The organism is Candidatus Methylomicrobium oryzae (assembly GCF_016745425.1).
In the GTDB taxonomy this organism is placed as follows: domain Bacteria; phylum Pseudomonadota; class Gammaproteobacteria; order Methylococcales; family Methylomonadaceae; genus Methylomicrobium; species Methylomicrobium oryzae.
Genome location: NZ_JAERVK010000015.1, coordinates 1 through 46,571, shown reverse-complemented (window position 1 = coordinate 46,571; position 46,571 = coordinate 1). Strand labels below are relative to the sequence as shown.

Genomic DNA, 46,571 nt, shown 5'->3' with positions numbered 1-46,571 from the left:
TCGGCCACCAGCGCATTGACCGCTTCGATGCAGGTGTTCAGGTTGTTCTTGATGGTGTTGAAGTCGCCGTTGTAGCTGTCGGTGATTTTGGGAGGAATACGGCCCTGGGCGATGTCATCGACATACTTGGCCGCCACGTTCAACGGCCCGATCACCGCGTCCAGGGTGGCATTGACGCCCTCGACCACCTTGCGGAAGTCGCCCTGGTGCCTGGCGGCATCGGCCCGGACTTCCAGCCGTCCTGCCACCGCCGCTTCCGATAAGAAGTGGGCGTCGGCCACCAGCGCATTGACCGCTTCGATGCAGGTGTTCAGGTTGTTCTTGATGGTGTTGAAGTCGCCGTTGTAGCTGTCGGTGATTTTGGGAGGAATACGGCCCTGGGCGATGTCATCGACATACTTGGCCGCCACGTTCAACGGCCCGATCACCGCGTCCAGGGTGGCATTGACGCCCTCGACCACCTTGCGGAAGTCGCCCTGGTGCCTGGCGGCATCGGCCCGGACTTCCAGCCGTCCTGCCACCGCCGCTTCCGACAAGAAGTTGGCGTCGGCGACGAGAGAGCGAATCGCATCGACCGCTTTTTTAGTCATGGCGACGAGACTGCGCGGATTTTTACCTTTTGCATTAAGCGAAAAATCGAGCCGACCCTCTGCAATGTTGCGCATGATTTCTGCGGCTTCGCTGGGTTCGCAACCGAGCTTCCGTCGTAAATTCCATGCAAAGCTTATGTTGACCAGAGAGACAATGGCGATCGCTGCGAAGATAATTTTTAAAATGGTGGTGCGCGTCGATGCATAGTTTTGCTGCGATGCATCATATTCCTGTTTCGCCGCATCGACTTGCATCTGCAGCAGCGCATCGGTCCCTTTGCCGACCGGCGTATAATAAGGCTCCACCACCGTATCGATCAGTTTCTCGGCCTCTTCCGGCATCTCATTTTTCAGTGCAGCCCATGCCGGTTTTAGACCATTCTCAAAAAAATTTTGACGATCCGCTTCCAATCGCTTGGCTAACTCATTTTCTTTCGGGGCTAATTCGTCGGAGCGATAAGCTTTCCATGTGTCCGCGATGATCCTTTTATTATTTTCAGAGGCGCGGTATTTCTCAGCAATCAAATCGGGGTTTTGGTGCCGCGCTGCATCCAGGAGAAGATTCCGGTTCTCGAGCGTTTTCCTGGCGATCGTCATCAATTGGCCTAGGCTCACAATCCGATGATTGTATACCGTGCCCAGAGCGGCATTTGTATTATTCATGCCGTTGATGCCAAGGTATCCGATAATGGCTAAAGCTAGGAGAGTCGTGCAGATTAACAAACTCAGCTGTACTCCTGTTTTTAGCTCGAACTTAAACATTAATTTGCTCCTCTGTCTATTTGAAGATATCTCGATAGGTGGCGCCCTAATCCATTTTCGCTGACGTACCCTATAGGTTAAAAACTATTCAGCCATAAAGGATTTCTAATTCAGGCTATGCATCTAAACGATGCTCGCCAGTTAACAATTGGCCGAATATTGATTGGCTTAATGATTTTGAAAATATCTAACTGAATTTTCTTCGGTCATCTTAAAAAAATGGCTGAACTGATGGGGAGTAAACAGAATATATTTAACATTCTATATCAGTCGCAAAAGATGATGATTCAATATATGAACGTCTATTCAACCGATAATCAATAATAAGAAACATAAAATAAGTTAGTAATGATTGGTTGAAAATATTTTATAAATTAAATTGTTAGTCTGTTTTTACAAGATTATGACAAAATATTGTTACATCAATGTGACAATGGTTTTTGCTCTAAGAGCGACTCACACAGAAGAAGCTACGATCTAAGGCTGTCTTGAAATTTGATTTAAGAGGTCTGCCACGTTGGCAAATTCGGCAAGCACGAACTCTTGAATTTTCAGAACCAGGCGCTTTAACAGAACTGTCATATTTATTGGCTAGAATCGAGTCATTTTATGGATTTTATTGATGGCCGATCTAAAGACAGAACTGCTGCGCATCTTGGAAGGGAAACTGGTAACGCCGGTCTATCAGCCCATTGTGTCGGTTAACCAACGGCAAATCGTTGGCTATGAAGCTCTGATTCGCGGCCCTTCGGACAGTCCTCTGCACAGTCCTATGAATCTGTTCGATACGGCTGCTCGTCACGATTTACAAGCCAGGCTGGAGTTTGTATGTCGGGAAGCGACCATCTGTCGTTTCGCGCAAATGAGCCTTCCCGGTAAATTGTTCATCAATGTCAGCCCATCAATATTGCTGGAGCCCGACTTCAAGTCCGGCGAAACCTTGAAATTTATTCGGTCTTCCGGCCTGGAACCGCAGGTGATCATCATCGAACTGACCGAGCACCAGCCTACCGATGATTACCAGATCATGCGTGAAGCGGTAGATCATTACCGCAGCATGGGTTTTCAAATCGCGCTGGACGATTTGGGGGCGGGCTATTCGGGGTTGCGCTTGTGGGCGGAGTTAAAACCGGAATACGTGAAAATCGACAAACATTTTGTCCAGGGTTTACACGAAGACAGAGTCAAACTGAATTTTGTGCGTTCGATTCAGAATATGGCGGCTGCGATGCAGTGTAAAGTGATCGCGGAAGGCATAGAAACCGCAGAAGAATTTCAAGCCATTCATAAGATTGGCATCACCCATGCCCAGGGTTTCTATTTTGCACGACCAATGGGGCTGCCGCCGAAGGAACTGGATAAGAAGTTATTTGCAGGCACTAGGCCCGCTGATAATGCATTAAATCTTTATCATGCGAAGAGCGTGGCCGAAATCACCCAAACGATCGATCCGGTAACGGCCGACACCCCGATCTCCTGCATTTTATCGCTGTTCCAGCACGATGCCGACTTGGCGATGCTGCCGGTGGTCGATCATGGGATTATAGTGGGGCTTATCTATCGGGATAAGTTTCTCTGCCGGCTGTTCTCTTCACGCTACGGTATCGAATTACACGGCAAGCAACCGATCCAATTTTTTATCGACGGCATGCCGTTCAGCGTCGAGAAAAATACGGCGGTGGAGCAAGTCAGCGAGCAATTGACCACGGCCATGCGCAGAGATCAGGCGTTTGTTATTACTGATAACGGAGTCTACTACGGTATCGTGACGGTTCTTGATTTGCTGGCCGAGATTACGCGTCAGCAAATCCACAATGCCAAACATGCCAATCCGCTGACTCTGTTACCGGGCAGCGTGCCCACGAACGAACTGATCAATCGTTTGCTGGCCGAAAAGCGCGCGTTTTGCGTCGGTTATTTCGATCTGGACCATTTCAAGCCCTATAACGATGTATATGGCTACAGTGCCGGCGATAATGTTATAAAAGCGGTTGCCGATATCTTGACTCGCCATATTCCTTCTGAAGCCGGTTATGTCGGCCATATCGGCGGCGACGATTTCATTGTGGTATTTACGGTGGGCGATTGGGTCGAACGCTGCCAGGCTATTTTGTCCACTTTTGAACATTCGGTTTCCGGTTATTATAAAGCGGAGCACATCCAGGCCGGCGGTTTACTCAGTGAAGACAGGCACGGATGTGACCATTTCTTTCCGCTATTGAGCCTATCGGCAGGTTTGGTGGATGCGCAAGCGACCTGTTTGTGCCAATCTCACGTAGATATTTCCGATTTGGCCTGTGAAGCCAAGAAACAAGCGAAAAAGCAGCCCGGCAATAATTATTTCATCAATCGAAGAAAACCGAATAATTTGTTTAAATCGTTAATAAGCCCGGAATTTGTAGATGCTATAGAGCTGGTTTTTCGTGATTAATCATCAGTTTATCGTATATCCGATCCTTTCGTGAATCGGTCATTCAATCCTCCGCTACACGCTTAAGTTAAGATTCTATTTCTGGATTCCCTTGCTTTGTTAGATCAGGCTGTCTCGAATTTTTCCCAAACCGGATACAGCAAGACGCAAGCAGCGCATACTCGAGCGCGGCTTGCCTGCCGTGTTCGACCCGTTTGACGAGTAGCCCGGTTAAGCGCCGAGTTAGCGCTTTCGGTATAGCGCATCAGGGATCCACCATTCTTCGAGCACTTGTATTGCGAAGCCCTGGTTCGCGGAGTCTTCGCTGAAGGCCACCTCTTCCAGAAACGCAACGATCACCGCTTCCTGTGCTGCGGTGAGAGAGGCCAGGCGCGGAGGCTCCCTATCCGGTGGCCGCAGATTATGGAGCAGGCCTTCCACTACCATATGAGGATCGTCCATATGGCGGAATGCATAGGCGATCAAGGAGGGCAGATAATGCCGCCAAGATGCCGGGTCAAGATAAGCCAAGCCCCAGAATGTGTAAGCCTCCAGGTAGGCGTCCGTCAAGGCGTCGATAACGGGGTCGGGGGGCGGGGCGATATCATAGCTGTCCTCGGCATAGCCGCCGCGCAGTGTCATCGGGGGGACGGACAGAGCATCGGCCTGAAAGGCCGCGTAGGCCCGGCGACTGATCTCGGCACGGATTTTTTCGCTTGGCATAGCCCGCCTACGTTAATGAGCGATCATTTTCTTGCGCCCCTGCCAGAAATACTTCAAGGATACTTTACCCGCCGGCACGGATTATCGCAGGTCTGAATGTTAATGCCAAACGGGGCTCCCCTTCACCATTACATTGAGATAAGTACCCCGTTTGTAGTCGCGCGAGGGTATTCACGGCGGCCTAAAGAGATTCTCTGATTTTCCGATGATTAATCATAACTGTTAACCAGTGTGTAAAGCTTTTCAGCCCCCGTTTCCCCGAGATCCAGGAAAGTTTTACCTAGCGGTTGACAGGAATCAGGCCGATTTTATCAATAATCGCTATCTTTAAATTTTTGTTTTTAATGAAGGTAAATTTGAGCGGAAAAGGCTTTCCATCCAAAACGGCGGTTTGAAGGAGCAAACGGGGTGAATAAAAAAGACGACCGGTCTAATTTTTTTTGACATTATAGACGACCGGTCGTATATTGTACGCGTGCAAAAGATCTCTCAAAACAAAAACCAAGCGTGAAAATTTACCCAATAAAGGCGTCTCCTTGCTGATGCTTCAGGGCTTTCATAGGGCAGGGCGGTTAAAAGAAATTCTTGATAGCGTGCAAATTCCTAATTCAATTCGAGCCATGACAATGATCCAGAAAACAATCGTAAAGACCTTGTGCAGCCTGTTGCTGCTTACTTCAACGATGGCCCATGCCGAAATATTGGCCATGGTGAACTACGACAGCAAGCCCGGCAGCACGCCGCGCCGGGAAGGCATTGCGATCCTCGATGTAGATCCTGATTCGCCGCAATTCGGCAAAATCTTAACCGATCTGCCGCTACCGCCGGATACGGTTTCCCATCATTTCTTTTATAACAAAGATTTAAGCAAGGCCTATATCACCGCCTTGGGAAACGGCGCCTTACGCGTGATCGACATGAAGCGTACGCCGTACACCATTAAATTACTGGATGTGCCGGAGTGCGAAGTCGGCGAAGACATGGCGTTCACCGCAGACCGAAAAACCTGGTATCTCACCTGTATGGGATCGAGCAATGTGATCGTCGGCGATGCGCAGACGGATAAAGTCAGACAGGTCATTGCCGCCAATGGACCGGAGACCTTTATTCGGTACCCGCACGGCATTGGGCTGCAGGAAGAGATCAATCGGCTCATCGTTACCAGCACCGTGCGTCCGTCCGATCTGAAAGATCCGGGCGAAACCGTCACCGTCATCGAAGCGGCAAGCGGTAAAGTGCTGTCCACGCATAAATTGTCCGACCAACCCAGTCCGTCGGGCTCAGCGCCGGTAGAAGCGGTATTCGTGCCGCATGCGAATCCACCGCTGGCTTATATCAATACCCTGTTCGAAGGCAAATTATGGCGGGCCACATGGCAGGCGAATAGTGATAGGTTTGATTTTCAGCCCATTTATGATTTTTCGGAAATCCAGCAGGGCGTTCCTTTAGAAATTTACTTTAACCGGGCACACGATCGGTTATACGTCACCACCGCAAAGCCAGGCGCATTGAATATTTTCGACATCAGCGGCCAATCCATAGCAAAACCTGTTCTGTTAAAATCGATTCCAACCGCCGCGGGCTCTCATCATGTGGTCTTTTCGCCCGACGAAAAATATGCGTTTGTGCAGAATAATTTTCTAAATCTGCCCGAAATGGATGACGGCTCGATTACCGTGATCGATTTACAAAAAATGGCCAAGAAAACCACGATCGATACGCTGAAAAAGATGGGTTTAAAACCCCACGATATTTACATGCTGCCGGCATGGCATACGGATGATGCGCATTAAGAATACGCCCAAAATAACGTTCCGAAATTTTCCTACGGCAGAGAGGCTCGATAAGGCAGGGCAAAATTAGGAAAGGTCTGTACGCTAAGCTGTGCTTGCAAACGTGGATACCCTACTCGATTTGACCGTATCCGGTTGAAGTAGACCTCAACTTAGCGTCGAACAGGCTGAAAAGTGGGTGTTATACTTGTCTTTATAAATAAGAAAGTTATTAAGTTATGAAATTACGCAGATTATTTGCCTTATCGATTGTAATATCCGCCGTTACTGGTAAAGCCAGCGCCACGACTTACAACTGGCCGACCAATCCCAACGACACTGTCATTACCGAATATCCTGAAGGCGTGCCTTTAACCCGCGCGGAGCAGGAGGAAACCTTGCTGGATGTAGCCAGACGATTTAGTTTGGGGCAAACTGAAATAGTACGCCTGAATCCGGACATTGACCGCTGGCATGTCAAAAAAGGTGAAGTTATCCGTCTTTCGAACCGGCGCATTCTGCCGGATACGCCGCACCAGGGGATTACGCTGAATATCTCCGAATACCGTATGTATTATTATCCGCCGGAAGTCAAGGGCGTACCTCGGCAGGTGATGTCTTATGCGCATGGCGTAGGCAGGCAAGACTGGAAAACACCGTTGGGTGAGACCAAAGTGTCCCGTAAGGTTAAAAATCCGTCTTGGTATCCGCCTGAATCCATCCGACGCGAGCATGCGGCCAACGGGGATCCGCTGCCTGCCGTCGTACCGCCAGGTCCGCATAATCCCTTGGGATTGTATTCCCTGCATCTGGCACTGCCCGGCGAATACCGCATACACGGCACCGATATCGATAAAATCTACGGCATCGGCATGCAGATCACGCACGGTTGTGTGCGTACCTATCCTGAAGATATAGAGCAGCTATATAACAGGGTGCCGGTAGGGACGCCGGTTTTCATCGTCAAACAGCCCATCAAGGTAGGATGGCTGGACAATAAGCTTTACGTCGAGGCACACCCGGATTTAGAGGGTGAGAAAACGACACCAGATCAGCGTTTCGATCTGGCACTGAATCTTATTCAAAAAGCCAATAGTGGCGAAATACCCGAGTTTGATCGCCAGACGCTGAACGAAGCCCTCACTAAACTGGACGGCGACCCGGTGCCGATCTATGAAAGAAAGTCCCTTTCACCAGGGGATGAGGCGGTAACCGTACTGCAAGACCCGATTCAAACACCCGCCAAATAGCTTTCTAAATATGTTAGTAATTATTTAGTCTTTCTCAAAAAGCATGGTAAACGCTATGAAAACAGAATCCCTGAACCTTAATCTTCGTATCGTTGGGTTGGCGCTGCTGTTGGGGCAGAGCGCGTCGTATGCGATGCCCGGCATGGATATGCCGTCCGGCGCAAACACCCAAGCACCTTCGCTGGCCAAAAGCATCGGCGCACCGATCAACTCGAACGCTGCTGAATTCGAAATGACCTACAGCGCCGACGGCAATACCGTGTTGTTCGTTTCCACTCGGCCGGGCAGCATCGAATCTCCGGGAACCCCTTATAGTTTCGACATCTGGATGGCCTATAACGTCAATGGTGTCTGGCAAGCGCCGATTCATCTGGGGTCGGGTATCGACCCCAAAGTGGGCCCGAACATCAATACCGAGGCCTGGGAACTGGAACCCAGCCTTTCGGACGATGGCAACGCGATTTATTTTACCCGCTACCAGCCGGGCAATCTGTCGACCGGGGATCTGTACGTGGTGCAAAAAGTTGACGGCGTCTGGCAAGCGGCCAAAAGCTGGAACGAAGTACCGGAACTGCCCCACCTGAATACGCCGACCGGTGAGGAGCATTGCCCGATCATTGCCTCGGATAGCCTGATTTACTTCAGCTATCAGCAACCCGGCGTGACTCAGGACAGCGACATTTGGAAGGTTGAAAAGAAAAACGGCACCTGGCAGAAACCGCAAAGCCTGGGCTCACGCGTCAACTCACCGTACCGCGACCATTTGCATTGGACCGGGTTGTCGAAGGACGGCAAAAGCCTGATCATCACCAGCACGCGCGCCGACATGGGCTCGCGCGGCGGCCACGATGAATGGATTTCTCATCAGAATCTCAAGGGCGAATGGCAAGAGCCGTTGAACCTCGGCGATACCATCAATACCGCGGGTGAAGACATGTGCTGGTCGTTCACGCCGGACGGCAAGAAGTTTTTCGGCGGCTGGGGGCCTCAAGGTTCTTACAACATGGATGTGCTATGGGTCAACAAAGACGATGTACCGCTGCTGAAAAATTTCGATCCTATCGGTCCCCCGCCAAACTTAATGACTAAAACTAAGGCAAAAGCCAGCGAGATGAAGTAGTTTCGTCATTGTTGCTGGCTTTTAAAGCTTATTCTGACTGTCCCCGGTCAGAATAAGTGACCGGTTTGAGTGTATTTTGTGGCGTTAAAATTAATCGATTCAATCGCGGATCGACGGTCCTCAACCCGTAACGTAAGCAAGCCTGCTCATAGAAGTATTGTCGCGTGAGTTTATCTGCTAATGCCCATTTGAGTATCGGTTAGCCTTATTCGGTGAGGCCTGGTTCCGTCGCTATATTACCTCCGGACGAATAGAATCCACTTAGCGATCTTACTGTTCTGTGCGAAATATTTCTTCCCGGTAGGAAAATTTGCTTCAAAATTTTCAACTAACTGATATTAAAAATAATTTCTTTTGAGTTGCTGATTGATCGATGAGTTGGAGGTATCAATGTTAATCTTGATAATTTAATTCATGTTATTGATTTATAAGGATATAAGAACTGGCATATGATTTGCTTAAAGTCAATGTGATGGTGTTGCTCAATCACCTTGGGTTTTTGCTTAAGCAATTTTTTATGAGGGAGAACAACGTGACTGCATTAAAAAATAAGCTTGAACAGCGGATTCAAGATTACGATGTTTGGGCAACCCGTCGCCGTTATGGGGCCGCCGGGCACAACGACGCCAGTTTATGGGTACTCGCCTGTATGAAAACCATCGACACCTTCCGCACCCATCCCCTGATTCCGAAAGACGTCGTGGTAAGCGGGTGAATTTAGGAAGTCGAACATGCTAAACAGAGAGCACTTAACGATAAGCATGAGGCATCTTCGTTACAGCCATGATCAACAATAAGACTGAGGTAGAAAATGAGTCTGCCTATGACTATCAATGCTCGAAATGTGAGAGGCATTTTGAGGCTAAATTGATTGGCCGGGAAGAAGTCTTTCGTTCGATACTACAAAATCAGCAGAATAAATTCCCCGCACTTGAGGCGGAACGCGACTGCTATCGAAATAACAACGTTTTCAGTTTTTAAAAGGCACTTCTATGAGCAACAATTTCATTTTTACCTCGGAATCGGTTTCGGAAGGGCATCCCGACAAAGTCGCGGACCAGATTTCCGATGCGGTCTTGGATGCGCTGCTGGCGCAGGATCCGAGATCGCGGGTGGCCTGCGAAACGATGGTAAAAACCGGCATGGTGATCATCGCCGGCGAAATTACGACCAATGCCTGGGTCGATCTGGAAGAGCTGGTCCGGAAGACCGTCTGTGCGATCGGCTACGACCACGGCGACATCGGCTTCGACGGCCAAAGCTGCGCAGTGTTGAACGCGATCGGCAAACAGTCCGCCGACATTGCGCTGGGTGTCGACGAAGCCGAAGACCACGAGCAGGGCGCGGGCGACCAGGGCCTGATGTTCGGCTATGCGACCAACGAAACCGAGGTGCTGATGCCGGCCCCGATCCAGTACTCGCATCTGCTGGTCAAGCGCCAGGCCGAAGTCCGTAAGAACAAGACCTTGCCCTGGCTGCGTCCGGATGCGAAAAGCCAGATCACCTTCCGCTACGAAAACCACAAACCGGTCGCGATCGAGGCGGTGGTGCTGTCGACTCAGCATTCGCCGGAGATCGGCAACAAGGCGATCCATGAAGCGGTGATGGACGAAATCATCCTGCCGGTGTTGCCCAAGGAATGGCTGCACAAGGACACCCAATTCTTCATCAACCCGACCGGCCAGTTCGTGATCGGCGGCCCGGTCGGCGACTGCGGCCTGACCGGCCGCAAGATCATCGTGGATTCCTACGGCGGCATGGCGCGCCACGGCGGCGGCGCCTTTTCCGGCAAGGACCCGTCCAAGGTGGACCGCTCGGCCGCCTATATGGCCCGCTACGTGGCCAAGAACATCGTCGCGGCGGGCCTGGCCGAGCGCTGCGAGATTCAGGTCTCCTACGCGATCGGCGTGGCCGAGCCGACCTCGATCACGCTCGAAACCTTCGGCACCGGCAAGCTCGGCGAAGACCGCCTGGTCGAGATCGTCCGTTCGATCTTCGACCTGCGGCCGAAAGGCCTGATCGCGCAGCTGGACCTGTTGCAGCCGATCTACCAGCCCACCGCCGCCTACGGCCATTTCGGACGCACCGAAGCCACCTTTACCTGGGAAAGAACCGACCGGGTTGAGGCCTTGCGCGAGGCGGCCGGCATTTAATCAACACGGAAATAGAGGAGCAGGACATGAGCCAAGAGTATAAAGTCGCCGACATGGCGCTGGCGGATTGGGGACGCAAGGAAATCGCCATCGCCGAGACCGAAATGCCGGGCCTGATGGCGCTGCGCGCCGAATACGGCGCCGACCAGCCCTTGAAGGGCGCCCGGATCGCCGGCTGTCTGCACATGACCATTCAGACCGCGGTATTGATCGAAACCTTGACCGCGCTGGGCGCGGAAGTGCGCTGGTCGTCCTGCAACATCTTCTCGACCCAGGACCATGCCGCTGCCGGAATTGCCGCGGCCGGCATTCCGGTGTTCGCCTGGAAGGGCGAGACCGAAGCCGAATTCGACTGGTGCATCGAACAGACCATCGAAGGCCCGAACGGCTGGCGCCCGAACATGATCCTCGACGACGGCGGCGACCTGACCCTGATGATGCACGAGAAGTATCCCGCGCTGATGGCGAACGTCCGGGGGTTGTCCGAGGAAACCACGACCGGTGTGTTGCGCCTGCACGAACGGGTCGCCCAAGGCACCCTCCGGGTGCCGGCCTTCAACGTGAACGATTCGGTCACCAAGTCCAAATTCGACAACCTGTACGGCTGCCGGGAATCCTTGGTCGACGGCATCAAGCGCGCCACCGACGTGATGGTGGCCGGCAAGATCGCGGTGGTCTGCGGCTACGGCGACGTCGGCAAGGGCTGCGCGCAGTCGCTGCGGGGCCTCGGCGCCACCGTGTGGATCACCGAGATCGACCCGATCTGCGCCTTGCAGGCGGCGATGGAAGGCTACCGGGTCGTGACGATGGACGAGGCGGCGCCGCGCGCGAACATTTTCGTGACCGCCACCGGCAACGTGAATGTGATCACCCATGCGCACATGCAGGCGATGAAGCATCAGGCGATCGTCTGCAACATCGGCCATTTCGATTCGGAAATCGACATCGCTTCGCTCCGCCAATACCCCTGGGAAAACATCAAGCCGCAGGTCGACCATGTGATCTTCCCGGACGGCAAGCGCCTGATCGTGCTGGCCGAAGGCCGCCTGGTCAACCTCGGCTGCGCCACCGGCCATCCGAGCTTCGTGATGTCCAATTCGTTCTGCAACCAGGTATTGGCGCAGATCGAGCTGTGGCAGCATGCCGAGCAGTACGAGAACAAGGTGTACGTGCTGCCCAAACCGCTGGACGAAAAAGTCGCCCGCCTGCATCTGGCCCAGATCGGCGTCCAGTTGACGCAGTTGACCGAGGAACAGGCCCGGTATATCAATGTGCCGGTCGAAGGCCCGTACAAAGGCGAATCTTACCGTTATTGATTGACTCGTTTCGGGCTGCCCGCGGGACAGCCCGGGACATCCTCCGGCTTAGGTAACGCATGACATCACGCTACACGCACCCGAAGGTGCTCAGTTTCGAGTTTTATCCGCCGAAAACCGACGACGGTGCGGCCAGTCTGAAAGTCGTTCACGACAAGCTGGCCCGGCTGAATCCCGGCTTTTTTTCGGTCACCTTCGGCGCCGGCGGTTCGACCCGCGAGAAGACCTTCGAAACGGTCGTCGCCATCCAGTCCAAAGGCATCGCGGCCGCGCCGCACCTGTCCTGCGTCGCCTCGACCAAGGACAACATCCGCACGATACCGCTTCGGTTTCTGAAAAAATTGCTCAATCAGATTCCGTTCTTTATAAACCTACCTACCGAGCCAATAATAGCTCGGGCGGCTTTCCGGAACGGCCTTTATGATCGATTCCCTCGTTTACTGACCTGCCACCATTTCAAAAATAATAAGTTCTGCTTTAGTCGAGCCAATATTTTCTACTGTCATTTCCGCACCAGTTTCCCAAAATATTTCCCCTGACTCATATATTTTGCTTTCTCTCCTGTCTTCTACTTTCAATTTGCCTTGCACAACATAGCGAGGTCCTGGTCCTTCATGCGTATGTAATGGAATTTTAAATCCTTTTGGAAATTGTACGCGTAGCACATGAGTGTCAATTTCTTTTGATGGGAAAGCCACGCGTTTTTTTAACAATATCTGATGCGAGAATTTTGCCGAAGCTACTTCGGCATTTGCCGACTCGGTTAAAGCAAATAATCCCAGCAATAAAATGCAATTAAAAATTTGTAATTTGGAATTCATAAATATAAATCCTGTTAAATATGTGGTGCGCCATTAAGGCGTATGCCATCGAGTCGGAGCTAGCCGTCTTGCCGATTAGCACATGTTTTAATGATGACAGCAGCTACAGCCGGGCCCGTGACGATGCGCATCATTCTTTAGTTGCGGCTGTAATGAGCGAATTGCCTGTTCGCGGCCTAAGGCCATAGCACCATGTGTCGCTGGAGCGGTAAGAATAAGTTTATTGCTTACACCTCCACATTCAGGGCAGTAAGGCCGAGGATCGCTAATCCGATGTTTGGCTTCGAACTGGTGCTGGCATTGCTGACACTGATAATCATACGTTGGCATAATTTCCGCCTATTTGGCTAAGCTGTTACGGAAGGAGAGCGCCTCCATAACGGTACAACGCTCTCGAAAGTGGGGATTACTTTCAGGTCTTTAATTCCATCGGTCAGGCTGTTTCTCGGCCACGCCAAACGCGGAGGAGACCACATCCGTGCGGAGCCGTTTTTCGGGGTCGAGTGTCGGCGCGCGCAAGCGTCGGGTTTCGACCTCCCAAATCCATCCGCTTACCACGACGTCTCTCGGGATCAGGGGATGGGTGCGGAAGGTGTCGATGGTTTTCATACAGGCCACGTCGACATCGTCCATCATGCCGATCCATTTGGCGAAAGCGCCTTTATTCAGCTTCAATTCGGGCAGGGTCGGATCCAAGATTAAGTTTTCCGTATCGACGCCTCTCTCTCGAACAGCCTTTTCCAAATCCTGGGCATTGGCTGAAAGCATGCCGCACTGGGTGTGTTGGACGATCACGATTTCCTTGGTCCCGAAAAAGGTACAGGTCAGCATCGCGGAACGGATGGCGTCGTCCGTCACGATCCCTCCCGCATTGCGAAAACAGTGCGCATCGCCTCCTCCTACCGGCGTATCCACCCGGATTCCAAGCGCTTCATCCACCGGCAACCGCTCGTCCATACAGGCGAGTACCCATAAACTGGCGTCGTTGTGCCCGGCGGCCCCATAACGGCGACGGGTTGCCCAAAAATCGTAATCTTGGACTCGTTTTTCTATTTTGTCTTTTAGAGTGGTCATTGTCAGTCTTCCAGAGTGAATCAAAAATCATGCTTAAGCATTACTCCATGCACGTTTGGTTTTTCACTTACGTGCATTCATTCATCTTTTAGCAATGAATATGCCATGGTTGAAAACATATAAATATATATAATAAACAGTGGCTTATGTTTTTTCTTTGCATCCTGCGAGAAGATATGATTCAATAAGTGAAATACTTTTTCGCTCGGCTCTTTATGGAAAACAATCCTCTCTCTGAATTAACCCCCATCTTTTTTCTCCAGACTTTCATCCTGGAGCTCATGCATGCCAGCGAACAACAGGGACAAAAACACAACGAGGAATTAATTGAAAAGATCGCTAATACGGCGGGCTGCTTTTTTGAGGATACCTACCGAAGCAATACGAATAAAACCGAAGCCCTCGATATTGAAAGCTACATCGAACTGATTCTCGGCCTTAAAAATAACATAGGAGGTAAATTTTCACTGGAAGCCATTAATCAGGACTGCATTACCGTTACCAACAGTTGCTGCCCTTTTGGCGATCAAGTGACGAATTTCCCTGAATTATGCCGGATGACCTCCAGCGTTTTCGGCGGCATCGCCGCCAGAAATTTTGGTTATGCCAAAGTTGAAATCAAGGAAAGCATTGCCCGTCATGATGGCAAATGCGTAGTTTGCGTTTATAAAAACCCTGCGGCGGCCCAAGGGCGCCCAGGCATGGAATATACCGATACCACACCGGTTAAGGAAATCCAGGATATGAATGCATTGCATTCCCGTATCGAAGAAAGCATGCAACAGATTTGGCGCAAACAAGTTAAGCAGCCTGCAATAAAAGAGCCCCCTGCTATCGTCGCCAAATCAGCCACTATGCAGAAAATATTGCAGTCGATAGAAGTGATAGCCCCGACTACGGCGACGGTTTTAATACAAGGCCAAACGGGTGTTGGAAAAGAATTGATTGCCCGAGCAATTCATGCTATGAGTGAACGCTGTAGGAAGCCGTTTATTCCTATAAACTGCGGCGCTATTCCAGAAAATCTTATCGAAACCGCCTTGTTTGGCCATGAAAAAGGCGCTTTTACAGGCGCCGTTGAGGTTCACCGCGGTTATTTTGAAAGGGCGGACGGCGGCGCGCTGTTTCTGGATGAAGTAGACTCCTTATCTCCCGCTGCACAAACACGCCTGTTGAGAATACTGCAAGAGGGGGAGCTTGAGCGTGTGGGAGGCAAGCAAACCTTGTCTGTCGATGTAAGAATTATTTCCGCAACCAATCAAAATCTGGAGGAGTTGGTAAGTAAAGGCGTGTTTCGGCATGACCTGTACTATCGGTTGAACGTGGTTCGAGTAAATATCCCGCCACTGTCCGAGCGGCACGAGGACCTGCCTTTTCTCGTACAACTCATACTGAAACGGCTGAACAAAAAATATAACAAGAATATTGAATCCGTCAGCCGAAAGGTCATGCAAAAAATCCGCAGCTACTCTTGGCCGGGCAATGTCCGCGAATTGGAAAATATTCTCGAACGAAGCTTTTTGTTTGCCAAAGGCAATGAGCTGGTTGATCTGGATTTAGAGATTTCGCCTACCCGACCTAAGACTGACGAGTGGAAAGGCGTAAAAGAAAATACTGTGGCCAAAGTTGAGCAATCATTTCTTGAAGCAGCGTTAAAACAACATCAAGGCGATATTAAGAAAGTAGCGCTAACTATGGACATAACTCCTCGGGCGGTCTACCTCAAACTGAAAAAATACGGGATAAATTTGGCAACTTTCAGAAGCCAGACTAAAGCATAACCGCCTCGGTAAATTATTCATATCCGCGCATTGAAACAGTCCGTTGAACGTCGAATCCGGTTGGGCACGACCCGTCGGAATAGGGGCCATCGCGTAACGAGGCTCCGCAGCATGCGGAAAATCGACATTGGATACGCGATCAAACTCCGCAAACTTTTACCCCGCCTTCGACGGGCGGCAGAGCAACTAGCATTCCAGAGGTGAGGCCTGTAAAAAAATACCGGCATTAAGCCGGAGAAGAATGAGCCGCTCAAAGACTGTCTGTGAATTAATATTTCATCAATTGAAGTGGGATTTCATTTTCCGGATAGCGGCTAAATTATAACGCTATGAAATTAAAGTATAAATTGTACGACTCATATTGGCATGATATTTGTTGTACAAGTCATGTGCATTGAGCACTTCGACTAAAACTATATTCAAATAGCGAGGAGACCATGAGCGAAAACAAACCCCCTTTAGACCCCCATCCGTTGAGCGAGTATGTCGCTTGGGCCGGAAGCCGCAACCGGGAACCGATCTTGGGCGTTTTAAAAGAAAAATTGCCCAAAGCGTCTGGTCGCGTGCTCGAGCTCGCCAGCGGTAGCGGTATGCATATCAATTACTTTGCGCCGCATTTTCAGCATTTGCATTTCCATCCCTCCGACAAGGACAAGGAAGTTTTCGACAATATCAAAAAACTGTCCACCGATCATGCGAACGATAATATCGCCGACCCGGTGCATCTGGACCTGACCGATCCGCATACCTGGTTCAACCCCGGCAAGTCGAAAACCTTCGATGCGATTTTCTGCATCAACATCTTCCAGGTCGCGCCGATTTCAATCGCGGACGGGATGATGGAATGCGCTTCGCAGCTTTTGACCGAAGACGGTATCTTATTGATTTACGGTCCTTTCAAGGTGGAAGGCGGTTTTACTACCGATTCGAACAAAGAGTTTCATGAAACTTTGAGCTCCGCCGGCGTTGCGGAATGGGGTTTGAAGGATGTTGCCGATCTGAGGAAGGCGGCCGAAAAGTACAACATGGAGCTGAAGGAGATCATCGATATGCCGGCGAATAATTTCTCGCTGGTTTTCGGCAGACCCTAAGCGGGAGGCATTGAACAATGAGCGAAACCGGCGCGGCTGTGATTATCGGCGTGGGTCCGGAACAGGGACTGGGAGCGGCGCTTGCCCGGCGATTTGCCGCAGAGGGATTGCATGTCTATCTGGCAGGACGGAGTGAAGAAAAACTTCACAGAGTTGCTTCGGGTATCCGGCAGACCGGCGGTTCAGCCACGGCGGTCGTTGCCGATGCCACGGTCGAAGCCGATATTGAGCATTTGTTCAGCATTGCCGGGGATACAAGGCAGGGCGTGGAAATTGCGGCGTACAATGTTGACAGCAATATTCCATCGCCCCTGCTCGAAACCGATGCCGAAACGTTTTCCCTGCTTTGGCGGCAAAATTGTCTGGGCGCTTTTTTCTTCGGCAAGGCCGCGGTTAGGGCCATGCAGCCCAGGAACCGCGGCACGCTGTTTTTTACCGGCGCCACCGCATCCTTGCGGGCCAAGCCGCCGTTTACCGCCTTTGCAACCGCGAAAGCCGGTTTGCGGGCGTTGGCGCAAGGCATGGCGCGCGAGTTTTCGCCGCAAGGCATTCACGTCGTGCACGCGGTCATCGACGGTGTGATCAACGGCGAGCGTGCCAGAAACCAGTTTCCCGACTATGTCGAAGCGAAAGGCGAGGGCGGTCTTTTGGAGTTGGAGGCGATCGCCGAAACCTATTGGGCTATGCACCGCCAGCATCCCAGCGCTTGGACGCATGAACTGGATTTGCGGCCTTACAAAGAATCTTTTTAGGAGGAGAGCCTGTGAAAGAAAACCCAAGCTGGATTTTAGAGGGCAGCTATTTCGAAACCTGCAACTGTGAAGTCTCTTGCCCTTGCGTCTGGCTGCAGCCGCCTTCGCACGGGGACTGCAGACTGCTGGCGGCCTGGCACATCGAGCGGGGCCATCTGGAAGGGCTTGACCTGGGCGGCCTGAATGTGGCGCTGGCTTGCTACGCCCCGGGCCTAATGATCGAGGGTCAATGGCAAGCCGCCCTGTATGTGGACGAACGCGCCGACGCGAGCCAGTTCGATGCGCTGGTGCAGATTTTCGGCGGCCAGCAAGGCGGCCACCCGGCCGTTTTGATGAGCCTTGTCGGCGAAGTGCTCGGGATCCGCAAGGTCAGGATCGATTTTGAAGAGCAGGGCAAATCCCGGCGACTGCTAATCCCCGGCATCGCCGAAGCCGAAATTACAAGCATTCAAGGCATCCGCGGTGCAGAAGCGACGATCGACAACCCGCCTTTATGCGTGGTCACTAGCCACCCGTCAGTTGTCGCCCGCTCGAAAAGCTATCATTATCACGATCACGGCAAAGCGTGGGAGTTCTCCGAGCGCAACGGTTATTATTCCGAATTTGTTTACCGGCCGTGAAGATCGGATTCAAAAATCAAGGGGCGGTTTGGGCCTTGCTGATGGCCGCTATCGTGATCGCCTGGAGCACGCTTTATTTCCAGTCGCGGCCGCTGGAAGCCCTGCCGATGCACGCCATGTGGATGCCGCCGAGTCAAGCATCGGCATGGCGTTTTGGCGACTTTGCCTATGTCTATGCGATGTGGGCGGTCATGATGGCGGCGATGATGCTGCCGTCCGCCTTGCCGATGCTGAACGCCTACGCGAAAGTCAGCCGCCGCTTGAACGCGCGGCCGGCTCAAGCGCTCGCGCTATTCGCGGCGGCTTATCTGGGCCTGTGGGTGCTGTTCGGCATCCTGCCGACGCTGCTGCAATGGCGGCTGCACGGATTGGTCTGGCTGTCGCCGATGATGGAAAACCAAAACCGCGGCTTCGCGGCCGGGGTTTTCCTGCTTGCCGGCGGTTACCAGTTTATGCCGCTCAAAAATGCCTGCCTGACCCATTGCAAGACGCCGATGGGGTTCCTGCTGAATGAATGGCAAGGCGGTCTCGCCGGAGCATTCCGCATGGGGTTTAAACATGGCCTCCATTGCATCGGCTGCTGTTGGGCGCAGATGCTGATCATGTTTGCGGTCGGCGTGATGAATCTCGGCGGCATGGCCTTGCTGACGCTGATCGTTTGCGCCGAAAAATGGGTGCCGCTGGAAGCGAAGCCGATCGCCAAAACCTTGGGAACCGTTTTTCTGGTTTGGGGTTTTATTTTGTTGCTAAGCGCTTGGCAACAAGATAGCAAGTGAATGAAATCGAATTGTTAGCGGCTTTACCGTAGCCATAAAAAGCTAATCAAAAACGGCCGCTTTCGGGCAGGCGCCCTCGATTCACAAATTTTATCAATGGCGGCATGAGGAAACATCATTTAACACCTGGGTAGCGCTTTAGTATGGTGGTACGGGAACGCAACCAACAACGGGAATAAAAATGAATCGTTTAGTCAAATTTAGTGCTGTCTTGCTTTTGGGAGTAGCCTGGCGCGCCATTGCCGAGGGAAATTCGAATTTCGAGGTTCTTGCCAACCTGAATAAAGGGCCGGGCAACGTCACCGTCACTCAGGAAGGACGCATCATCATGAGCCTTCATCAGTTTTACGCCCCCGAGTTCTCGGTGGTCGAAGTGCAGCGGGATCATGCGCTGACGCCGTTTCCTTCTCCGGCGTTAAGTGCTTTTGCCTCGCAATCGGCTTTGAAGCTCGATTCGGTCCTGGGCATCCGTGCGGACAAAAACGGCATCGTCTGGATGCTCGATAACGGCATGCGCGGCAAGTCCACGCCGAAACTGGTGGGCTGGAATAGCCGTACCGATCGATTGCACCGGGTTATTTACCTGCCCTCTCCGGTAACGGGAGAACACGCTTTCGTGAACGATTTTGCGGTCGATCTGCGCCATCAGCATATCTTCATCAGCGATCCGGCCGGCGGCAGCGATGCGGCGCTGATCGCGGTCAATCTTGCGACCGGCGCCGCGCGGCGGGTGCTGCAAGGCCATCCCAGCGTGCTTCCGGAAAACGTCGATCTGATCATCGACGGAAAACCGGTTCAGGTCAGGGAAGCGTCGGGCCGTTTGGTCAGGCCGCATATCGGCGTCAATCCGATCACGGAAGACCTGAACAACGAATGGGTCTATTACGGTCCGATGCACGGATACAGCCTGTACCGAATCAAGGCGGCCGATCTGGCCGATGAAAATCTCGATGCGAAGACGCTGGCAGGCCGGGTGGAACGCTACAGCGATAAACCGATTTCGGACGGCATCACGATCGATCAAGCAAACAATATTTATCTCGGTGAACTGGCTGAAAACGCGATCGGCGTGATTGCGCCGGATCGGGCTTACCGGCGGCTTGCCCAGTGCCCGCGCCTGTCCTGGGTCGATTCCTTCAGTTTCGGACCGGAGGGCCGTTTGTATGCGGTGGTCAATCGGTTGCATCAGTCGGCCGTGCTGAACGGCGGCGAATCGGCATCGAAGCCGCCGTATTACCTGCTGGAAGTCAAACCGCTCGCACCCGGCCTGCCGGGTCGCTAAGGATTTGGCTCCACATAACTCTTCCCCCTTTGAAAAAGGGGGATCGAGGGGGATTTATTTAAAAATCTCCCCTAACCCCTCGGTAACTGCTTCCTGCGTTCCTCTATCTCCTGCATCCATGCAGTCGTCTTTTTCAAAGAGGGGGACTGAACGCGTACGCGCTGAAAAGGTTCGTGATCCGAACAGGTTAAAACCGCGAAGTCATTTCCGTCCAAATCCTAAGTCAATTTCATAAGGCGGCAAAGGTTCGGCCGATATCGGCGAGTTGCTTGCGCAGCCAGACCAATGCGGGATCCTTATCGCGCAAAGGATGCCAGATCATCGTCAATTCGTAGTCCGGCAGGTCGACCGGGACCGGAAAGATGTCGAGCGCCGCGAAGCGGGTAAATTGTTCGGCGATCCGCTGCGGCAGCGATAGAATCATGTCGGTCTGCGCGACAATCAGCGGCGCCGATAGAAAATGCGGCACGGTCAATTGAATGCGCCGCTCCATGCCCATTTCCTGCAGTTTTTGATCGATCAGACCGACCGGGCTGCCGGTCCTGGAAATCAGCATATGCGGTAACGCGACGTAATCGGTCAGCGACAAACCGTTTTTTAACATTGGATGCGCCTTGCGGGCCAGACAGGCCATGCGGTCGCTGAACAAAGTCAGCCGATTGAGATGGGAAGGCGGATTCAGCACCGATTCAAAACCGAGCACCACGTCCAGGCTGCCGTTTTCGAGCGCGCCGGCCGGGAACGAGGCTTCGGTGCGTTTGACCTGGACCGCAATGCCCGGCGCGAGGCGGCTGATCCGTTCGGATAGGGCGGGCAACAGCAGAAGTTCCATGTAATCGGTCGCCGCCAGTACAAAGCGGCGCTGGCTGGTCAACGGCTCGAACGCGGCCGGCGGCCGAATTAAAAGTTCCACCTCTTTCAAAACTTCCTTGACCGGGTCGATCAAAGCCAATGCCCTCGGCGTCGGCTTCATGCCGCTTGGAGTTTTGATCAGCAGCGGATCGTCCAGTTGCTGGCGCAGCCGGTGCAGCACATGGCTCATCGCCGACTGGGTAACGAACATTCGTTCCGCGGCGCGGGTCACGTTCAGTTCCTCCATGAGGATATCAAAGGCGACCAGCAAATTCAGGTCGAAATTTCTCAGCGAGGTCATAAAAAGAGTTTCCGGCAGGATAAAAACCGCATTGTCACAATATTTGTTGACGGCTGCATATTCTTGCGCATAGCTGTTTTTTTAAAATTATTACCATCCGACCAACATGTAGGCTGGGTTGAGGTACGAAACCCAGCTTTTCCCAACATTGGCAAGGCTGGGTTTCCGCAAAGCTTCAACCCAGCCTACGCAGGGATATTTCCAGCCTAATGCTGTTCCGGGCAGGCTATTCCCAATCGCAATCCTCTATTTCCGGCGATGCCGCCCAATTTTCGGGATATACACCTCGTTTTACCCAGCGATGAAACGATGAATACGGCCAATCTTTGACCTTCTGTACCAGTCCGTGTTTGACCGGGTTGTAATGAATGTAATCCAAATGGTTGCGATAATCCTGGTCGTCTCGAATCCAATGTTCCCAATAACGGCGCTGCCAGATGCCTCTTTCTTGTTTTCGCAGGCGGCTTCGCGAGATGAACTCAGCGTCCGGAATCGACCGGGAGAAATGCGATTTGATCAGCCGCCAGCGTACGGAATAATCATGATCATGCGGAGGCATTTGCCAGATGCAATGGAGATGTTCCGGTAAGATCACGATGGCATCGATCGTGAACGGATGGTCGCTGCGAACCTGCCGGAAGGCGGCGCGCAAGTTGTCGACATGGCGGATCAGAAGATCGTTGTGTCGGCGTTCGGCAAGGTTGACGGTAAAGAAATAACAGCCGCCGGGAACATGTAGGCGTTTGTAGGTTCGCATTCGGCAAGCATAGCAAGGTTTTGTAAAGTTTGGCGGTGCCGGGTTTCGTACTGCCCGGAACAGCGTTAGGCTGGAAATATCTCTGCGTAGGCTGGGTTGGAGCGATAGCGGAAACCCAGCCTTCCCAACGTTGGGAAAAGCTGGGTTTCGTACCTCAACCCAGCCTACGGGGCTTTATGTTAATTTCGTGCCTTTCGTGTTTTTCGTGGACGATTTTTTGGACAGTGACGCGCCACCCCGGAGCGGAGCCGTATGTTGGCTGTCATGATAGCGACGAATCGCCCGGTTCACGCTAATGAATTTGCTCAATGGCGACATGAATTTTCACCATTTCACAAGCCGTATCGAAGCCTTTAATGTATCTCCCCAGCGTGTTGCCGGCCGATTACACTGGGCTCTTTCCTCCTCATTGAAGATTCTCGTCGTTCGGACAATACGCCCATTTTTTATTTTCAACCTGGGAGATGCGGATATGTCGCTACCTGTTACTACGCAATCAATCAAGCCCTATACGGGCGAAAAAGCCAGGCTTGTCAGGGCCTATGATTACCTGATTCTGGTCCTGGCCCTGTTTCTTTTTATCGGTTCGTTCCATCTGCATTTCGCGCTGACCGTCGGCGACTGGGATTTCTGGGTGGACTGGAAGGACCGGCAATGGTGGCCTTTGGTCACGCCGCTGATGGGCATCACCTTTCCGGCGGCGGTGCAGGCGGTGCTGTGGGATAAATTCCGGCTGCCGCTCGGCGCGACCTTGTGCGTTACGGCCTTATTGATCGGCACCTGGATCACCCGGATCTTCGCCTATCACTACTGGAATTTTTTCCCGGTCAACATGGTGCTGCCGGCGACGATGCTGCCCGGCGCGCTGGTGCTCGACGCCATGCTGATGTTGAGCAACAGTCTTACGATCACCGCGATCGCCGGCGGCAGCGCCTTCGCGTTGCTGTTCTATCCGAGCAACTGGCCGATTTTCGCGCTGTTTCACCAACCTGTCGAGTATGCGAATGCTCAACTGACGCTCGCCGACCTGTTCGGCTTCCAGTACATCCGCACCGGGATGCCGGAATACCTGCGCATCATCGAACGCGGCACGCTGCGCACTTACGGCCAATACGCCGCGCCTCTGGCGGCGTTTTGTTCGGCGCTGCTGTGCACGCTGATGTATGCCTTGTGGTGGTACATCGGAAAATGGTTTGCGACCACCCGTTACCTGAGCAAAATTTGATCGGAGAGAACAAGATGAAAATCAAGATTACACAATGGGTTTACACCCTCGGATTGATCATCCTGGGTTTCGGCGGGCCGGTACAAACCGCTCTCGCCCACGGCGAAAAAGCCCTGGAACCGTTCATCCGGATGCGCACGATCCAATGGTACGACGTGGCCTGGTCCAAACAGCAATTCAAGGTCAACGAGGAAGTAGCCGTGAGCGGCCGGTTCCATGTCGCCGAGGACTGGCCGGTCAGCGTGCCGAAGCCGGAAGCGGCGTTTCTGAATGTGTCGACGCCGGGTCCGGTGTTGATCCGTACCGAGCGTTGGCTGAACGGCAAGCCGTGGGTCAATTCGGTGGCGCTGCAGCCGGGCGGCGATTACGAATTCAAGATCGTGCTGAAAGGCCGCCTGCCGGGGCGCTACCACATCCATCCGTTCTTTAATTTGAAGGATGCAGGCCAAGTGATGGGACCGGGCGCCTGGCTCGATATTTCCGGGAATGCCGGCGATTTCAGCAACGGTGTCAAAACGCTGAACGGCGAAATCGTCGACATGGAAAGCGTCGGTCTTCTCAATGGTATCGGGTGGCACCTGTTTTGGGGCGCGCTGGCGACAGGCTGGCTGCTCTGGTGGGTACGGCGGCCGCTGTTTATCTCCCGTTACCGGATGTTGCAGGCCGGTATGGAAGAAGTGCTGATCACGCCGACCGATCGCTTGATTGCCAAGGCCGTGCTGGTGGCAGTGCCCGTCATCGTGCTCGCCGTCAATGCAGTCGCGGTCAATCGCTACCCGAACGCGATTCCGTTGCAGGCGTCACTGGACCGGATATTGCCGCTGCCCGCCTTGGTCAATGCGGGCCAAGTCGATGCCGAAGCGATTAAAGCCGAATATAGCGTCGCGAAACGGGCGATGGTCTTTACCGTCCGAATCGATAACCGCAGCGACAAGCCGGTCCGGATCGGCGAATTCAATACCGCGAACGTCGGTTTTATCAATCCCGAACTGCCGGCCGTCTCATCGCAGGCTCCGGCAACCGCTGCGGTTCTAAAGTTGGATGACGATACGCCGGTTCGCCCCGGCGAAACGCGTACCGTCACCGTGACGGCGCAAGACGCCTCATGGGAGGCCGAGAAACTGGATGGCCTAATCAACGATGCGGACAGTCGCGTCGGCGGCCTCTTGTTTCTTTACGCTAGCGAAGGCGGCGAGCGCTACATCTCGAGTGTATCCGCCGCCGTAATACCGAAGTTTTAATCATCAAGAGGAGAAACCTTATGGCTACCACATCAGAACCTATGCCCGCCGTCACACACATCGGCAAGCGGCTGCCCTGGTATTTGCAGGATTTGCCGAGATACCTGAAAACCTTCGGCGCACTGACCGTTCTCTATACCAGCTTGCGTTTGTACCAGGGCGCTTTTGCGGTCTCGGCCGGGCTCGATTCGACCGAGCCGGCGTTCGAGCAGTATTGGATGCGCTTGTTCTATATCGAACTGGCGGTGATCGCGGTGGTAATGACCGGTCTGTGGGCTTATCTATGGTTCACCCGCGACCGGCAGTTGGACAAGCTGTCGCCCAAGGAAGAAATACGCCGCTATTTCACGCTGACGATGTGGATCAGCATCTATACTTTCGCGGTGTATTGGGCCGGCAGTTATTTCGCCGAACAGGACAATTCCTGGCATCAGGTGGCGATTCGCGATACGCCGTTTACAGCCAATCACATCATCGAGTTTTACTTTAATTTTCCATTGTATGTGATTCTAGGCGGCTGTGCCTGGTTGTACGCCAGAACGCGGCTTCCATTGTACGCTAAAGGCATATCCCTGCCGTTGACCCTGGCGGTGTTCGGCCCGTTCATGATCCTGGTCAGCGTCGGCTTTAACGAATGGGGACATACTTTCTGGTTTCGCGAAGAATTCTTTGCCGCGCCGATTCATTGGGGCTTCGTGATCGGGGTTTGGTTTGCGCTGGGCGTGGGCGGCATCCTGCTTCAGGGCGTCACTCGGCTAATCGACTTACTGGATCAAATCGAGGATGCGGACTGACGCCGGGATGATTATAAATAGGAGGAATTCCGCGCCCCGGCGGTTGCACTATGCCTGGATCGTATTGGCGGCGACCTTTGCGTGTCTGTTTTTTGCCGCCGCGCTCCGGTCGTTGCCAGGCATCCTGATGCTGTCGCTGGAGCACGAGTTAGGCTGGAGCCGAGACGCCATCAGCGGCGCCGTAGCGGTGAATCTGCTGCTCTTCGGCGTTTCCGGCCCATGGCTGGGGCGCGGGATGGATCTTTACGGCCCCAAGCGCGTTTGTTTGGTCAGCGTTGCGCTGTTGGCCCTGGCGGCCGGGGCTGGCGCGCTGGTCAGCGAACTCTGGCAGTGGTATCTCCTATGGGGCGTCGTCGCCGGGATCGGTTCCGGCGGGACATCGATCGTGCTGGGTTCGGCCCTGATTAACCGCTGGTTTACGGAGAGGCGCGGGTTGGCGCTCGGGGTACTCGGCGCCGCGTTCTCCTCCGGCCAACTGATTTTCACTCCCTTACTGGTACAGATCAACAGGGATTTCGGCTGGAGGCCGGCCCTTCTGCTGCTGGCCGGATTGTTGGGAGTGCTGGTGTTACCGGTCTCCGCCTACTGCCTCGCCGATGAACCTGCCCGGAAAAGGTGCCTGCCGTACGGTAATGACGGCAGCGAAATCAAACCGGTGCCGGCCGATCCGAATCCGATGCGTAAAGCGATCCGCCAATCCCGGTTTTGGTTGTTGGCGGGCAGTTTCGCCATTTGCGGTTTCACGACCTCCGGTCTGTTTCAAACCCACTTGATTCCGCACGGTATCGAGCATGGCTTTACCGAAATGGGGATGGCCTTATCGCTGGGATTGATGGGCGCAACCGACATTTTCGGCACCATTCTATCCGGCTGGCTTTGCGACCGTTTCGACAAAGGCAGATTGCTGGCTCTTTATTACGGCTTGCGGGGCCTGTCGCTCACAGGACTGCTGTTCGTGGACTCCATTGAACAAATGCTCCTGTTTTCGATGGTTTACGGTTTGAACTGGCTCTCCACGGTGCCTGCTACCTCTGCGCTGACCGCCGATTTATTCGGCAAAAATAACGTCGGCGTCGTATTCGGTTGGATCTGCTGTGCCCATCAAATGGGCGCCGCATTGGCTTCGTACTTGGCCGGCTACCTGCATAGCCAACTGGGCGACTATCAGCTGGCCTTTCTTTGTTCAGGCCTGTTTGCCTTATTAGCGGTGCTCATGGTTGTTCGAATTCGCGGATAAAATGAAACTCCGGCTTAGGTACAGGCCCTGGTTCGGCGGCGAACATGGCGTTGTACGGGTTTGTCATCGTCCGCTTTCGATTCGCTTAACTTAAACGGAGCGAAGCAATTTCAGTAACTGTTCCGCTGCAGGCTCCGATGAGGCCGGATTCTGGCCGGTCACCAGCTTGCCGTCCACTTGGACGTAGGGAACCCAGTTGACGGCACTGCTGTAGATACCGCCCCGTTCCTTGAGCCGGTCTTCCAACAGAAAAGGCACCGCCGCAGTCAAGCCCACCGCTTCTTCTTCCGCATTTGTGAACCCGGTTATCCGTTTGCCTTTAACCCAATAGTCGCCATCCTTTCCGTGCACATTGACCAGCGCAACCGGTGCATGACATACCGCACCCACTGGCTTGTCGGCGTTCACAAAGGCTTCGATCAGGGCGATGGATGTCGCGTTGTCGGGCATGTCCCACATCGGGCCATGGCCGCCGGGATAGAAGACTGCATCGAAATCGTCCGCAACCACGTCACCTAGCTTTTTCGTGTTGGCAAGTTCAGCTTGCGCAGCGGTGTCGTTGCAGAATCGCTTCGTTAATTCAGTCTGGTTTTCTGGCAGATCGCTTTTCGGATCGAGCGGCGGCTGGCCGCCCTTAGGCGAGGCCAACGTGATCAATGCCCCGGCATCCTTAAACACGTAATAGGGAGCGGCGAACTCTTCCAGCCAGAAACCAGTTTTCTTTCCGGTGTCGCCAAGTTGGCTGTGAGACGTGAGAACAATAAGAATCTTCATAGCAAACCTCCTTCATGTTTGAGAACCTGCCTTAAAACGTCAGCATTCCGTCTGTATTGCCCCCGACTCATTCACTGTTTGCGCCGCCGAACGGATCGAAGGGATGGATTACTTTTTGGCCTGAGCGGTTTCCAAACGTTCCAGCTTGCTACCACTCATCGTGCAAAACTTAGCGGGTGCATTTCGAGGCGCGGCCGCAGGTTACGGCGGGCTTCCATGCAGCCGGATGCGATCACTGGCAGGACAAGTATTGTTTTCTCAGAGCCGTCAGCAGTTATGCCGACGTGCTCGACCGGGGCTTCGTGATCCGCAGAAAAAAGCCCGCGGATTTGGGCCGCGGGCTCAACCGGCTCATTTCGACTGGTTAGCGTTCACTTTCAGTATGGTACTGGATGGTACTGGATGAAGAAAATACAAGGCCTCTGGAACCCTGGCGATAGACAGACGCCACCTGCTGAGCGATCCCGGCAAAAAAGTAAACGAAAGTTACTGATTGCCGGCTTTCAGGTGTTCTGCCGCTTCGGACGCGGCTTTTGTCGCAGTCTTCCCATGCTCTTTACCTCTCATTTTGCCGTGCTCGATCGCCGATTTCAGGGATTGGATCGCCGCCTGAATATGGGTTTTGGATTCGCCTTCCGCGACTTCCGCCGCCTTGATCGCATGCGGCAACGCCTCTTTGGCGTGCTTGGCCAGTTCTTGATTGTGTCCGGCTTTTCCCTGCTGAATGGCCATATTGGTATGTTTCAAAGCCGCCTCAGCATGCTCTTCGGCAACTGCTGCGAAGCTGAAAAACGCCGATAAAAAGATACTGATTAAGATCATTTTATTCATGTGAACCTCCTTCTGCGCGTATTCCAAATTTAATCAAACACCCGGCTTAACGCTGTTAAGCTCTTGAATTTTGAGAATCACTCGGGGAGATAGTTCCTTCAGCGAACAGGTAGCGATCGCGCTGGGAATGGGCGACGGTTGATGCCGATTTAATCTTGAGATGCTTGACATCCTCCGCCGGCAGCGTCACCGCTCTGTTACCGCGCTCCACATTGACCGCCGGGAATCTCCCACCGCTTTAATCAACAAGATGCCGGCACATCTGATGCGCTTATCCAGCCAATCGTCCCTTACAAAAAACCTTGCAATTCAAGATGGTCCGGATTTGGACCATCTTATATTTCCTTTCCCTGCTGCCGACATCAGGTAGCTGGTTATCGGATTATTTATTCCTGTGTTCCTCGCGAAGGATCGAAGGTAAAAGTGAAGCTTCTGAAACCTCTGTCAAATAAGACTTTATCGGCCGGAACCGGCAACGGCGAGGCTTGAATGACCGCATTCTGAGCCGAAGTATCGAAAGAGTCATCGCCACTCGAGGCAATGATCTCGGCATCAATGACATGGCCATCCGGCATCACTTTGACTCTGACTCGGCATTTCAGGTCCTTTTTCGAAGTCACCGGTCGGATCCAACTGCGGTGGATCTTAAGTCTAATGGCTTGGATCGCGCGAGTGATCTGTACCTGTTGCTGTGCGTTAACTTGAGCTCTTGCCAAAGCTTGAGCCTCCGCTTCGGCTTGCGCTTTTGCCGCTGCTTGAGCAGCTTGTTCTGCAGTTTCGTGACCCTCACTGTCTGACTTTGACGGAGCCGGTACCTCATCCGGAATCGCTGGAATGGTGGAGATGGATGGAGGGGGAGAAGGCAGGGAGGGTGTCGGCGCAGCTGTTACAGGCTGATCCTGCGTTTCTATGGGACGGGAATCCGATGCCGGTTGAATTCCATCGCCATGGCTTTCGTAAAAATCGTAGGCGTTGAAGGCTCCCCATAAAAGCAGCAAAGCGGCGACCCCATATAAAACCGGGCGCCCATTAAAACCCCGAAACCTATCGGTGGTTCGGGCGGATCCTGAGGGGACTAGAGACATGCCGCACCAGTCGCAATATCGGGCGGTGGCCCGGTTTTCGGTCTGACATTTTCGACAGTAAAGCACCTTGAGCAGCGAAGCCCCACAATGCTCGCAAAACTGCGCATCGGGCCGATTCTCAGTATGACAAAAAGAACACTTCATGCAGGTTAACCGGTTTTTTGAAATTGGGAAGCGATTATGGCATGCGGGTTGGTTGATCGTCATCTTGATCTTACCTGCAGCCGATGCTGTTCATTTGGATTCAGGAGAACATTATTCAAGGGATCTGGCCTGAGTCGACTTGTCTCGGTTGCCAAGCACGGGCAAGTCTTTAATTTAGGTATAGGTTAGAGATAGAACTTATATCAAATGAAATTAATATTGAGAATTATTATTATTAACTATATTATAAGGGCAATTCCATTCATTAGGTGCAGCTATGAACCCCCAATTCGGAAATGCATGTGAGCGTAGTCCGGTTAACGAGATTTTGCGGAAAGCGATTTTTGTCGCGTTAACGACAACCTGGTCTTCCGGCGATTTGGCGGCCGAAGAAGTTCAAGAAGAGTCTGGAGCTGCGGAAGCGGGAATAGTGAGACCGGACGTTAAACAAAGCCCTGATGTCCAAAGCGAGGAAATCTTGCCGACCGTATCGGTGGTCGGACGGAAAGAAACTAAAGCTATCGATCCGGTAGACGGTTACGTCGTGAAAAAATCGCTGTCCGGCTCAAAGACCGATACACCCTTGATCGAGGTGCCGCAGTCGGTCAGCATTATCAATAAAGACGAATTTGCCGCGCGCACCGCACAAAGCATCACCCAGGCCGTTGCCTATACGCCGGGCGTAGTCACCGGTATGTTCGGTCCCAGTACGCGCGACGATTATTTCAATTTGCGCGGTTTCGAGGGCACTCAATACCTTGACGGCACTCGCCTGATGAGTTCGAGCAGCAGTTACGCCCAACTGCGGGTCGATCCTTACGGCATGGAACGGATCGAAATATTGCGTGGTCCTTCGTCGGTGCTCTACGGCCAGAACGCCCCCGGCGGCCTGGTCAATATGATGAGCAAGCGGCCGACAGCAATCCCGTTCCACGAAGTCCAGTTCCTCGGCGGCAGCTACGACAGGGTGCAGGGCAGCCTGGATTTGAGCGGTCCGGTCGCCGGACGCGACGATTTGCTCTATCGATTGGTGGCCTTGGGTAGGGGCAGCGATACTCAGGTCGATTTCGTGGAGGACAACCGCTATTATGTCGCACCGAGTTTTACCTGGAAGCCGAGCGATGCGACCACGTTTACCTTTCTGAGCCATTATCAGAAAGATGAAACGGGGAACGCGATGCAGTTTTTGCCTTACGAAGGAACGGTATTAGGTAATCCTAATGGCCGAATTCCTACGAGCCGGTTTCTTGGCGAACCCGATTTTGATGGATACGATCGCGAACAATTTGCTGTCGGCTATGCCTTTGAGCATCGTTTCAACCAAATTTTCACCGCTCGGCAGAACTTGCGTTATGCCAATATCGAGAGTGATTATCGAGGCATTTATCCGGATTACTTCTATGGCTTTAATTATGACACTGGGCGCTTGATTCCTAGAGCGAGCTTTGTTGATAGTCAAATGCGCAGTATTAACCGTTACGGTGCTCAATATAAGGATAATACGGATACCTTTACGCTGGACAATCAGGCGCAGGCCGATTTTGTTACCGGTTCGATTGCACATACCGCGCTTGTCGGCGTGGATTATCGCCATTTCAGTGCCGAGAGATTGCGTGGTTTTACCGATTTCGAATTGCCGGAACTGGTTCTGGATATCTATAACCCGGTCTACGGCAAACCGTTTGCCCGGCCGGTTCTGGATTCCGGCACAGATCAGGAACAGGATCAGATCGGTGTTTATGCGCAAGATCAGATCAAGTGGAATCACTGGATAGCAACGATTGGTATCCGTCACGATTGGGTGTCGGCTTCGACGCGCAGCAACGGCAGTGTGGAAGTTCCGCAAGAGGACGAAGCGTTCACTTACCGTACGGGCTTGAGTTATCTGTTCGATAGCGGTGTGGCCCCATATTACAGCTACTCCGAATCTTTTGAGCCGTCCGTCGGTACAACTTTTGCGGGAGTTCCCTTTAAACCCACGACAGGCCAGCAACATGAATTCGGTATCAAGTACCAGCCGCGAGGTTACAATGCGCTGCTGACCGCTGCGTTTTTCCATTTGATTCAGCAAAATGTCCTCACCGCCGATCCGGAACCTACGCATGCCGGCTATAGCATACAAACCGGCGAGGCTCGTTCGCAAGGTGTTGAATTGGAGGGCAAAGCCACGCTGGATATGGGTCTGAACATGGCGGCATCCTATACCTATACCGATACGAAAGTCACGCAGTCCAACATTGGTTCCGAATTCGGGAATAATCTGACCTACACGCCGGAACACCAGGCGGCGCTTTGGCTGGATTATACCCATCAGCTTGGAGACTTTAGGGGGCTGGGACTGGGTGGCGGTTTGCGCTATGCGGCCGGAAATTACGGCGACTTGAGCAATAGCCAGAAAACGCCCGGCTATGTGCTGGTCGATGCCGCCGTACACTACGATTTGGGACAATTGCACCACTCTATGGAAGGGATGCGCTTGGGCGTAAACATGAGCAACCTGCTGGATCATGAATATTTCACGACCTGCTATGGCGGCAGCTGCTTTTACGGCGACCGCCGCTCGGTACTGGCCAGCCTGCGTTATAACTGGTAACCGGCGGGCCGATAGTGCGAAAAATCTGGGTGCGGCTGCACCGTTATCTGGGGTTGGCAGCCGCTCTGTTTTTGCTGCAGGCCGCCTTGAGCGGCTGCATCATCGCCTATCAGCAGGAGTTGGATGCCTGGCTGAATCCCGAATTATTCGACAGTTCTGCGCAGGGCCCGATGTTGGACACGGCCGCTTTGCTGGCTCGATTGCAACGCGAACGGCCGCAATACCGGGTGGTGTCGCTGCCTTTAACGCGCGAGCCGGGTAAAGCGCTGCAGGTGACGGTAACACCGGCCGACCCGAGTCAGGAGCCTGCGGTTGACGAATTGTTCGTCGATCCCGTCAGCGCCGAAGTCCTGGGCGGCAGGCTATGGGGCGCTTGTTGTTTCGAAAGGCGGCATCTGATTCCCTTCATCTACGCGTTCCATTACAGTCTGCAATTACCGGGCGAGGTCGGGCTATGGGTGATGGGCGTGGCGGCGGTGATTTGGCTCTTCGAATCGCTGATCGGTTTTTACCTGACTTTGCCCAAGTTATCCTCAAGCCGGATGCCTGCGACGCGGTCTTCGCTAAATCCAGGTCTTCAACGGAAGACCTGGCTGCGCCGTTGGCTGCCTGTTTGGCGCATCAAACCGTCGGCAAGCCGTACCCGCCTCAACTTCGATCTGCATCGGGCCGGCGGCTTGTGGCTGTTTTGCTTTATGCTGGTGCTTGCCGTCAGCGCGATTTCGCTGAATTTGCGTGATGCCGTATTCGAGCCTGCCGTTTCGCTGTTCTCCGATTTTACCCTTTCGCCGTTCGACGCCCGCGAGCAGCGTGCCGAGGGACCACCGATAGAGGCAAAGGTTGGCTTTCAACAGGTGCTGCAAATCGCGAAAACCGATGCGGCCGGCCGCGGCTGGCGCCAGCCGCCTGCCTCGATGTTTTACAATGCCCAATACGGCATTTTCGGTGTCGGTTTCGGCGAGGAGACGGAGGGTTTGGGTCTCGGTTATCTCTACTACGACGGCGAAACCGGTGCCTACTTGGGCGATTACCTACCCGGAACCGGTACGGCGGCCGACGTGTTCGAGGCTTGGCAATTGCCGTTGCATAGTGGCCGTATTATCGGGCTGCCGGGCCGGATTCTGGTTTCGATAATCGGCATAGGCGTGATCTTGATGGCGGTCACCGGCACGCGGGTTTGGCTGCATAAGCGGAAGCCGGCTCGGGCCAGGGATTAAGCGCTTACAAATGGGCGATGGGTTTGTCGGTAAACAAATAGTCTTTCAATTCGTGTTCGAATTTTGCGTCCTGCCGCCGAATCCATTCCAACAGCATCGCTGCATGCTCTTTTTCCTCGTCGCGATTATGCGCCAGGATGGCTTTAAGTTCCGGATTTTTACAAGCGTCCACACGTTGGTTGTAAAAATCCACTGCCTCCAACTCTTCGCGCAGCGAGACAATCGCCCGGTGCATGTCGCGGGCCGCATCGCTCAATTCGTTTACAGGTTCTTGGTAGCCGTCGTTTGCCATGGATATACTCCTTTAGCGGTAGCTTGAAGGGATGAGTTTTGTTTGCGTTGCCGCATCAACCGTACCTTTCGATTTGCAAGATACGGTCCGTGTTTATTGTACACGCCGGCAAATTGGGTAGCAAAACACATGCATTATTGCTCCCGTCCTTGGCTCGGAAGGATCTCCAAGGGGCCGCATACGGGTTTGGTTTTTTGGGGAAACCGGCCTTATTTTAGGCATCGAAGCCAGAGAAACTGATTCCAGCTTTTCTTTGCAGAGGACTTCGGCACTGACTTAAAGCCATCGAATCACTGAACAAGTTGCGAGACGCAGGTTGATTCAGTTCGCCAGCAATGTGAGCCGATTTCCAGTAAATGCCCTTCATCCATTTTTACGACCCGGTCGGCGACATCGAAATAGTGCTCGTCGTGAGTAACGGCGAGCACGGTTTTCCCTTGCGCCTTCAATAGCGGCAAGAGCTCGGTGTAAAAGCGCCGGCGGTAGCCTGGATCCTGGTCGGCGGCCCACTCGTCCAGCACTATGATCGGCCGGTCTTCCAGGATGGCGACCAAGAGCGCCAGGCGCTTGCGTTGGCCTTGCGACAGGCGGGTGTCCTGCAGCCGGCTGTCTTCGACTTTGACCTTATGGGTCAGCTCCAGGAATTCCAGCCAATAAGCGACCTGTTCCGGGGCGGCATCACCGCCGTCCGGCCCGAGCAGGCGGTGAAACAAATGGAAGTCGGAAAACACCGTGGAGAACAGCCGGCGGTAAGCCGGACGGTCCGGTTCGGCCAAGGGAGCGCCGTTCCATAGAAGGGTCCCGGCTTGCGGCGCATATAAGCCGGTCAACAGGCGGGTGAAGGTGGTTTTGCCGCTGCCGTTGCCGCCGATCAGGAACACGATTTCGCCTGTCCTCAACGTAAAGTCGAGGGGGCCGACCGAGAAACGGTTGCCGCGCTCGGTTTCCAGATAGCGGTAGCTGATTTCTTGCAATGCCAAGGTTTGCCGGTTCGGCGGCAAGGGATGGTGCAGGCCGGAAAAGTCGGGCCGGTATTCCGGCAGTTGCAGGCTGTTGAGTTTATCCAGTGCGACGCTGCCGCCGATCAGGCTGGGAATCGCGGCGATCAGCCCGGTCAGCGACGTGCGCAGAAACAGGATCGTCAATGAATAGGTCGTCGCTACCGCGTGGTCTGCCCAGCCTGCGCCGTGCGCCAGGAAAAACACCAGGCCGATCGACCCTAGAATCATCGCATTGGCCCAATTTTCGTTAAAACCGTTGAAAATATCGGCGGCGGTTTCGCGGTCGCGGCTGGCGTCGGCATGCCGTTCGAATTCGTCCCGGTAGAACCGTTCCGCACGTTGGCGGTTCAGGGCCAATTCCTTACGGCCCAGCAGCGCGGCCTGGTAGTCCTCGTAGAGCAAATCTTCGATAGCGCGGGCGGCATTGATGCGGGCGTGGGTTTGCCGCATCAGCAGCCAGCCGGCCATCACGGTCAGCAGCATCCAGGCGGCGGTGGCGGCGAACAGCGGCTGCGACAGCCAGGCGAGATAGGCGAAGCCGCCCAGGTTCAGGACCAGCCCGTAAACCGTCGACGGCAAGCTGACGAATGCCGAAGTCAGGTGGCTGGTATCGCTGTTCAGGCTGGCCAGCAGGCGCGGCGGGCCGAGCTGTTCCAGCCGTTCCAGGTCGGTATCGAGGATACGTTTCACCAGCGTGCGGCGCAATTGGTAAACCAGGCGGTGGCCGAGCGTGGTCATGCAAATCTGCGAGGCGGTGCCGATTACGAATACGGCCGCCAGCAACCCGCCGAACAGTGCCAGGGTAGGGCCCAATTCGTTCTGCGGATGCAGCATGCGCTCGTTGGTGAAAGCGATCACCCCTACCGATAATCCGGCACTGGCGATACTCAGAGCGAGCACCGATAACAGCGCCCAGCGGAAGCGGTTGAACAGCAAGCGGAGCAAGGTCATGGGACGGTTCTGTGCGCGATAGTCAATGCCGGGTGTTGGCGGCCGGAAGGATCGTGGTCTTGCTGGTCTTGCCTATTTTTTTGGCTGCTTCTGCGGCCAATGCCGAGAGTTCGGCAAATTGTTCGATATTCAGGCGCAACGACAGGTTTTGCATGTGCAGGTGGACGACGCCGCATTCATGGCACATCGATATTTTTCCGGCGGAGTTGCTGGCGAGGTCTTCATGGCTGCAGGGTTTGTTAGACATGGTCAAATTCTCCAGGCAGTGGGGATGGGTAGGGCGATTCGGATAGCGTATTGACGGTTTTCGAATCGTGCTTTGCCGCGGCTAGTTTCGATTTGGCAAGCAACAGCAACATCTTCCAGACGATCTGCTTCGAATTCAGATCCAGGCAGCGGAAGTCGGTGATATGAATATGCCCGCTCGCTAATAGCGAGGCTAGAAAGTTCGGTTCGATTTCCAGTTTCACGGTTGCCGGCGTTCTCAATAAGAAAGGGAAAAATTTCATGACGGGCTCCGGTTTTTCTTGAGTATAAATGATAATCATTCTCAATACATATTTGCAACAAATTTATTATTTTCCGGCTAATGGGGTGTTCGCTGTCGAAGTTTCCAGCTGGAGGTATTGCCATTCGACCCGTAAGGTTATGTAGAAACTTATCAAATAATATTAATTAATAAAAATAAAAAATTGACAAAAATATAGTCAAAGTTAATAATAAGAATCGTTCTCATTAAGAATTGTGTTGGCTATGCTTTAGGCGGCCTGACGCCCTCTGAAATTAGGACTATCTGTGAGTCATCAATTTTTATAAGGTAATTCAATGAATAAGAAAACTTCAAAACACCCGGGCCTTACCTTGATTAAATCTTTGACGGCCGTTATTGCGGTGCTGTCGCTGGCGCAAACGGATTTGGCCGCTGCTGCCAAAGTTACAAAAGGCGAACAAGAGTTCGAGTGGGGTAACATGTCCAAATTGAAAAAGGGCACGAGAACTTTCACCAATCCGACGCCGATCGTTATTAATGATGAATGTGCCGATCCGGATAAACCGGAATGTGCGGCATTATTGGATAAATACAGCGCCGAGAATGCGCCGGCGGTGCAGGTGACTTCTGCGACCCCCTATGCGTCGGTCATCGAAGTCCCGGAATCGGCTTTTCCGAAAGACGCTAAGATCACCGACGTTAATGTCGTTATTAAAGACATTCATCACGATTATTTGAATGACGTGGATATGCTGCTGGTGGCTCCCGATGGTCGCTGGGTCATGCTGGCTTCCAATGTCAGTGCGGCCGGGGCGACGCCGGAAGGTGGGGTGTCGGGCATCAAAGCAGAGGGATTGAACTGGGCGTTCGACGACTCAGCCAGCTTGCCGCTGCCGCGTTCGGTAAGGGATGATGGCCGTTTAAGCGGCAGAGACACCAACCCTTTATACAACGTGATTTACGATGAATGGGTCGGTGTCTGGACCGACACGGCGCTGAGAACGTTCAAGCCGACTGATTACGACAACAACCCGGACAGCGATCATTTCCCTAACGGCATCGTCGGCAGTACGACGGCATTCAATACTGCGACGAATTCGGTGCCGCTGACGACCAGTACCGTTCTGGGAACCGTGGTTGCCGATGACCCAACCACCTTCAAAAAATTGTTGAACGGGCCGACGTTGAGCAGCCTGAACGGCATGTCGCCAACCGGACAATGGCGCTTGATCGTCGTCGACGATTTCTATTGGTTCGGCGGGGAAATCAAAGGAGGTTGGAGTCTGGAAATTACTGCCCAGAAATAAGCATCTACAATCCACGTTGCGTGGTAAACCCGGGTTTGCCACGCCCATCCAACTGGATGCTGTTGCCAATAGTCTATCCCAATGAAATTCACTGAATCGTTCGGCAAGCCCGTCAATTTGCTTAAAAGTCGGCCGTTCTTAGGGTGGCTGGCCGGTATGCTCGCCATCCTGGCGGGCCTGTGGCTGGAATCGATTGCTGCGCACGATGAAGCGTTTGAGTTGGCCGGCCTGGATCAAACCGTCGAGGTTTTCCGGGATGGTTTCGATGTGCCGCACGTCTATGCGCAAAGCGCCGACGATGCCTATTTCGCATTGGGTTATCTGCATGCCCGGGAGAGGTTATGGCAAATGGAGTTGAGCCGCCGCACCGGTTCCGGGCGACTGGCGGAACTGTTCGGTGCTGATGTCCTGGAGCAGGATCGTTTCATGCGTACCTTGGGATTGCGCCGTGCTGCCGAAGCCAACTGGGCGCAGCTCGATTCCGCCACGCAAGCTAGTCTGCAGGCCTACGCCAAAGGCGTCAACGCCGGCATCGCGCAAAGCCGTTGGTTGCCGGTCGAATTTTACCTGACCGGCGCGCCGCGGCCGGAACCCTGGCAGCCGGTGGATTCTCTGGTTTGGTTGAAAACCATGGCCTGGCGCCTGTCCGGCAACTGGTGGGAGGAACTGCTCAATCTGCGCCTGAAAAGCCGGTTGCCGGCCGTGCAGCTGGCCGATCTGTTTCTGCCTTATCCGGGCGATGCGCCGCAAACATTGCCTGATGTTTCAAAGTGGTACACACCGGCCGCTGCGCAGGCAGACCGTTTGTTGGTACAGCATCGGGACGAAGCCGACAAAAGCGTCGGCTCCAATAACTGGGTGGTAGACGGCAGCCGCAGCGTCAGCGGTAAACCGCTGCTGGCCAACGATCCGCATCTCCCGTTGACCGCACCGTCGACCTGGTACTTTGCCCATTTGCATGCGCCAGGCCTGAACGTGATCGGTGCCGGTTTGCCCGGCGTACCCGGTATTTTATTAGGCCGTAACGAGCAGGTCGCCTGGGCATTTACCAACACCAATCCAGACAGCCAGGATGTTTTCGTCGAACGTCTGGTATCCGGGAGTCCTACGCATTATCAAACGCCGGACGGTGAGGCGGCATTTAGCGAATTTACCGAAATTTTACGCATCAAGGGTGCGCCGGACGAACTCTTGATGGTCCAGACCAGCCGGCACGGTCCGCTCATTTCCACAGCCGATGCCGACGCTCGGCAAGCGACGCCTCCGGGTACTGCGCTGGCGCTGAGCTGGGTCGGCTTGCGCGCCGACGACATGACCGTCCGTTTCATGCTGAACGCCGGCCGCGCGCAAAACGCGGAGCAGTTGAAAGCGGCTGCGCGTGATTTTCACTCCCCGCAGCAGAACATCGTCTATGCCGACGCCGAAGGCTGCATCGGCTTTATCGCCGCCGGCAGGGTGCCGTTGCGTGCCCAAGGCAACGAATTACGCGGCACTTTACCTGCACCGGGTTGGTTGGCTCAATACGATTGGCAGGGAACGATTCCTTTTGAGCAATTGCCCCAACAAAATGCCGGCAGCGACGGCAAAATCGTCACCGCCAACCAAAAAATCACCCCCAAGAATTATTCTCATTTCATTACTTCGGGCTGGGCTTTGCCGTATCGGGCCGAACGTATTTCGCACTTGCTCGATCGACGGGCGCGTCACGATGTGCGTTCATTTGCGGCCGTGCAAAACGATGTGTTTAACCCGGTTGCCGCCGAATTGCTGCCGTTACTGCTCACCATAGACGCCGAGAATGACTTAAGCCGGCAAATATTGCGCAGCATGCGCGCTTGGGACTACCGGATGGCGGCGGATGCGGCCCAGCCTTTGGTTTTTGCCGCTTGGCTGCGCCATTTGAACGGCATTCTGCTGCAAGACAAACTGGGCGAACTTTACGAACTGGTGGGCGATTACAATCCGGCGTTCCTGGTTCGCGTGCTCAATAACCGCGACGGCAGTGCCGGGCGCTGGTGCCGGGGAGGCGCGTCTGCGCCAACACCATGTGCCGGCGAAATCCGCCAGGCCTTACAGGACGCGATCGTCGAAGTGAGCCGGTATTATGGCGACGAGCCGGCGCAATGGCGCTGGGGCAGGGCGCATGTCAGCGTGTTTGCCAACCAGCCACTCGGCAGATTGCCCGGCTTGGGATGGCTTTTCAATGTCGAAACCGAAAGTGCTGGCGGCATGGATGTCGTCAACGTTAGCGGCTATCGTTACGACGAACAAACGGGCCGATATCAAGGGGAGTCCGGGCCGGCATTTCGAGCGATTTACGATTTGGCCGAACCGGACAACTCGGTATTTATCCTGGGTACCGGCCAGTCCGGCCGGCCTTGGTCGCCTCACTACCGCGATATGGCCTTGCCTTGGGCGAAGGGCGATTATCTGCCATTGACTACCCGGCGCGACAACATCGAGCGCAACGCGGTGGCGCATCAGAGTTTATTACCCGAATGAGCGCACCATTTTTTTAATTTAATCGCAGGAAACAGTTATGAACGATCGTCTTGATCTGGCCGGTATAGGCATCGGGCCTTTTAATCTCAGCCTGGCGGCGTTGCTGTCGAAGGTGCCGCACTGCCGAGTGCGTTTCTTCGAGCGCCGGGGCAGCTTCAATTGGCATCCGGGCATGATGCTGCCCGGTACGCAAATGCAAACTTCGTATTTAAAGGATCTGGTCACCCCCGTCGATCCCAGCAATCCTTACAGTTTCTTGTCCTACTTAGTTGGCAAGGGTCGTTTTTACCGTTTCGTCAATGCCGATTATACCAGGGTACGGCGCGTCGAATTTGCCGATTACCTGCGCTGGGTTGCCGAGCAACTGCCCAGCCTGCAATTCTCCAGCGGTGTGGACCAAGTGGCGTTCGCCGAAGGCGGTTTTCGTTTGTATGGCGAAGGATTGCACGACGTGCGCGCTAGGCATCTGGTGGTGGCGACCGGCATGAGGCCGCATATTCCGGCTTGGGTCGAGCGTTATGTTGGCGATCATTGCCTACATAGCCACGGCTATGTAGGCTCGGATTTCTCGGTTACCGGCAAGCGGGTTGCGATTATCGGCGGCGGCCAGAGCGGCGCGGAAATTTTCTTGGATTTGATGGCCGGCAATCGAGGCAAGGCCGACGAAATCATCTGGGTCAGTCGCCGTCCGAATCTCGATCCGTTGGACGAAACGGCGTTTATCAACGAGTATTTCACGCCCGACTACGTGCGTCATTTTCACGCTTTGCCAGAGCAACGCAAGCCGCCGATCGTCGCTTCGCACAAACTGACTGGAGACGGCGTTTCTCCAGCTACGCTGCAGGTGCTTTCGCAATATTTGTACGACGCCGATTTTTTGAGCCGCGATATTACGCCTTACACGATCATGCCATATCGGGAAGTCCATTTGATGGGGCGCGACAAGGTCGGATTCCATCTGCACATGCGCAACGGTTTCAATGGTGCCGACGAAACCGTCAGCGTCGACCGGATCGTCCTCGCTACCGGCTACCGCTACCAATTACCGGGTTGTCTTGCCCCGCTATTGGAACGTCTGGATTTGGATCAGGACGGCTTTCCGAAATTAACGGCAGATTACCAGGTGCCGTGGGACGGCCCGGCCGGGTATCGCATCTACATGCAAAACGCCGGCCGCAACAGTCACGGCGTCGCCGACGCCCAGCTTAGCCTGGCGGCCTGGCGTGCGGCAGTCATAATCAACAGTTTGCTGGAAGAGGCCGTTTACGATGTTGACCCATTCCCGTCGCCGGTATACTGGGCCGGCGTTCGTGCCGAGGCAGCGAGTAAAGTAGTGAATAAAAGGGAGGCAGCAAAGATTTATCGAAAGGGATAAGATCTAATTGACATTTAAATGATAATCATTATCATTATTATATAGTTTATCTTTTATTTCAAATTCTTATGATGACAATCGATTCAGCTCAACGCTTGGCTAATGGTAGGCACTTGGCATTACGCCTTGATGAAACTGATTTATTGTTGAGCATAGATCAACAACTAACTGCCAAACTGCAAATGACTTCAGATCTTGGTAGCATCCTGGGACTGCAGATCAGCGAGATTAACGCCGCCGATACCTCTGAGATTGTCTCCGTCATGGCCTTAGGTTTACAGGGTTTATTCGACAAGCGACCACACTTGCTGGAAATTGAACTGTCCCTGGCAAAATATCCCGGGTTGATTGACTCGCTGGCCGGAGGCGGTTTCGCCGTCTTATCAACAGAAATTCAAAACTCTGTCACTAGCCGCCGCAGCATGTTGCGGCAAATCGCTGATCTGTATTTGCCTAAGGTGCGCTGTAACCCGTTTCCGCTGCAGTATGCAATCACAGACGGCAAACGCCATCCGTTGCGGCCGACTGTCGCACCCGGCGAAGTGTATCGCCGTTATTTGCCGGAACAAGGCCTGACGCTGTCATTCCGTACCGTCGATCCGGACGCCGATTTGGATGTTTTTCACACTTGGCACAACAATCCGAGGGTATCGGCGTTTTGGGAATTGGCCGGCAGCAAGGACATGCACTACGAATATTTGCAGAAAGTGACGGCCGACGCCCACATGCATCCGGTTTTCGGTTGTTTCGACGGCGAGCCGTTCGGTTACTTTGAGATCTATTGGGCCAAGGAAGACCGCATTGCGCCTTATTACGACGCCGATGATTACGATCGCGGCGTACACATGCTGGTTGGCGAGGAACGCTGGCGCGGTCCGCATCGGGTTGTGGCCTGGTTGCCGTCGCTGGTTCATTTCATGTTTTTGGACGATCCGCGCACCCGACATGTCGTTGCCGAGCCGCGCGCCGACAATGCCAAGATGATCGGCTACATGCAGCAGGCCGGATTTTGTAAACCCAAGGAGTTCGATTTTCCGCACAAGCGGGCCGCACTGATGATGTTGTCGCGGGAAGTTTTTTTCGACCAATTTTGCGTATAGGAATGTTATGAGTATCGATAGTGAAGACACAGTATTTCAGGTCGTGGTCAACGGCGAGGAACAATATTCGATCTGGCCGGACTACAAGCCGGTACCCAACGGCTGGCGTACGGTCGGCAAGTCGGGCGTGAAGAAGGACTGCTTGGCTTACATCGAAGAGGTGTGGACCGACATGCGTCCGCTGAGCCTGCGCAAATTTATGGATAGCCAGGCGCAATAAGGGAACGGCATGCGCCTCTTTTGTTTTCCGTATGCCGGCGCCAGCGCGATGGTCTACCAGCGCTGGCGCCGGCAAGTGCCGGATTGGCTGGACATCAAGCCGGTCGAATTGCCCGGGCGCGGCATTCGCCTGCCGGAGCCGTTAGTCAGGGACTGGGAAGAACTGATAACTACACTCGTCCGCGGCCTGACAGGCGACATCCGCCAGCCCTATGCCTTATTCGGCCACAGTTTCGGCGCGCTGGTCGCGTTCGAGACGGCGCACGCCCTGCGGGAATATGGCGTGCCGCTGCCGAGCGCTCTGCTCGTCTCCGGCTCCCATGCGCCCACCCGGCGGGACAATCGGCGCTTTGAGAATCTGCAAGACGATGATGCGTTGAAGGCCGAAATGCGGCGTTTGAACGGCACCGACGCCGTGGTATTCGCCAGCGAGGAATTGATGGCGTTGACGCTGCCGGTGCTGCGCGCCGATTTCCGGCTGTGCGGCCGATATGTGCGCCGCGACCGTGCACCGCTGGCGATTCCTGTGCATGTGTTGGCCGGAGTCGCCGACGAAACCACGCCGGCCACGCTGGAGGCATGGCGGACTGAAACTACGGGCGGCTTCACGCTCGATTATTTTGACGGCGACCATTTTTTCATCCAAAGCTGCGAGGAGCCGGTACTGGCAACGCTATGCCGTTACCTGGAGCGCACGCAAGCCGCAGATCCCGACAAAGCCATCCCATCGGATTTTCCGGAGTTTACCCTGGGGAAGCCTTGATACTCGTCTCTCAACGTCTCTTAGTGGATCAAGGTTTTGCTTCAGGGTAAACCCCGGAAATTTTGATGGTTTTTAAACAGACAAGGAATCTCACCCTATATGAATGCCGATAGCCGAATGTTGATGACGGAAAACCTGACCGCCAGCGGCGCTTTGCCTCTGCTGGTCAAGCCGGCTGCGCCCGGCATCGCGCTGTCGGAGGTGGCCGCCGAATTGCGCGCCTTGGCCGACCGTCATTTATTGCATTGCGGCGGCCTGTTATTTCGCGGTTTTGCGGTGGCGGGGCCCGCCGAGTTCAAAATGTTCGCCGCCGGTTTCGGCCATCCGCTGTTGAGTTACGAATTCGGCTCGACGCCGCGCACCCGGGTGGAAGAAGGCGTCTACACCTCGACCGAATACCCGCCGCACCAGTCCATTCCGCTGCACAACGAACAGGCCTATACCCGCGAATGGCCGATGAAGATCTGGTTCTACAGCGCGCTGGTGGCCGAGCGCGGCGGCGAAACGCCGATCGCCGACAGCCGGGAAATCTACCGGCGCATCGATCCGGCCATCCGCCGCCGCTTCGAACAACACGGGCTGATGTACGTGCGCAACTTCGGCAACGGCCTGGACGTGCCGTGGGCGCAGGTGTTCAACACGGAAGAACCGGGCGTCGTCGAACAATACTGCAGCGAACACGGCATCGTCTGCGAATGGAAGGATGACGGCGAACTGCGCACCCGGCAAATCTGCCAGGCCACCGCCCAACATCCCGTGACCGGCGATTGGGTCTGGTTCAACCAGGCGCATTTGTTCCATGTCTCCAATCTGGAGCCGGACGTACGCGAAGCCTTGCTCGACATGCTGGAGCCGGAAGATCTGCCGCGCAACGTTTACTACGGCGACGGCAGCCCGATCGAAGACAGTGTCCTGGACGAAATCCGCGGCGTGCTGGACGAGCTGACCGTCAGCTTTTCCTGGCAAACCGGCGACGTGATGATGCTGGACAACATGCTGGCCGCCCACGCCCGCTCGCCGTTCGGCGGCGCGCGCAAGGTCGTGGTGGCAATGGCCGAACCCTATTCGCAAACCCTTTCCGCGTAACCTACCGATGACGTTCAATCCCGCTCACGCCAACCATTTTGTCGACTTGCTGCTGCAACGGGCCGAACAGCATCCGGAGCGGACAGCCTTGCACTGCATCGCCGATACCGCGGACGGTGCCGGCAGTTACAGCTTTGCCGATCTGGACGGCCGTGCCCGTGCGATAGCGGCGCTTTTGCAGCAAACCGTTGTCCCCGGCGAGCGGGCCTTGATCGTGCTGCACACCGGCATCGATTACGTCAGCGCTTTTTTCGGTTGCCTTTATGCCGGCGTTATCGCAGTGCCGGCTTATCCGCCGGAATCGCAAGCGCCGCACCATCTCAAACGCGTGGCATCGATACTCGCCGATGCGAAACCCGCGGCTATATTAACGGCCGGCCCGTTGCTGAATACGCTGAATCAAGCGCTGGAGTCGATAGCCAGCGCCGAGCGGCAATTGGTGATCGCTGTCGATACGGTAGAGGCCGGGTTGGCTTCCGCCTGGCGGATGCCGAATATCGCCAAGGATGCGATCGCCTTTTTACAATACACTTCCGGGTCCACCGCCCATCCCAAAGGCGTGATAGTCGGCCACGACAATTTGCTGGCCAACCAGCGCGCGATCAAGCACGGCTTCGGCATCGGCGACGAAGATGTTTTCGTCAGCTGGTTGCCGTTGTACCACGACATGGGGCTGGTCGGCAGCCTGATGCAGCCGTTATACAGCGGCATTCCGCTGGCGTTGATGTCGCCGCGCCATTTTCTCGAGCGGCCGGTGCGCTGGCTGGAAGCGGTTTCGCATTTCGGCGGCACCATCAGCGGCGGGCCGGATTTTGCTTACCGTCTGTGCAACGAGCGTATCGGCGAGGCGCAGTTGGCCGGTTTGCGTTTGAATAGCTGGCGCCTGGCGTTCTGCGGCGCCGAGCCGATTCGCCGCGAAACCTTGACGACGTTTGCCGAAAAATTTGCCGCCGCCGGTTTGCCGGCCGGCGCACCGTATCCTTGTTATGGCTTGGCGGAAGCCTCGCTGCTGGTCAGCGGCGGTTTGCCCGGCGAGGGCGCGCGCGCCGTGGTTTGCGCCGCCGACGCGTTAGCCGAACATCGCGCGGAATTGGCCGAGAGCGGCAGCGTACTGGTCGATTGCGGCCAGGTCCAGCCGGAACACGAACTGGCAATCGTCGATCCGACGACCGGCGATTCATGCGGCGATAACCAAATCGGCGAAATCCGTTTCAGCGGTCCCAGCGTTACGCATGGCTACTGGCGAAATCCGGCGGCGACGCGGGAATCCTTTGTTCACGAGAACGGCAAAACCTGGCTGCGCACCGGCGATTTGGGTTTTATCCGCGACGGCCGCCTGTTCGTGACCGGACGCAGCAAAGATATGATTCTGATTCGCGGCCAGAACCTGTATCCGCAGGATATCGAGCAAGCCTTGGAAGAGCAGATTGAGCTGCTGCGTAAAGGTAGAATCGCCGCATTCGCGGTGAGCGTCGACGGCCGCGAGGATATAGGCATTGCCGCCGAAATCGGCCGAGGTACGCAAAAATTGGTACCCGTCGAAAACCTGTTCGAAGCGATTAACGAAACCGTGGGGCTGTGCTGCCAACAACCGGCGTCGCTAATTCTGCTGCTCAATCCCGGCGCCTTACCCAAAACCAGCAGCGGCAAACTGCAGCGCCGCGCCTGTTTTCAAGCCTGGCAGGACGGTACTTTGGATGCGTATGCAACACAGCAGACCGGCCGTAGCGCATCGGCGGCCGTTGCCGTGGACGAACTCGGTGAATTCGAACGGCAAATCGCCGCGATCTGGGGCGAAGTGTTGAACGTTGACGTCGTGGCGCCGCAAAAAAGCTTTTTTGCGTTGGGCGGCCAATCGATTACCGTGATGCAAGTTATTGCCCTTCTGCGCGAACGGTTGGACGTAATAATCGAACCGCGCCTGTTTTTCGAAAAACCGGGCTTACGCGAGTTTGCCGCTGCCGTTCAGGCATTACTTTCCGATCAAACGCAACCATTTACCGAGACACCGATTGTCCGGATCGATCAAACCGACGAGCTCTTGTTGTCTTACGGCCAGGAAAGCCTGTGGTTCTTATCGCAACTGGACCCGACGAGCACGGCCTACCACATCGCCGGCGGGGTGCGGCTGGTTGGCGATG

The 46,571-nt window shown here is 54.3% G+C and carries 41 protein-coding genes and 1 pseudogene; 28 read left to right on the top strand and 14 right to left on the bottom strand.

The genetic code is table 11. The features are described 5' to 3' along the window. A partial coding sequence (locus JJL52_RS16290) for a Tar ligand binding domain-containing protein (protein ID WP_202053551.1) occupies window positions 1–1,352 on the bottom strand: 1,352 nt, incomplete at its 3' end. A gap of 622 nt (window positions 1,353–1,974) precedes the next feature. On the opposite strand from JJL52_RS16290, the gene JJL52_RS16285 reads away from it, so the two are divergent. Continuing rightward, entirely contained in the window at window positions 1,975–3,783 is a 1,809-nt protein-coding gene (locus JJL52_RS16285; RefSeq protein ID WP_202053550.1) for a GGDEF domain-containing protein, read from the top strand. A 222-nt stretch (window positions 3,784–4,005) separates the two neighbouring features. On the opposite strand, the gene JJL52_RS16280 is transcribed toward JJL52_RS16285, so the two are convergent. Next, window positions 4,006–4,485 (bottom strand): DUF6714 family protein, encoded by a 480-nt coding sequence (locus JJL52_RS16280; protein ID WP_202053549.1) that lies wholly within the window; start codon window positions 4,483–4,485, stop codon window positions 4,006–4,008. 626 nt (window positions 4,486–5,111) lie between these two features. Here JJL52_RS16280 and JJL52_RS16275 point away from each other — a divergent pair. The 7 genes and pseudogenes from JJL52_RS16275 to JJL52_RS16245 all read left to right on the top strand — a co-directional run. Further along, on the top strand, window positions 5,112–6,278 hold the full coding sequence (locus JJL52_RS16275; protein WP_202053548.1) for a YncE family protein: 1,167 nt from the start codon (window positions 5,112–5,114) through the stop codon (window positions 6,276–6,278). A 218-nt stretch (window positions 6,279–6,496) separates the two neighbouring features. Continuing rightward, on the top strand, window positions 6,497–7,507 hold the full coding sequence (locus tag JJL52_RS16270; protein WP_202053547.1) for a L,D-transpeptidase family protein: 1,011 nt from the start codon (window positions 6,497–6,499) through the stop codon (window positions 7,505–7,507). A gap of 55 nt (window positions 7,508–7,562) precedes the next feature. Next, the gene (locus JJL52_RS16265; RefSeq protein ID WP_202053546.1) at window positions 7,563–8,627 is read left to right on the top strand and encodes a TolB family protein; all 1,065 of its coding nucleotides are present in this window, start codon (window positions 7,563–7,565) and stop codon (window positions 8,625–8,627) included. Between the two features lie 532 nt (window positions 8,628–9,159). Further along, complete coding sequence (locus JJL52_RS16260) at window positions 9,160–9,342, top strand: hypothetical protein (RefSeq protein WP_202053545.1); 183 nt, start codon at window positions 9,160–9,162, stop codon at window positions 9,340–9,342. A 277-nt stretch (window positions 9,343–9,619) separates the two neighbouring features. Then, window positions 9,620–10,780, top strand: a complete 1,161-nt coding sequence (metK, locus tag JJL52_RS16255) for a methionine adenosyltransferase (RefSeq protein WP_202053544.1) — start codon at window positions 9,620–9,622, stop codon at window positions 10,778–10,780. A 26-nt stretch (window positions 10,781–10,806) separates the two neighbouring features. After that, the gene (gene ahcY, locus JJL52_RS16250) at window positions 10,807–12,096 is read left to right on the top strand and encodes an adenosylhomocysteinase (protein WP_202053543.1); all 1,290 of its coding nucleotides are present in this window, start codon (window positions 10,807–10,809) and stop codon (window positions 12,094–12,096) included. A gap of 59 nt (window positions 12,097–12,155) precedes the next feature. After that, window positions 12,156–12,416, top strand: a pseudogene (locus JJL52_RS16245) (methylenetetrahydrofolate reductase); the annotation flags it as partial. Between the two features lie 117 nt (window positions 12,417–12,533). Here the strand turns inward: JJL52_RS16245 and JJL52_RS16240 are convergent. The 3 genes from JJL52_RS16240 to JJL52_RS16230 form a co-directional block, all read right to left on the bottom strand. Beyond that, window positions 12,534–12,917 carry a cupin domain-containing protein gene (locus JJL52_RS16240; RefSeq protein WP_202053542.1) on the bottom strand — a complete coding sequence of 128 codons (384 nt, stop codon included), beginning with the start codon at window positions 12,915–12,917 and terminating at the stop codon, window positions 12,534–12,536. Between the two features lie 87 nt (window positions 12,918–13,004). Beyond that, a complete protein-coding gene (locus JJL52_RS21835; RefSeq protein ID WP_202053541.1) occupies window positions 13,005–13,247 on the bottom strand; it encodes an FmdB family zinc ribbon protein in 243 nt (80 codons plus the stop codon). A 90-nt stretch (window positions 13,248–13,337) separates the two neighbouring features. Continuing rightward, the gene (locus tag JJL52_RS16230; protein ID WP_202053540.1) at window positions 13,338–13,991 is read right to left on the bottom strand and encodes a beta-class carbonic anhydrase; all 654 of its coding nucleotides are present in this window, start codon (window positions 13,989–13,991) and stop codon (window positions 13,338–13,340) included. Between the two features lie 215 nt (window positions 13,992–14,206). On the opposite strand from JJL52_RS16230, the gene JJL52_RS16225 reads away from it, so the two are divergent. The 6 genes from JJL52_RS16225 to JJL52_RS16200 all read left to right on the top strand — a co-directional run bounded on the left by JJL52_RS16225 (window position 14,207) and on the right by JJL52_RS16200 (window position 20,293). Further along, window positions 14,207–15,772: a sigma 54-interacting transcriptional regulator gene (locus JJL52_RS16225; RefSeq protein ID WP_202053539.1), complete on the top strand. Its 1,566-nt coding sequence runs from the start codon at window positions 14,207–14,209 to the stop codon at window positions 15,770–15,772. A gap of 437 nt (window positions 15,773–16,209) precedes the next feature. Further along, on the top strand, window positions 16,210–16,863 hold the full coding sequence (locus JJL52_RS16220) for a DUF938 domain-containing protein (RefSeq protein WP_202053538.1): 654 nt from the start codon (window positions 16,210–16,212) through the stop codon (window positions 16,861–16,863). A gap of 17 nt (window positions 16,864–16,880) precedes the next feature. Continuing rightward, window positions 16,881–17,615, top strand: a complete 735-nt coding sequence (locus JJL52_RS16215) for an SDR family NAD(P)-dependent oxidoreductase (RefSeq protein ID WP_202053537.1) — start codon at window positions 16,881–16,883, stop codon at window positions 17,613–17,615. 11 nt (window positions 17,616–17,626) lie between these two features. Continuing rightward, complete coding sequence (locus tag JJL52_RS16210) at window positions 17,627–18,235, top strand: DUF1326 domain-containing protein (RefSeq protein ID WP_202053536.1); 609 nt, start codon at window positions 17,627–17,629, stop codon at window positions 18,233–18,235. After that, window positions 18,232–19,011, top strand: a complete 780-nt coding sequence (locus JJL52_RS16205) for a copper chaperone (RefSeq protein WP_202053535.1) — start codon at window positions 18,232–18,234, stop codon at window positions 19,009–19,011. Before JJL52_RS16210 ends, JJL52_RS16205 begins: the two co-directional genes overlap by 4 nt. Before the next feature lie 181 nt (window positions 19,012–19,192). Next, complete coding sequence (locus JJL52_RS16200) at window positions 19,193–20,293, top strand: L-dopachrome tautomerase-related protein (protein ID WP_202053534.1); 1,101 nt, start codon at window positions 19,193–19,195, stop codon at window positions 20,291–20,293. Between the two features lie 229 nt (window positions 20,294–20,522). Here the strand turns inward: JJL52_RS16200 and JJL52_RS16195 are convergent, their stop codons facing one another. Together JJL52_RS16195 and JJL52_RS16190 are read right to left on the bottom strand one after the other, a co-directional pair. Beyond that, window positions 20,523–21,446: a LysR family transcriptional regulator gene (locus JJL52_RS16195; protein WP_202053533.1), complete on the bottom strand. Its 924-nt coding sequence runs from the start codon at window positions 21,444–21,446 to the stop codon at window positions 20,523–20,525. 226 nt (window positions 21,447–21,672) lie between these two features. Beyond that, the gene (locus JJL52_RS16190; RefSeq protein WP_202053532.1) at window positions 21,673–22,203 is read right to left on the bottom strand and encodes an REP-associated tyrosine transposase; all 531 of its coding nucleotides are present in this window, start codon (window positions 22,201–22,203) and stop codon (window positions 21,673–21,675) included. A 472-nt stretch (window positions 22,204–22,675) separates the two neighbouring features. Between JJL52_RS16190 and amoA the strand changes: the two genes are divergently transcribed. Genes amoA through JJL52_RS16170 form a run of 4 tightly spaced genes read left to right on the top strand, consistent with a single transcriptional unit; the run spans window position 22,676 to window position 26,700 of the window. Further along, window positions 22,676–23,428: a bacterial ammonia monooxygenase, subunit AmoA gene (amoA, locus tag JJL52_RS16185; RefSeq protein ID WP_202053531.1), complete on the top strand. Its 753-nt coding sequence runs from the start codon at window positions 22,676–22,678 to the stop codon at window positions 23,426–23,428. 14 nt (window positions 23,429–23,442) lie between these two features. Continuing rightward, entirely contained in the window at window positions 23,443–24,669 is a 1,227-nt protein-coding gene (gene amoB, locus JJL52_RS16180; protein ID WP_202053530.1) for a bacterial ammonia monooxygenase, subunit AmoB, read from the top strand. A gap of 20 nt (window positions 24,670–24,689) precedes the next feature. Then, on the top strand, window positions 24,690–25,463 hold the full coding sequence (amoC, locus tag JJL52_RS16175; protein WP_202053529.1) for a bacterial ammonia monooxygenase, subunit AmoC: 774 nt from the start codon (window positions 24,690–24,692) through the stop codon (window positions 25,461–25,463). Window positions 25,464–25,470: 7 nt separating this feature from the next. Then, entirely contained in the window at window positions 25,471–26,700 is a 1,230-nt protein-coding gene (locus JJL52_RS16170) for an MFS transporter (RefSeq protein WP_236994308.1), read from the top strand. Between the two features lie 90 nt (window positions 26,701–26,790). Here JJL52_RS16170 and JJL52_RS16165 read toward each other — a convergent pair whose 3' ends face one another. The 3 genes from JJL52_RS16165 to tolA all read right to left on the bottom strand — a co-directional run bounded on the left by JJL52_RS16165 (window position 26,791) and on the right by tolA (window position 29,597). Next, window positions 26,791–27,474: a type 1 glutamine amidotransferase domain-containing protein gene (locus tag JJL52_RS16165; protein WP_202053527.1), complete on the bottom strand. Its 684-nt coding sequence runs from the start codon at window positions 27,472–27,474 to the stop codon at window positions 26,791–26,793. A 486-nt stretch (window positions 27,475–27,960) separates the two neighbouring features. Next, entirely contained in the window at window positions 27,961–28,305 is a 345-nt protein-coding gene (gene smbP / locus JJL52_RS16160; RefSeq protein WP_202053526.1) for a small metal-binding protein SmbP, read from the bottom strand. 386 nt (window positions 28,306–28,691) lie between these two features. After that, on the bottom strand, window positions 28,692–29,597 hold the full coding sequence (gene tolA / locus JJL52_RS16155) for a cell envelope integrity protein TolA (RefSeq protein ID WP_202053525.1): 906 nt from the start codon (window positions 29,595–29,597) through the stop codon (window positions 28,692–28,694). A gap of 214 nt (window positions 29,598–29,811) precedes the next feature. Here tolA and JJL52_RS16150 point away from each other — a divergent pair, with 214 nt between their 5' ends. Continuing rightward, window positions 29,812–32,127, top strand: coding sequence for a TonB-dependent siderophore receptor (locus JJL52_RS16150; RefSeq protein WP_202053524.1), 2,316 nt, complete (start codon window positions 29,812–29,814; stop codon window positions 32,125–32,127). 14 nt (window positions 32,128–32,141) lie between these two features. Then, window positions 32,142–33,344, top strand: a complete 1,203-nt coding sequence (locus tag JJL52_RS16145; protein WP_202053523.1) for a PepSY domain-containing protein — start codon at window positions 32,142–32,144, stop codon at window positions 33,342–33,344. A 4-nt stretch (window positions 33,345–33,348) separates the two neighbouring features. Here the strand turns inward: JJL52_RS16145 and JJL52_RS16140 are convergent, their stop codons facing one another. The 4 genes from JJL52_RS16140 to JJL52_RS16125 all read right to left on the bottom strand — a co-directional run bounded on the left by JJL52_RS16140 (window position 33,349) and on the right by JJL52_RS16125 (window position 36,097). Further along, window positions 33,349–33,636, bottom strand: coding sequence for an encapsulin-associated ferritin-like protein (locus JJL52_RS16140; protein WP_202053522.1), 288 nt, complete (start codon window positions 33,634–33,636; stop codon window positions 33,349–33,351). A gap of 290 nt (window positions 33,637–33,926) precedes the next feature. Further along, window positions 33,927–35,588, bottom strand: a complete 1,662-nt coding sequence (locus JJL52_RS16135) for a multidrug ABC transporter permease/ATP-binding protein (RefSeq protein ID WP_202053521.1) — start codon at window positions 35,586–35,588, stop codon at window positions 33,927–33,929. A gap of 22 nt (window positions 35,589–35,610) precedes the next feature. Continuing rightward, window positions 35,611–35,835, bottom strand: a complete 225-nt coding sequence (locus JJL52_RS16130; RefSeq protein WP_202053520.1) for a hypothetical protein — start codon at window positions 35,833–35,835, stop codon at window positions 35,611–35,613. After that, on the bottom strand, window positions 35,828–36,097 hold the full coding sequence (locus JJL52_RS16125) for a hypothetical protein (protein ID WP_202053519.1): 270 nt from the start codon (window positions 36,095–36,097) through the stop codon (window positions 35,828–35,830). The genes JJL52_RS16130 and JJL52_RS16125 overlap by 8 nt, the downstream gene beginning before the upstream one ends. 316 nt (window positions 36,098–36,413) lie before the next feature. Here JJL52_RS16125 and JJL52_RS16120 point away from each other — a divergent pair, with 316 nt between their 5' ends. The 8 genes from JJL52_RS16120 to JJL52_RS16085 all read left to right on the top strand — a co-directional run. Continuing rightward, window positions 36,414–37,385: a hypothetical protein gene (locus JJL52_RS16120; RefSeq protein ID WP_202053518.1), complete on the top strand. Its 972-nt coding sequence runs from the start codon at window positions 36,414–36,416 to the stop codon at window positions 37,383–37,385. A gap of 81 nt (window positions 37,386–37,466) precedes the next feature. Continuing rightward, window positions 37,467–39,887: a penicillin acylase family protein gene (locus tag JJL52_RS16115; protein ID WP_202053517.1), complete on the top strand. Its 2,421-nt coding sequence runs from the start codon at window positions 37,467–37,469 to the stop codon at window positions 39,885–39,887. 37 nt (window positions 39,888–39,924) lie between these two features. After that, on the top strand, window positions 39,925–41,262 hold the full coding sequence (locus JJL52_RS16110; protein WP_202053516.1) for a lysine N(6)-hydroxylase/L-ornithine N(5)-oxygenase family protein: 1,338 nt from the start codon (window positions 39,925–39,927) through the stop codon (window positions 41,260–41,262). A gap of 182 nt (window positions 41,263–41,444) precedes the next feature. Then, complete coding sequence (locus tag JJL52_RS16105) at window positions 41,445–42,362, top strand: GNAT family N-acetyltransferase (protein WP_202053515.1); 918 nt, start codon at window positions 41,445–41,447, stop codon at window positions 42,360–42,362. Between the two features lie 7 nt (window positions 42,363–42,369). After that, the gene (locus tag JJL52_RS16100) at window positions 42,370–42,582 is read left to right on the top strand and encodes an MbtH family protein (protein WP_202053514.1); all 213 of its coding nucleotides are present in this window, start codon (window positions 42,370–42,372) and stop codon (window positions 42,580–42,582) included. Between the two features lie 9 nt (window positions 42,583–42,591). Beyond that, a complete protein-coding gene (locus JJL52_RS16095; protein WP_202053513.1) occupies window positions 42,592–43,344 on the top strand; it encodes a thioesterase II family protein in 753 nt (250 codons plus the stop codon). A 99-nt stretch (window positions 43,345–43,443) separates the two neighbouring features. Continuing rightward, window positions 43,444–44,430, top strand: a complete 987-nt coding sequence (locus tag JJL52_RS16090; protein ID WP_202053512.1) for a TauD/TfdA family dioxygenase — start codon at window positions 43,444–43,446, stop codon at window positions 44,428–44,430. Window positions 44,431–44,437: 7 nt separating this feature from the next. Continuing rightward, window positions 44,438–46,571, top strand: a 2,134-nt coding sequence (locus tag JJL52_RS16085; RefSeq protein WP_202053511.1) for an AMP-binding protein, incomplete at its 3' end; no start/stop codon positions are given.

Bases quoted from the DNA above. Each gene is read 5' to 3' on its own strand.
- JJL52_RS16285 (WP_202053550.1), top strand. From the start codon at position 1,975: ATGGCCGATCTAAAGACAGAACTGCTGCGCATCTTGGAAGGGAAACTG.
- JJL52_RS16280 (WP_202053549.1), bottom strand. From the start codon at position 4,485: ATGCCAAGCGAAAAAATCCGTGCCGAGATCAGTCGCCGGGCCTACGCG.
- JJL52_RS16275 (WP_202053548.1), top strand. From the start codon at position 5,112: ATGATCCAGAAAACAATCGTAAAGACCTTGTGCAGCCTGTTGCTGCTT.
- JJL52_RS16270 (WP_202053547.1), top strand. From the start codon at position 6,497: ATGAAATTACGCAGATTATTTGCCTTATCGATTGTAATATCCGCCGTT.
- JJL52_RS16265 (WP_202053546.1), top strand. From the start codon at position 7,563: ATGAAAACAGAATCCCTGAACCTTAATCTTCGTATCGTTGGGTTGGCG.
- metK (WP_202053544.1), top strand. From the start codon at position 9,620: ATGAGCAACAATTTCATTTTTACCTCGGAATCGGTTTCGGAAGGGCAT.
- ahcY (WP_202053543.1), top strand. From the start codon at position 10,807: ATGAGCCAAGAGTATAAAGTCGCCGACATGGCGCTGGCGGATTGGGGA.
- JJL52_RS16240 (WP_202053542.1), bottom strand. From the start codon at position 12,917: ATGAATTCCAAATTACAAATTTTTAATTGCATTTTATTGCTGGGATTA.
- JJL52_RS21835 (WP_202053541.1), bottom strand. From the start codon at position 13,247: ATGCCAACGTATGATTATCAGTGTCAGCAATGCCAGCACCAGTTCGAA.
- JJL52_RS16230 (WP_202053540.1), bottom strand. From the start codon at position 13,991: ATGACCACTCTAAAAGACAAAATAGAAAAACGAGTCCAAGATTACGAT.
- JJL52_RS16225 (WP_202053539.1), top strand. From the start codon at position 14,207: ATGGAAAACAATCCTCTCTCTGAATTAACCCCCATCTTTTTTCTCCAG.
- JJL52_RS16220 (WP_202053538.1), top strand. From the start codon at position 16,210: ATGAGCGAAAACAAACCCCCTTTAGACCCCCATCCGTTGAGCGAGTAT.
- JJL52_RS16215 (WP_202053537.1), top strand. From the start codon at position 16,881: ATGAGCGAAACCGGCGCGGCTGTGATTATCGGCGTGGGTCCGGAACAG.
- JJL52_RS16200 (WP_202053534.1), top strand. From the start codon at position 19,193: ATGAATCGTTTAGTCAAATTTAGTGCTGTCTTGCTTTTGGGAGTAGCC.
- JJL52_RS16195 (WP_202053533.1), bottom strand. From the start codon at position 21,446: ATGACCTCGCTGAGAAATTTCGACCTGAATTTGCTGGTCGCCTTTGAT.
- JJL52_RS16190 (WP_202053532.1), bottom strand. From the start codon at position 22,203: ATGCGAACCTACAAACGCCTACATGTTCCCGGCGGCTGTTATTTCTTT.
- amoA (WP_202053531.1), top strand. From the start codon at position 22,676: ATGTCGCTACCTGTTACTACGCAATCAATCAAGCCCTATACGGGCGAA.
- amoB (WP_202053530.1), top strand. From the start codon at position 23,443: ATGAAAATCAAGATTACACAATGGGTTTACACCCTCGGATTGATCATC.
- amoC (WP_202053529.1), top strand. From the start codon at position 24,690: ATGGCTACCACATCAGAACCTATGCCCGCCGTCACACACATCGGCAAG.
- JJL52_RS16170 (WP_236994308.1), top strand. From the start codon at position 25,471: ATGATTATAAATAGGAGGAATTCCGCGCCCCGGCGGTTGCACTATGCC.
- JJL52_RS16165 (WP_202053527.1), bottom strand. From the start codon at position 27,474: ATGAAGATTCTTATTGTTCTCACGTCTCACAGCCAACTTGGCGACACC.
- smbP (WP_202053526.1), bottom strand. From the start codon at position 28,305: ATGAATAAAATGATCTTAATCAGTATCTTTTTATCGGCGTTTTTCAGC.
- tolA (WP_202053525.1), bottom strand. From the start codon at position 29,597: ATGACGATCAACCAACCCGCATGCCATAATCGCTTCCCAATTTCAAAA.
- JJL52_RS16150 (WP_202053524.1), top strand. From the start codon at position 29,812: ATGAACCCCCAATTCGGAAATGCATGTGAGCGTAGTCCGGTTAACGAG.
- JJL52_RS16140 (WP_202053522.1), bottom strand. From the start codon at position 33,636: ATGGCAAACGACGGCTACCAAGAACCTGTAAACGAATTGAGCGATGCG.
- JJL52_RS16135 (WP_202053521.1), bottom strand. From the start codon at position 35,588: ATGACCTTGCTCCGCTTGCTGTTCAACCGCTTCCGCTGGGCGCTGTTA.
- JJL52_RS16130 (WP_202053520.1), bottom strand. From the start codon at position 35,835: ATGTCTAACAAACCCTGCAGCCATGAAGACCTCGCCAGCAACTCCGCC.
- JJL52_RS16125 (WP_202053519.1), bottom strand. From the start codon at position 36,097: ATGAAATTTTTCCCTTTCTTATTGAGAACGCCGGCAACCGTGAAACTG.
- JJL52_RS16120 (WP_202053518.1), top strand. From the start codon at position 36,414: ATGAATAAGAAAACTTCAAAACACCCGGGCCTTACCTTGATTAAATCT.
- JJL52_RS16115 (WP_202053517.1), top strand. From the start codon at position 37,467: ATGAAATTCACTGAATCGTTCGGCAAGCCCGTCAATTTGCTTAAAAGT.
- JJL52_RS16110 (WP_202053516.1), top strand. From the start codon at position 39,925: ATGAACGATCGTCTTGATCTGGCCGGTATAGGCATCGGGCCTTTTAAT.
- JJL52_RS16105 (WP_202053515.1), top strand. From the start codon at position 41,445: ATGACTTCAGATCTTGGTAGCATCCTGGGACTGCAGATCAGCGAGATT.
- JJL52_RS16100 (WP_202053514.1), top strand. From the start codon at position 42,370: ATGAGTATCGATAGTGAAGACACAGTATTTCAGGTCGTGGTCAACGGC.
- JJL52_RS16095 (WP_202053513.1), top strand. From the start codon at position 42,592: ATGCGCCTCTTTTGTTTTCCGTATGCCGGCGCCAGCGCGATGGTCTAC.
- JJL52_RS16090 (WP_202053512.1), top strand. From the start codon at position 43,444: ATGAATGCCGATAGCCGAATGTTGATGACGGAAAACCTGACCGCCAGC.